Here is a 54,568-nt window from a genome sequence, read left to right as displayed (position 1 = left end):
CACGCTGCCGAGCGGCGTCGCCCGCACGCTCGAGCCCGCGCGGAATTCGTCGAGCGTGATGCCGAGCGCAATGCCACGGAACGCGAACGGCGCGTCTTGCGAACGACGCCGTGCATCGGCGGAAGAGTCTTTCGATGCGGCGCTCACCGCACTCGCATCGCGTGCCGGCGGCTGCGCTTTCGCGCTCGACGACAGCACGCCGCACAGCAGCGCCAGCGCCAAGGCAATCCGTTTCAGTGTCATGATTCAGTCGATGGCGGATGAACACATGTCGAACGGCGAGGCCGCGGCATGGCCCACGACCGGGATGATTTTCAGCGTGGCCGAAGTCAGCCGGCACGGCAGCGCGGCGACGGCGCAGCCACCCAGGGGCAGCAGCGCCGAGCCTAGCGTCAGCCACGCAACGACACGCATGAAGCGGTGAAGAATTCTCGGAGTCGACACGCGGGCCTCGGTACGTCAGGCGGTCGTATTGACGTGGTGCCCGACGAGCCCGGTGGGCAGCGACGGCGGCGTCTGAGCGCCAGACTCTCGCGTCGGCGTGGCGGCGCCGGGGTTGTTGGCCGCTGCTGGCCTTTCGGCTGGCGACGTCGGCGCCAAAGAAGAGAAGCGGGTTGAAGACAGATTGCTGGGAACGGTCATGATGAGCCTCGCGTGGCGCTAGGTTTCGATTTCACGCCGCCTGCCGTGGGCCCAAGGCGTTAGGCTGTTTTCAGCATGCGGCGCAACGTACTGCACGACGAATCATCTCGCCGGCCACGCGATGCCGATGCACGAAGGAAAGCGCGCTTTCCGGCGGTTCTTACGACCCGTTCCGACCTGTTTCGACCGGTTCCAGATGCGCGCAAATTCTTTCCTGCGAGGAATGTTCGCGCTGCGAAACGAATTCGGCGCCGCCGCGCACGTTGCCCAATACAAGGCGGCTGAAATATCGCGTGAGCCTTGCGTAGCAGGCCTGACAAGCGATCCGGCCAAACCGGCGCGGTCTGTCGTAAGCGTTGGTAAGAAAACAGTCGGCCGCGCGTCGCGCGCGTCAGCTTAAAATTTCAGCATGAATCCACAGGTCCTTATCGTCGACGACGATCCGGTCGTACGCGATCTGCTTTGCAAGTTTCTGCAGTCGAACGGCTTCGACGCGTCCGTGCTCCACGACGGCACACATCTCCAGCGCCGGCTCGAACGCGAACGGCCGTCCGTCGTCGTGCTCGACATCATGATGCCGAACACCGACGGCTTGCGCGCGCTCACCGCGTTGCGCGCCGCCGGTGACGACATTCCGGTGATCTTCGTGACGGCGCGCGGCACGGTGGCCGACCGCATTGTCGGGCTCTCGCTCGGCGCGGACGACTATCTGACCAAGCCGTTCGATCCGCGTGAATTGCTCGCCCGCATCCACACGGTTTTGCGCCGGCGCGGGCCGTCCACCACCAGCGCGCCGGAAGCCCGCAAGCCGTATCGCTTCGGCCCGTTCGAGCTCGACTTCGCCACCCGTTCGCTGTGCCGCGACAACTCGAAGCTGCCGCTGCGCGACAGTGAGTTCGCGCTCCTGAAGATCTTCGTCAACAATCCGTACAAGGTGCTGTCGCGCGTGCTGATTCACGATCTCGTACATCGCGACAATCTCGCTTTCCGCGACCGCAGCCTCGACGTGCCGATCTGGCGCCTGCGCCGCGTGATCGAAGACGACCCGTCGAATCCCTGCTACGTGCAGACGGTGCGCGGCAAAGGCTACGTCTTCGTGCCCGACGCCGACGGCACGCCCTTCGCCGACGAGGCCGCCTCAAGCGCATGAAAAACCCGCTGAACACGCTGTTCGGCAGAATGGCGTTACTCTCGGCGGCGGTCTTGTTCGCAATTCAGGCCGGCTGGTTCGTGCTGGTGGTGATGCAGCCGCCGCGCCATGAAATCGACGGCTTCGCGCGCGGCATTCTGCTGGTGCTGCAGGCCGTCAACGGCGAGCCGATGAAGGGCGCCGCGCTCGCGCCCGCCATGCGCGTGCACCTCGTGCCCACCTGGAACATGCCGGCGAGCGTGCATCTGCATAAGCCGACGCAGCGTCCGCTGGAAGAACTGAGCCGGCATCTGCGCGAAAATCTGCCGCCCGGCACGCAGATCGCCGTCGACGACCTCAGCCCGCCGCAGTTATGGGTGCTGTTTCCCGGCAAGCCGAACTGGGTCGTGGTGCCGGTTGACGTGCCGCCGCGCCCGCGCTTTCTGATCGAGTCGATTTCGATGCTACTCGCGGCGCTGATCCTCTCGCTCTTCGCGGTCTGGCAAATGCAGCGGCCGCTCTCGCGCGTCGCCGATGCCGCGCGTGCTTTCGGCTCGGGCGGCCGTCCGGAACCGGTGACGGTGCAAGGCCCGCGCGAGTTGCGCGATCTGATCGGTTCGTTCAACGACATGATGCGGCGCCTGAACGAAGCGGGCGACGATCAGGCCGTGATGCTGGCCGGCGTCGCGCACGATCTGAAGGCGCCGCTCACGCGGTTGAAGCTGCGCGCGAGCGTGCTGGTGGCGGAAAACGAGCGCGCCGGTCTGATCCGCGACGTCGACTCGCTCACCAACATCGTCCAGCAGTTTCTCGAATTCGCGGGCCAGTCCTCCGACGCCGGGCCGCCGGTCGAAGTCGACGACTTCCTGCAGGAACAGTTCTCCGCCAGTGACAGCACCGAAGCACCGCTCTTCACACTCGACCTGCGCGCCGGTTCGTCGTTCAAGCTGCCGCGCACCCTGCTCGACCGGCTGGTCACGAATCTCGTCGACAACGCGCTCGAACACGGCGCGCCGCCGGTGGATATCGCCACTGCCCGCACCGACGGCCACTGGATGATTAGCGTGCGCGACCGCGGTCCCGGCATTCCCGACGACCGCATCGCCGCCGCCATGAAGCCGTTCGTCCGGCTCGACGCGGCGCGTGGCGGCGAAGGCCATTGCGGCCTCGGCCTCGCGATCGTCGCGCGGCTCGCGCACGATCGCGGCGGACGCTGTCACGTGCGTAATCACGCGCACGGCGGTCTCGAAGTGCGGATCGAATTGCCGGTTGCACCGGCGCTGACGTGAGAGAGACGTGAGCGAAGTTGAGCGGCGCTTACGCGCCCTTACTGGATCGACCATCGCAGGCGCGGCGGCTTTATAGTCGCCCCCGGCAACCTCGATGCCGCCCTTCTCTGTCCGCCCCGTTATTTAGGGCGGACTTTTTTTGCCTGCGTTTTTCGTGTCAAACGCGTGGCTCGCGGCTTCGACGCCTCAGACCACGAGGCGGCTGTGCAAGGTGTCGATGGTCGTCTGCGAGACGCCGAGGCCTTGCGTCAGATAGCTCACCATCGTGCCGTAGATCGCCTGCACCTGGTCGAATCCGGCCTGCAGATAATTTTCTTGAACATTCATCAACGGCGCTTCGGCGGAAGCGATGGCGTCGCCGTCCTGTGCGCGCAGCGTCGCGGTTTGCGTCTCGATCGACGGCGCCAGATAGACGTTGCTCAGCAGATAGTCCTGCATGATGACGTCGAGCGGAACGTTCGCAATGCTGAGCAGGAGCGCCGCGACCCAGCCGGCGCGGTCCTTGCCCGCGTTGGAGTGAAAGAGTTGCGCGCCGGGCCCTTCGGCGAGACTCGTCAGCAGCGCACCGTATGCGGCGCGCTGGGCGGCGCCGGTGACGTAGCCGCGCGCCTGCGATTCCATGAACGCGACGGCGGCGCCCGCCGTCTCGAAGTTTGGCGCGACGAAGTCATTGATGCCGAGCACGTTGAGCGTCTGGGTGGTCGCGCCGCTCGGCAGGATATCGGCGGCACGGGCGATTTCACCGGGCGTGCGCAGATCGTAGACAGAGGCAATGCCGAGGCGGTCGATCGTCGCCTGGTCAGTGGTGTTGAGCGTCAACGCGTTTGCGCGGTAGAACGCGCCCCGGCGCATCTGCTTGCCGTCGACGGTCGGATATCCGGCAGCCGCGCCCGCCAGATCGCGGAAGTTATCGACCGATGCAAGGCGCGGCGTGGCCGGCTGATCGGTGTCGAGATTGCCGCCGCCGCACGCCGACAGCAGCGAGCTGCTCATGCCGGAAACCAGCAGCACGCTGGCCGAGCGCTTCAGAAAAGCGCGGCGCGAGGCCAGCGGCGCCTCGTTCGAGAGTTGGCTTGTCCGCGGAAAAGTGCTCGCGGAGCGACGGGATGGCGAGCAGGTTTTTGCGGTAGCGGGCATCGGCGTGGCTGGCGCGGGCGTGAGTGGATAAGTCGCAGCATCGGCGCTGCGAGCGCAGTTTAACCATGCTCAATATCGTTTGAGTTACACGGTAGTAGTTGGTAAGGAAACAGCGGCTCGTGCGCGCCGCCCGAACAGTGCGATCGCCAGCGTGGTCGCGGCATTGCCTTTTCCTCGCGCAGATTTCCCCGGCTTTTCATCTCTTATCGGTTTCTTACCGTTGCCTGCCATTTTTGACCACAACTGGCCGCACGACGCCCCATCCCCGTAGAATACAAACACCCCACATTCACGCCGACGGCAGGCCAACAAGCCCTGGAGACCACAACAAAACATGCCTTCTCTCCAATGGTTCACCGAACTGACCCAGCGCGAACGCCGCACGCTTTACGCAGGCTTCGGCGGTTACGCAGTCGACGCCTTCGACTTCATGATTTACTCCTTCCTCATTCCGACGCTGATCGCGACGTGGGGCATGACCAAAAGCGAAGCCGGCATGATCGCCACCAGTTCGCTGATCTCGTCGGCGGTGGGCGGCTGGCTCGCCGGCATTCTGGCCGACCGCTACGGCCGCATCCGCGTATTGCAGTGGACGATCGCCACCTTTGCGCTGTTCACTTTCCTGTCCGGCTTCACGCACTCGTTCTGGCAGTTGCTCACTACGCGCACGCTGCAGGGCATCGGCTTCGGCGGTGAGTGGTCGGTCGTGACGATCATGATGGCCGAGACCATTCGCTCGCCTCAGCATCGCGCGAAAGCGGTCGGCACCGTGCAAAGCAGCTGGTCGTTCGGCTGGGCGGCCGCGGCCATCATTTACTGGGCATTCTTCGCGCTGCTGCCGGAGCAATATGCATGGCGCGCCTGCTTCTGGATCGGCCTGCTGCCCGCGGCGTGGATCATCTACATTCGCCGCAACGTAAGCGATCCGGAGATCTTCCTCGAAACGCGCCGGGCTCGTGAGAGCGGTTTCGACACCTCGCACTTCCTGCAAATTTTCTCGGGCGCTCACCTCAAAACTACCCTACTCGGCAGCGTGCTGTGCACCGGCATGCTCGGCGGCTATTACGCGATCACCACGTGGCTGCCGACCTATCTGAAAACCGTGCGGCATCTGTCGGTGTTCAACACCAGCGGTTATCTGATCGTGCTGATCGTCGGTTCGTTTACGGGATATATCGTCGGCGCGATTCTGTGCGACAAGATCGGCCGGCGCGCGTCGTTCGTGCTGTTCGCGATCGGCTCCTTCGTGCTCGGCATGTTCTACACCATGCTGCCGATCACCGACGGCATGATGCTGGCGCTCGGCTTTCCGCTCGGCATCGTGGTGCAAGGGATTTTCGCGGGCGTGGGCGCTTACCTGTCCGAGCTTTATCCGAATGCGATACGCGGCTCGGGACAAGGATTCTGCTACAACCTCGGGCGCGGACTCGGTTCGTTCTTTCCGATTCTGGTCGGTACACTGTCGCAAACCATGACACTGGTGAAAGCGATGGGCATCGTGGCCGGCTCGGGCTATCTGCTCGTGATCGTCGCCGCGTTGTGTCTGCCCGAAACCAAGGGCAAGGTACTCGGCGCAACCCAGCCTACCGCCTGAATCCGCAGTACACACACATGAAAACGATTGTTCTGGGCGGCGGCGTGATCGGCGTCGCCACCGCTTTTTACCTGCGCCAGCAGGGCTGCGAAGTCACTGTGATCGAGCGCGAACCGGACGTCGCGCTCGCCACCAGTTTCGGCAACGCGGGCGTGATCGCGCCGGGCTACGTCACGCCTTGGGCCGCGCCCGGCATGCCGGCGAAGATTCTCAAATACCTGTTCAAGCCGGCCTCGCCGCTGATCTTCCGTCCCACTCTCCATCCGGCTCAATGGCGCTGGATCGCGCGCTGGCTGCATGAATGCGATCTCGAACGTTTTCGCGTCAACAAGCAGCGCATGCAGCGCATTGCTTACTACAGCCGCGACTGTCTGCACGAATTCCGCGCCCGCTATCCCTTCGACTACGGCCGCAGCCAAGGCTATCTGCAGTTGTTCCGCAGCGAGTACGACGTCGAACTCGCGCAGCCGGCGCTCGCCGTGTTGCGCGACGCGGGTATCGCGCATCGGGAAGTCAGCGCGGCGCAGTGTGTCGAGATCGAGCCGGGTTTGAGCTGGGCGCGTCAGGCGCCGCTCTCGGGCCTTTATCTGCCCGACGACGAAGCCGGCGATTGCGCCCGCTTCACGCGCGAATTGCGCGCTATCTGTGAACGCAACGACGTGCGCTTTCGCTTCGACACGCGGGTGACCTCGCTCGATGTGCATGGCGGTGCGGTGCGCGCGGTGCGTATCGAGAGCGAACGCGGCGCGGAGACGCTGTACGCGGATGCCGTGGTGGTGGCGCTGGGCGTCGACAGTGCGGCGCTGCTCGCGCGGCTCGGCGTGAAGGTGCCGCTTTATCCGGTGAAGGGCTATTCGGCGACGCTGCCCGTTACCGATGAAGAAAAGGCCCCGCGCGGCGCGCTGATGGACGAATCGCTGAAAACGGCGATCACGCGCTTCGGCAACAACTTGCGGGTGGCTGGCACCGCGGAACTTGGCAATCGCCAAACCACCTTGCGCGAGCAGGCTTTGCAAACGCTGATGAAGGTGCTCAACGACTGGTTCCCGCACGCGGCCAATCCCACGTCTGCGCATTTCTGGGTCGGACGCCGTCCGATGACACCCGACGGCGCGCCGCTGCTCGGACCGTCCGGCGTGGAGAAACTGTGGCTGAACCTCGGGCATGGTTCGACTGGCTGGGCAATGTCGATGGGTTCGGGGCGCGTGGTTGCGGATCTGATCACGCACCGCAAGCCGGAGATCGATCTCGATGGGTTGACGTTGGCGCGGTATCGCAAGTCACGCAGCTAACATCGCATCGAGAGGACATGTAAAAAGCCGGGTCACCCTCTCAGGTGCCCGGCTTTGTTTTTTCACCGCTTGATGCGCCGCTGACGCGGCACCTTGTCGTCTCCACCTCTTCCCGCAAGCAGTAGCCGGTTTCCGTGCATCTGCATGAAAACCGGACAGGAGACTTTTAGCGCGGCAGTTCCGAATGCCCCATCAGGAACGCATCGACTGAACGCGCGCACTGACGGCCTTCACGAATCGCCCACACCACCAGCGACTGACCGCGGCGCATGTCGCCCGCGGTAAACACCTTGTCCACCGAGGTGTAATACGCCTTCTCACCTTCGGTCGACGCGCGCACGTTGCCGCGATTGTCCTTGTCGACGCCGAACGCTTCGAGCACCGGCGAAACCGGTTGCGTGAAGCCCATGGCGAGCAGCACCAGATCGGCCTTCATTTCGAATTCGGAACCCGGCACTTCCTGCATCTTGCCGTCCTTCCATTCGACGCGCGCCGCGATCAGCTTCTCGACCTTGCCGTTTTTGCCTTCCAGGCGCTTGGTCGCGACCGCCCAATCACGCGAGCAGCCTTCGTCATGCGACGACGACGTGCGCAGCTTGATCGGCCAGTACGGCCACACGAGCGGCTTGTTTTCTTCTTCCGGCGGCTGCGGCAGCAGTTCGAATTGCGTGACGCTCTTCGCGCCATGACGATTCGACGTGCCCACGCAGTCCGAACCCGTATCGCCGCCGCCGATCACGACCACATGCTTGCCCTTCGCGAGCAACTGGTTCGCGACCTTGTCGCCAGCATTGACCTTGTTCTGCTGCGGCAGGAATTCCATCGCATAGTGGATCCCTTCCAGCTCGCGACCCGGCACCGGCAGATCGCGCGGCGTTTCCGAACCGCCCGCGATCACCACGGCGTCGAACTCTTCCTTAAGTTGCTCCGGCGAAACGGTTTCCTTCGCCGTGTTGCCGATATGCGCCGGCAGCGAATCCGGCTTGCCGATGAACACGCCCGCGCGGAACGTCACGCCTTCGGCTTCCATCTGACGCATGCGGCGATCGATCAGCCACTTCTCCAGCTTGAAGTCGGGAATGCCATAACGCAGCAAACCACCAATGCGGTCGTTCTTCTCGAACACGGTGACATCGTGCCCCGCGCGCGCCAGTTGCTGCGCGACGGCCAAACCAGCAGGGCCGGAACCGACCACGGCGACTTTCTTGCCGGTCTTGTGCTTCGGCGGCTGCGGCGCAACCCAGCCTTCGGCCCAGGCTTTGTCGATGATCGCGTGTTCGATCGACTTGATGCCAACCGGGTCGTCATTGATGCCGAGCGTGCACGCCGCTTCGCACGGCGCCGGGCAGATGCGGCCCGTGAACTCGGGGAAGTTGTTCGTGGAATGCAGCACTTCGATCGCGTTCTTCCAGTCCTGATGGAACACCAGGTCGTTGAAGTCCGGGATGATGTTGTTCACCGGGCAGCCGTTGTTGCAAAACGGAATGCCGCAGTCCATGCAACGTGCGCCTTGAATCTTGGCTTCGTCGTCGGTCAGTGCGGCGACGAATTCCTTGTAGTGCTTCACACGCGTGAGCGGAGCTTCGTACGCCTCGTGGCGGCGTTCGAACTCGAGAAAACCGGTTGCCTTGCCCATGTGGTTCTCTTCTCTATCTGTATCTAGGGGTGATCTGGACCCGCCGCGTCGCGCCTTTGAACGGTCGCGCGCGGCGGGTACGGCTTGTATGTGACGTCTTCGGCTTGAGGCCAGTTGCGAATCAGGCGGCGAGCACTTCCTTGTTCGCCTTCTTCGCGGCCATTTCGCCCAGCGCGCGCTTGTATTCGGTCGGGAACACCTTCACGAATTGACGGCGCGACGCATCCCAGTTTTCGAGCAGCGCCTTGGCGCGCGGCGAACCCGTGAACTGGAAGTGACGCTCGATGAGTCCCTTGAGCAACGCTTCGTCGGTCGCGCCGGAGTGCCACAGGCCCTTGTCGACCGTGCGTTCCTGTTCAGCCGTTTGCAAGACCGGATCGAGCGCGACCATCGACTTGTTGCACTTGCCCGCGAACGAGCTGTCCGGGTCGTACACGTAGGCGATACCGCCCGACATGCCGGCCGCGAAGTTACGGCCCGTTTCGCCGAGCACGACCACCGTGCCGCCCGTCATGTATTCGCAACCGTGGTCGCCCGTGCCTTCGACAACCGCCGTTGCGCCCGAGTTACGCACGCAGAAGCGCTCACCTGCCACGCCACGGAAGAACGCTTCACCTTCGATCGCGCCGTACATCACCGTGTTGCCGCAGATGATGTTCTCTTCCGACTTGCCGCGGAAATCGTTGGTCGGCCGGATGATGATGCGGCCGCCCGAGAGACCCTTGCCGACGTAGTCGTTGCCGTCGCCGACCAGATCCAGCGTGACGCCTTTCGCGAGGAACGCGCCGAAGCTTTGACCCGCGGTGCCCTTCAACTGGATATGGATCGCGTCGTCGGGCAGGCCGTCGTGGCCGTACTTCTTCGCGATCGTGCCGGACAGCATCGCGCCGACCGTACGATTCACGTTACGCACCGGCTGGATGAACGAGACGTGCTCGCCCTTCTCGATCGCGGCCTTCGCCTTTTCGATCAGCGTGTGGTCAAGTGCCTTGTCGAGACCGTGGTCCTGCACGTCCACGTGCTTGCGCGCCACTTCAGCCGACACTTGCGGCAGATAGAACACGCGCGAGAAGTCGAGACCCTTGGCCTTCCAGTGTTCGATGCCCTTCTTCATGTCGAGCAGTTCGGCGTGGCCGATCAGGTCGTCGAACTTGCGGATGCCCAGTTGCGCCATGATTTCGCGCGCTTCTTCCGCAACGAAGAAGAAGAAGTTCACGACGTGTTCCGGCTGGCCCTGGAACTTCGCACGCAGCACCGGATCTTGCGTCGCGACGCCGACCGGGCAGGTGTTCAGGTGGCACTTGCGCATCATGATGCAGCCTTCGACGACGAGCGGCGCCGTCGCGAAACCGAACTCGTCCGCGCCGAGCAGCGCGCCGATCACGACGTCGCGGCCGGTCTTCATCTGACCGTCGGCCTGCACGCGGATACGGCCGCGCAACTGGTTGAGCACCAGCGTTTGCTGCGTTTCAGCGAGGCCGAGTTCCCACGGCGTGCCGGCATGTTTCACCGACGACAGCGGCGACGCGCCCGTGCCGCCGTCATGGCCGGCGATCACGACGTGGTCGGCCTTGGCCTTGGCAACACCCGCGGCAACCGTACCGACGCCCGACTCCGACACCAGCTTCACCGAAATGCTGGCCGCCGAGTTGGCGTTCTTCAGGTCGTGGATCAGCTGCGCCAGATCTTCGATCGAGTAGATGTCGTGGTGCGGCGGCGGCGAAATCAGGCCGACGCCCGGCACCGAGTAGCGCAGCTTGCCGATGTAGTCCGACACCTTGTGGCCCGGCAGCTGACCGCCTTCGCCCGGCTTCGCGCCTTGCGCCATCTTGATCTGGATCTGATCGGCCGACGCGAGGTATTCCGCGGTCACGCCGAAACGGCCCGACGCCACCTGCTTGATCTTCGAGCGCAGCGAATCGCCTTCCTTCAACGGAATGTCGACGATCACTTCGTCGCCGATCACCGACTTCATGGTGTCGCCGTTCTTGATCGGGATGCCGCGCAGTTCGTTGCGGTAACGGTTCACGTCCTCGCCGCCTTCGCCGGTGTTCGACTTGCCGCCGATGCGGTTCATCGCGACCGCCAGCGTGGCGTGCGCTTCAGTCGAGATCGAGCCCAGCGACATCGCGCCGGTGGCGAAACGCTTGACGATTTCCTTTGCTGATTCGACTTCGTCGAGCGGGATGGCCTTGGTCGGATCGAACTTGAATTCGAACAGGCCGCGGAACGTCATGTGACGCTTGGTCTGATCGTTGATCAGATGCGCGTATTCCTTGTACGTCTGATACGAGTTGCTGCGCGCCGAGTGTTGCAGCTTGGCGATCGCATCGGGCGTCCACATGTGTTCTTCGCCGCGCACGCGATAAGCGTATTCGCCGCCCGCGTCGAGCATGTTCGCGAGGACCGGGCTGTCGCCGAACGCGTCGCGATGCAGACGGATCGCTTCTTCCGCGACGTCGAACAAACCGATGCCGCCTACCTTCGACGACGTGCCCTTAAAGTACTTCACCACCAGGTCTTCAGCCAGGCCGACCGCTTCGAAAATCTGCGCGCCGGTGTACGACATGTAGGTCGAAATGCCCATCTTCGACATGACCTTCATCAGGCCCTTGCCGACTGCCTTCGTGAAGTTGTAGACCGCCTTCTCCGCCGACAGGTCGCCCTTCAGGCCGGCCGCGAGCTGGCTCAGCGTTTCCATGGCGAGGTACGGGTGCACGGCTTCCGCGCCGTAGCCCGCGAGCAGCGCGAAGTGGTGCGTTTCACGCGCCGAACCGGTTTCCACGACGAGGCCCGCGCTGGTGCGCAGACCGTGTTGCACGAGATGCGTGTGGATCGCAGCGGTAGCCAGCAGCGCCGGAATCGCGACGTTGTCGCGGTCGGTCTTGCGATCCGACACGATCAGCATGTTGTAGCCGGACTTGACTGCATCGACGGCTTCCGCGCACAGCGAGGCGAGGCGCGCTTCGATGCCTTCCTTGCCCCACGCCACCGGATAGCAGATGTTCAGTTCATAAGAGCTGAACTTGCCGCCCGTGTACTGATCGATCGCGCGGATCTTCGCGATGTCCTTGAAGTCGAGCACCGGCTGCGACACTTCGAGACGCATCGGCGGGTTGATGTTGTTCGTGTCCAGCAGGTTCGGCTTGGGACCGACGAACGACACCAGCGACATCACCATGTTTTCGCGGATCGGGTCGATCGGCGGGTTGGTCACTTGCGCGAACAGCTGCTTGAAGTAGTGGTACAGCGTCTTGTTCTTGTTGGACATGACCGCCAGCGGCGAATCGTTGCCCATCGAGCCGACGGCTTCTTCGCCGGCTTGCGCCATCGGCGCCATCAGGAACTTGAGGTCTTCCTGCGTGTAGCCGAACGCCTGCTGGCGATCCAGCAAAGCAGCGGCCTCGCGGCGTTCCGTCGCGACGTCTTCGGCCTTCGGCTCGATTTCGTCCAGCTTGATGCGCACGGCGTCGATCCAGCTCTTGTACGGCTTGGCGTTGGCGAGGTTGTCCTTCAGTTCCTTGTCGTCGATGATGCGGCCGTGTTCCATGTCGATCAGGAACATCTTGCCCGGCTGCAGACGCCACTTCTTGACGATCTTCGACTCGGGAATGGGCAGCGTGCCGGCTTCCGACGCCATGATGACGAGGTCGTCGTCCGTGACGATGTAGCGCGCCGGACGCAGGCCGTTACGGTCGAGCGTGGCGCCGATCTGGCGGCCGTCGGTGAAGGCGATCGCGGCGGGGCCGTCCCACGGCTCCATCATCGCGGCGTGGTATTCGTAGAACGCGCGGCGGTTGTCGTCCATCAGCGTGTGCTGTTCCCAGGCTTCCGGGATCATCATCATCATTGCGTGGACGAGCGGGTAGCCGGCCATCACCAGCAGTTCGAGACAGTTGTCGAACGAGGCGGTGTCCGATTGGCCCGGATAGATCAGCGGCCACAGTTTCGGCAGGTCGTCGCCGAGCACGTGCGACGCGATCGCGCCGGTACGCGCGTTCAGCCAGTTGACGTTGCCCTTCACCGTGTTGATTTCGCCGTTGTGGGCGATCATGCGGTACGGGTGAGCCAGTTCCCACGCCGGGAAGGTGTTGGTCGAGAAGCGTTGATGCACCAGCGCCAACGCGGAGACCGTGCGGTCATCCTGCAGGTCGCGGTAGTACACGCCGACCTGGCCAGCCAGCAGCAGGCCCTTGTAGACAACCGTACGCGCCGAGCACGACGGCACGAAGTATTCCTTGCCGTGCTTGAGCTTGAGCGCCTGAATGCGGTGGCTCGCGGTCTTGCGGATGATGTACAGCTTCCGCTCGAGCGCGTCCGTCACCATGATGTCCTTGCCGCGGCCGATGAAGATCTGGCGGATCAGCGGCTCGCTCGCCTTCACAGTAGGCGAAATCGGCATGGTGTGGTCGACCGGCACATCGCGCCAGCCGAGCACGACTTGGCCTTCGGCCTTCACGGTGCGTTCCAGTTCCTGTTCACAGGCCAGACGCGAAGCGTGTTCCTTCGGCAGGAACACCATGCCGACGCCGTACTCGCCATGCGGCGGCAACACCACGCCCTGCTTGGCCATTTCCTCGCGATAGAAGCCGTCCGGAATCTGGATCAGGATGCCCGCGCCGTCGCCCATCAGCGGATCGGCGCCGACGGCGCCCCGGTGGTCGAGGTTCTCGAGAATCTTCAGGCCCTGCTGGATGATCTCGTGGCTTTTCTTACCCTTGATGTGAGCGACGAAGCCGACGCCGCAGGCGTCGTGCTCGTTTTGCGGGTCGTACAGACCTTGCGCGGCGGGAACCGGGTGAGTCGGTTGCTGGTGGTCGTTCATGGGGACACCGTCTGTGAGGGGCCGGACAGGCCGTTAAACCGTTTTTTCTATTGCCGCAGTGCGATTCACAACCGCGACGGCGCGCTCGGTGCTCGATGCTACGCGCGTCAAAAAGCGCCGGAATTCGGAATATACGCGACGAATCAATGGAATAGCAAATAAAACGTGATCATTGAGCCCCAATTATCAAGTTGGTGCATTGCGGTGCATTTTTATTGGTGTCATATCGAAATGGGGCAAAAGAAAACGGCATGCGATGATGCCGTTTCACTGCAGCCCATTGATCCGAAACGCTTTATTGCTGCTGCGGCGTCTCGCGCACCTTGCGCGGCCGCCCGCGTGGCAATGGCGACACACGCCGGTTGGCGGCCCGCGCCGCCCACTCGCGGTATGTCTCGCTGCCCAAAACCCAGCCCTTCAGCGTGGCCTGCTGAAGCTGGCTGGCTTCGCGTTCGTCGAGCGGCTGCTCGCACAGTTCGCGGTAAGCGCGCTGGCGTTCGAACGGCGTGTTGCCAAGCGACCAGTACAGCGGATGGTCGGTGATCAGGCTGTCGAGCGTCAGGCCGATGTGATGGCGGTAGCTCGACCAGCGGTAGTCTTCCGGCGCGCTCACGAGTCCCGCGCGGACCGGACACATCTCGACCACGCGACTCGCCAGCAGAAAGTAGCGCTCGCCTTCGATCACCGTGGCTCTGTAGCGCCCTTCCCACAATGTGCCACGGCGCGCGTAGCGCCTGTTAAAGTGCGCCACGTAACGGCGCCCAACCGCCTGCATCGCCTTCGGCAGACTCGACTCCTCGGTCGGCGTGACGAGCAGCTGCACCGCGCCCGGCATTAGCGCATACGCGTGGATGGACAAGTGGTGATCGCGCGAAGCCGCTTTCAAACAATCGATGAAGAGCTCGTAGTCCTGGTCGTCGACGAAAGCGGGCTGCTGATCGAGCCCGCGAAGGATGACGTGCTGCGGCTGGTCAGGGACATAGAGACGTGCAAGCCGTGCCATGCTGGAGTATCCGATAGTCGCGTTGGTACATACCCGAAGGTCCGAAGAACCGCATGCGCTCAAGCTTCGGCGCCATGCGGCAGAGCCAGAAACCACGCGGTGCTTAGGGAGAAAGCTCTAACCGCCGCGTATGGTTTGTTTCAAACGTTGTAGTCATAATGAGCGGGCCTTTTTTGGAGGAGCACATATGAAATTAAAACAGGCCGTAACGGGGATCGCGGCGCTAGCCTGCATGACAACGGCAGCACACGCGCAATCGGCCGGTAGCTTTTACGTCACCTCGGGCTGGTTCCATCTAGCGCCTCAATCGAGCAGCCAACCGTTGAAAGTGACGAGCATTGGCGGCAGCCCGACCAACATCACAGAAGCCAACACCGGTGCAAAACTGGATTCCGCCGACACCATCGGCTTCACCGCCGGTTACTTCGTCACCGATCACATCGCGACCGAATTCGTGATCGGCGTCCCGCCCACTTTCGACCTGGAAGGCTCCGGCAGCCTTGCCCAGTTCGGCAAACTGGGACAGGCAAAACAGTGGAGCCCGACTCTGCTGTTCAAGTACTACTTCAACGCCCCGACCGCTGCATTCCGGCCGTATCTCGGCATCGGCGTGAGCCGAGTTTCGTTCACCGACGAAAAGATCACCAACAGCGCGTTCGAGGCCAATGTTCTGCATGGTCCGACCACCGTTACTACGGATAGTTCGTGGGAGCCGGTGTTTAATGCCGGCTTCACTTACGCGTTCACCCAGCACTGGTTCGCGGGCGTATCAATTTCTTACCTGCCGCTCAGCACCACTGCCAAGCTCAACACCGCGGCCAACACGCCGGTGGGCACATTGAACGTGCAATCGGAAACCAAGATCAAACTGAACCCGATCGTCACGTACGTCAACATCGGTTACCGTTTCTAACGCTTCCGGAAATTAGGGGCCGTAGAGCTAGGGTAGTCGAATTTTCGTGGCTTGAACAACGCCGTCATGCATCCAATGGCGGCGTTTTTTATTTTGTGCGCGTTTCATGGAGGCCAGTTCGGCGCTCATGGAAGCGCGCGCGGATCATCTGTTGGCGTTTGTAAATTTGACCCGAAATTGCGCCCTGCTGTGCAATACCTGCTGACGAAACTGCGTTCGGGCCACGGTGGCTAGGGCCTGCGGGGTTTGGCACCGAAGTTGCATTCGCATGGTGTTTCCCGCGTCCCGACGTGTAACTGCGTCTTCGTGACAATGCGCGGGACCCTTTTCACCTCATCGACGGAGCGACCATGACTGCACTTCCGAATACGCGAGACGCCCTCGGCGAATCCTGGACCAGCACCAGCCGCCGTGCGCGGCGTATCGCTCGCCACAGCCGCCACGCAGCCGAAGATATTGCAGGCGAACTGCGCACGCTAATGTCGGAACTTGAATCCACGCTGGCGGACGGCACCCAAGCCGACGCGGTGGCGTTGCGCGGCAAACTTCGCAAACAACTCGACGTCGCGCGCGCCCGCCTGAACGATACGCGCGACGCCGTGCGCGAACGCGCCCAAGTGGCGGTGGCGGACGCCGACGATTACGTGCATGAGAATCCGTGGCAGACGATTGCGATCGTCGGCGGCGTCGCGCTAATTGCGGGCGCGCTGTTCGCGTCGCGGTTGCGTTAAGGCGTCTACTGCGGTCGTCTACCGCGCGAAGCTGCCGCCGATCGGCGGCGGCTTGCCGCAGGTGTTCTGCACGACGCGTTCCGCTCGCGTCGGCTCCCGGTCGTCGTGACTGGCGCTAGCACGTGCCGCGCTGCTCAGTTGTCGTCGATCACGAACAGCCGCTGGTATTCCTTGACGGCGTAGCGATCCGTCATCCCCGCGATGTAGTGGGCGATCAGACGCGGTTGCTGCGTCGCGTCGGTTGACTGATAACTCGGCGGCAGTAGCCGCGGATCGTCCGTGAACGCGTCGAACAACCCGGCAACGACGCGGCGCGCCTTGTTGGCCATACGCATGACGCGGTAATGGCGATACAGGTTCTTGAACAGAAAACGCTTGAGCGCCGCAGCCTGTGCGGCAATTTCTTCGCTATGCGCGACGAGCGCGGGCGATAGGCGCACGGCGCCCAGCGACCCCGGCGAGTGCCGGTCCAGATTCAACCTGGTCGTATCGATCAGATCGACGATCAGCGTATTGATGATGCGGCGCACAGTCTCGTGAATGAGCCGCCGCCCCTCGATTTGCGGAAAATCGCTGCGCGCCGTTTCGTAATGCACCTGCCACAACTGCACTTCGGCAAGTTGTTCGACGGTGAGCAGGCCGGAGCGCAGACCGTCGTCGACGTCGTGGTTGTTGTACGCGATCTCGTCGGCCACGTTCGCGATCTGCGCCTCGATGGACGGTTGCCTGCCTTCCAGAAAGCGCTCGCCCAATGCGCCGAGTCGCCGCGCGTTCTCGCGCGAACAGTGCTTGAGAATCCCCTCACGGGTTTCGAAGCACAGATTCAAGCCGTTGAACGCGCCGTAGTGCTCCTCCAGATCATCGACAACCGCCAGGCTCTGCAGATTGTGCTCGAAGCCACCGTGCTCACGCATGCATTCGTTGAGCGCGTCCTGCCCAGCATGGCCGAACGGCGTATGGCCCAGGTCATGGGCAAGGGAGATGGCTTCGACGAGATCTTCGTTCACCCGCAGATTGCGCGCGACCGACCGCGCGATCTGCGCGACTTCAAGGCTGTGAGTCAGACGCGTGCGAAACAGGTCGCCCTCGTGATTCACGAACACCTGAGTTTTGTACTCGAGCCGGCGGAATGCCGTGGAATGGACGATGCGGTCACGGTCGCGCTGGAATTCGGTACGCGCGCTGGGCGCGGCTTCCGGATAGCGGCGACCGCGCGATTGCGCAGAATGCGCCGCGTACGGCGCGAGATGCGCTTCGAGTGCTTCCTGCGAAGGCACGCTGATTGCCGCCGTGCCTGCCGCCGGTTCATGCTTTACATCGTCGCTGCGCCTGTCAGTCACCGGGTTCTCCGAAACATGGGCGGCGCCTCGTGACGCGAGTGCGTGCTGCGTTGCTGGATGCCCCGCGAGACTCAGACGGCGGCGGCCAGCGTGGCGTGCACCTCGGCGTCGGGCGCCTGGGTGATCAGCGTCTCACCGAAACGCTTCAGCAGAATGAATTTGATCGCGCCGGCTTCCGCCTTTTTGTCGACCCGCATGAGTTCGACATAACGCGAGTCGCCGAGCGCCGGCGCGCGGGTCGGCAAATGCGCGGCGACGATCACGTCGACCAGACGCTTGCGCGCGGCCTCGTCGAGATAGCCGAGACGCACGGACAGATCCGCCGCCATCACCATCCCGCAGCCCACTGCTTCACCATGCAGCCATTCGCCGTAGCCGAGGCCGGCTTCAATCGCATGGCCGAACGTGTGGCCAAAATTGAGGATGGCGCGCAGTCCGCCCTCGCGCTCGTCCTGCGCGACCACCGACGCCTTGATTTCGCACGACCGCTTGACCGCCTCGGCCAGCGCTTCGGGTTCGCAGCGATTCAATGCCTCGATATTGGCTTCGATCCAGCGAAAGAAACCCGCGTCGGCGATGGCGCCGGTCTTGATCACTTCGGCGATGCCCGCCGCCAGTTCACGCGGCGGCAGCGTGCGCAACGCGCCGATGTCGGCGATCACGGCCTGCGGCTGATAGAACGCGCCGATCATGTTCTTGCCGAGCGGGTGATTGATGCCCGTCTTGCCGCCCACCGACGAATCCACCTGCGACAGCAACGTGGTCGGCACCTGAACGAACGGCACGCCGCGCATGTAGCAGGCGGCCGCAAAACCCGTCATGTCGCCGATCACGCCACCGCCCAACGCGATCAACGTGGTCTTGCGATCGGCGCGGCCGCCGAGCAGCGCGTCGAAAATCAGGTTCAGGGTGTCGAGATTCTTGTACGCCTCGCCATCCGGCAACACGACCGTGGACACCTGCTTGCCGAGCGGCGCCAGCGCGGCGCGCAGCTTGTCGCCGTAGAGCGGATCGACCGTGGTATTGGTGACGATGGTGACCGAGCTACCGGCGATATGCGGCGCGAACAGCGCGGTCTGGCCGATCAGATCGGTTCCGATATGGATAGGGTAGGCGCGCTCGCCCAGTTCGACGTTGACGGTATTCATACGGTCCATTATGACGCAGGATGTTTGGCGACGCCGGCCATCTCGAGCTGCATCAGAACCATGTTGACGAGTCCGTTGACCGAAGGCCGGCCGGTTTCGATCACGAAATGCGCGCATTCCCGATATAACGGATCGCGCACTTCGTAGAGTGCTTCGAGACGCGCTTTGGGGTCTTCAGTCTGCAACAGCGGGCGATTCTTGTCGCGCCGGGTGCGCAGCCACAGGTCGTGCGGATTGGCGCGCAGATAGATCACCACGCCGCGATTTTGCAGCGCTTCGCGGTTTTCCGGCCTCAGTATCGCGCCGCCGCCGGTGGCGAGGACGATATTGTCACGTCCGGTCAGATCGGAAATCACGCTGGCTTCACGCTCGCGGAAGCCCGCTTCGCCCTCCAGCTCGAAGATCACCGGGATGCGCGCGCCCGTGCGCGCCTCGATTTCATGGTCGGAATCGAAGAACGGGCGATCGAGACGGCGCGCAATGGCCCGGCCCACGGTGGTTTTCCCTGCCCCCATGAGCCCTACGAAAAATACATTGGCGTGTGCGTCCCGCGCTTGCAACGGTGTCCTCTGGCTAATCTGGTTTGGTTCGTGCCGCAGCTTACTGGCAAAGCGGCTGCCTTGTCGAGCCTGCGCCCCGCTTGAGAGCGCCCTCAGCCCTGTCGCTCAGCGCCAAGGCCGTTAATAACGCGTCCGGCGGGGCGGAAAAGCTAAGGCGATCCGGCGCTCTCTTAAAAAGAGACGGCAGCGTGCCTCTAATTTGTCTGAACAACGCGCGGCGTAATGAAAACAGCCAGTTCGCTGCGCTGGTCGCGATGGGCCCGATGGCGGAAAAGCGCACCCAGAACCGGTATTTTGCCCAGGACCGGAACCCGCGTCACATCGTCCCGGTCGTCGGTCGCATAAATTCCGCCGATCGACACCGTACCACCATCCTCGACCTCGACGCGCGTTTGCACGTGCTTGGTGTTGATCGCGGGCCCGGCGTCGGTCTGTTCGCCGACGCTGTCCTTGGCGACGTCGAGGTCCAGCACTACCCGGCCGTCAGGCATGATTTGCGGCTCGACCTCCAGTTTGAGCGTGGCGCGGCGAAACTGCACGCCCGATACGCCCTGCCCCACTTTCGCCTGATACGGCAGCTCGGTGCCCTGCTCGACGACCGCTTTCATCCGGTCGGCCGTGACGACGCGCGGACTCGAGACGATTTCGCCGCGCCCCTGCGCTTCCAGCGCGCTTAGCTCGATGTTCAGTAGCCGCGTCGCGCCGGCGGCGAACAAGGTCAGGCCGGCAGTCGCGACGTCGAAACCGGAAATCGGGCGGGCCGACAGATCATAGCCGCCGTCGGTCAAGCCTTTCGCGGTTCCGTCGGCGTTCGTGGCCGCCATGGAGAGCTTCACGCCGAGATTGCGCGAAAACCCATGTTCGCCCTCGACGATACGCGCTTCGATCAACACCTGGCGTGTGGGCCGGTCGACGGAAGCTAGCAGCGCGGCTATCTGCGCGAGGCGTCCTTCGAGATCGGTCACGAACAGCAGATTGGTGCGCGGATCGGCAGTCGCGGCGCCTCGCTTGGACAGTACGCGCTGGGCGCCCGAGCCGGTCAGCAGACGCCTGACGTCTTCGGCGTGCGCGTAGTGCAGCTCGAAAGTGCGGCTCGCGAGCGGTTCGAGATCGGCGGCCCGCGCATGCGCTTCGAACCGCTGCCGCTCGCGCGCGGCCAGATCCGCGATCGGTGCGACCCAGATCACGTTGCCGTGGCGCTCCATCGCGAGGCCGTTGACATCCAGCAGGGTGTCGAACGCGGTGCGCCATGGCACCTTGTCGAGCCGTAACGAGGCGGCGCCGCGCACTCTCTCGCTCGCGACGATGTTGAGCCCGGTGAATCGGGCGAACGCATTGAGGACGGCGCCGAGTTCGGCGCGCTGGAAATTCAGCGAGATCGGTTTGTCGTCGGGGGCGAGGGCCGCGTCGGCGGCGCTGCGTGGCGCATTGCTCAGGCGCGCGAGCGGTGGCAGCGGCACCGGCGGACCTTCGAGCGTGGCGGGAGCATCGGCGCGAGCCGACGCAGCGAACTGTCTTCGCAGTGGCACAGAGCCGTCGGAATCGGCGTCGGCGTCGGCGTCGGCGTCGGCGGGAATTGGAGCAGTAGACTGCATTCGCGACTGCGACAGCAGTGAGCCCTCGGCATCATCAGCGGCGGCAGGCTCGTCTGTGCGAGTACTAGCCGCTGTCGCGCTGCGCATACGCGACGCGTCTCGATCGTCCGCGGAATCCTGACGAAACGGATTGGGCACCTCGGTGGAAACGTCGCGCGGCAGCGGCGGTGTGCCGTTGTACGAAGCATCGCGTGGCGATACCGCGTCGTCGAACGGCATGTAGGCGGGCAACGGCGGCAGCGGTGGAGTCGACGCCTGGGTGACGCCGGTGGCCAGCGCCGCGCCAAGACACAGGCCGAGACCCGCTATCAGGCGAGGCGACACGCGCGTATCGGCACTCGACACGGTAAAAGGAAATGGCTTCGCCAGTCTCATCAGAAAGCCTCCGTCAGCGCCAGCGTGCGTGTCGCGCCTTCCCTTGCGAGCGTAATGCCGGTCGCGTCCAGCTTCGTAACGCGCTCGGCGCCGATCCGCTCTCCAGGCTCGACGCTCGTCACGCCGTCCGGCGTATCGAGCACCGCCAATCCACGCGTGCGATCGCTCAGCAATCCGACCAGACGCAGCGACGTGCCATCGGGCGGATCGCCGGCGGCCTGCATCTGCGGCTGCGAAAACGGATCGAAGAAGACAACCTCTTCGTCGTCGTCCGAATCGAGGCTGTCGTCGTCGAGTGCCTCCACAGAGTTTGCCAACGCTGCCGGCCGCAGCGCATCGAACACGCGCAACGTGGCGCTCACCGACAACGCCGCGGCATCCCGCTTGACAGTCACATCGACGGGCACGATCAGCACCGGCAGATCGGAAAGGCCGCGCAGAAATGCCATCAGGTGAACGAAGTCCGTTCGCGCGGTCAGTTGCAGCGGACGCATACTCTCAACGCCCGCGCCGCTCACCGCGCCAGGTTCGACCGCCAGCAACGCGACGCTATTTTGCGCAGCCAGTTCGGAGACGACGCGGACGTCGTCGGCGGAACTCCACGGCCCTGATGGACGCGCAGTCGAAGCAGCAACCGGCATGGCGGCGGCTTCGCGGCGCAGCGCAGGCAATTGCGCAAGCGCGTGCCGCGCGTTCGCAAGACGCAAGCGACTGGCCTCCAACGCCGCCCGGCTCGCTTCGACGCCACCGAGATCGGCCACCACCCAGCCATGCGCGCCCAAACAGAACACCACAACGGCAATCAGCAAGGCGACCAGCCAGCGGCGGCGCCGGCTCCATGCATCGAGCGGCACGCGCACGCGCTTCATCCAATGGGAAAGAAAAAGCCGCGCGTTTGCCGCGCCGCCGAACTCGACAAAGATCGTACTCATTTCGCACCTCTTGATTGTTCAGACTTCACAGGACGCTGCGTGGCGGACCCCGCCGAGCGAGCCGCTTTTTGCGCCGGCTCGCTCCAACGCAGATGCGCGCCGAATTCGATCGGACCGGCAACGCTCGCCTGTGCAACCGCGCCGCTGTGCGGCACCGAACGATGCAGGTCGCTCACTTCCGCCCCCTTCACGCCGCGGATCGCACTCAAGCGCTTGAGCCACTCGGCCGAAGCGAGATGCCCACGCGAGGTCGCCAGCAATTCGGTGTCGTCCTCGCGCTGACGCAACTGCTGCAACACCACGCCCTCGCCGGGTTCGAAACTCAACGCTTCGAGCAGATCGCGTAGGTGTACGAGCGGTTCCGACAGGCTTTTTGCGCGGGCGCCGTTCTGCCGCTGTTCGTCTCGCGCGCGCAGCAACATGGCGTGCTCGGCGAGCGGCGCCGATAGCTGCGTGAACGTGTGTTCGACCGACACGCGCTGTGCCTCGAACCGCGCGCTCTCGATGGCCTGCCACGCGCCCAGCACGAAGACGGCGGCCAAACCGGCGCAGACCGCCGCAATCCATTCGAGCACGCGCCGCCGGCGCGCGAGCCGAGCATTGCGTTGGCGATAAGGCAGCAGATTGAACCCGCCAAGCCTGGATCGCGTGAAGCGCGCGCCGCGTTCCGGCGCTCGCGCGTTCGAGGCCTTGGCATGCAACAGACCGCCCGTCATTCGAGCACCCCGCGCAACGCAAGTCCGAAGGCGACCGCGTCTGCCGGTTCGAGCAACAACGAATCCTCCAGGGGTCGAGCGAGGCCGCCGAGCGACGCGCATTGGAACGGCAGCACCGAGCAACCCAATACGTCCGCGATATCCGCAGTCGAGAAACCCACGCCGCCGAGCAGATCGATCTCGCCGCTCACCAACGCGCAGTCGAGTTCCGGGCCTTGCGCCAGATCGCGCAACGCATCGGCGAGATCGGTGTGTTCCGGCGCCGGGTAGCGCATTTCGCGGGCGACGATGTCGTCCACGATGCGCCAGCCGTACACGCCGTCAGTGCCGATCCACAACGCGACATAGGGCTCGTGTGGATCGAGCTCGTAACTCGCGGCGTAGCGCATGGCGCGCAACGCGGCATGCGGCTCGCCGTCGATGGCCGTGAGCGAGATGCCGGCAATCGCCGCGCATTCGATTCGCGCTTCGAGATGTTGCCGCGCGGTGGCGGCGATGGTCACGGAGCGGACCGGCGCATACGCTTCGTCGAGATACCAGTCGACAGCGAGAGCATGCCGCTCGAGTCCCGCGATGCGCTCGACTTCGCTCATCACCGCCGGCTCCAGTTCAGCCAGTTGATGCCCGCCGTCTTCCGAACAACCGCTCTGCGCGGCAAGCCGCGTGAGCGGTACGGTGGTGGTCATGGTGGCCGATGCGGGCAGCGCCATCGCGCACCGCAAGGCCTGCGTCGCGCATGCATGCGGCAGATCGGCGAACGCGTCGCGCAACGCACGCGCCACCGCGTGACGGTCGGCGATCTCGCTGCCGGCCATCGCACCGGCGACAAGCGGGACCGTGCTCGCGTATTCGATATGCAGCGCGCCTCGCGAACGCGCGCGCTGACTCAGCACGACCAGACGCACGGTCTGCGAGCCAACATCGATCCCCGCAGCAAAACGCTGCGCACCCGGTTGCACTGCCTGAAGCCAAGATCTTCTCAACGCCATGACGCCCTCCCTCTGACTCACGCGACGAACCATTCGAACGCGAGTGATGAGGAAGAATTGTGCGCAGCCGCGCCGCCGAGCGACACTCAGCCAAACGGCTAACGTTGAGCAACGCACGACCTGTACGCCATCAAAGCGACTACAGTGAAGTCATTCCCGCGCGGCGCGCAGACTTGTCAAGAAGTGTCAGTAAGCATGCCGAAAGCTGAAAAGCGAGGCGGCTATAATCGCGGGACTGCTTTTTTGGTGCCTACATGCAATCCACGTCTTCTACGTCCCCGCCGCCCGCGCCTAAAAAGCGCAAACGCCCGTTGTGGCTGAAGCTCATCTTGGGCTTCGTGGGTCTGATCGTCGCAGGCATTCTGTGCGGGCTGCTGGTGCTCGGCTATGCGCTCGTCGTCGCCACGCCCAATCTGCCGTCGCTCGACGCGTTGACCGACTACCGGCCGAAGGTGCCGCTGCGCATCTATACGGCCGACCATGTGCTGATCGGCGAATTCGGCGAGGAACGGCGCGACATCGTCCATATTCAGGATGTGCCCGATAGTCTGAAGAAGGCGATCCTCGCCATCGAAGACGCGCGCTTCTACGATCACGGCGGCGTCGACCTCACTGGTATTGCGCGCGCCGGCTTCGTCGCGCTGACTAACGGCCACGCCACGCAGGGCGCGAGCACGATCACCATGCAGGTGGCGCGCAACTTCTTTCTCTCGAGCGAAAAGACCTACACGCGCAAGATTTACGAGATGCTGCTCGCGTACAAGATCGAGTCGAAGCTGTCCAAGGATCAGATTCTCGAGGTGTACATGAATCAGATCTATCTCGGCCAGCGCGCCTACGGCTTTGCGAGCGCGGCGCGCGTGTATTTCGGCAAGGACCTGAAGGATCTGACATTGGCGGAATCGGCCATGCTGGCGGGCTTGCCGAAGGCGCCGTCCGCGTATAACCCGGTCGTCAATCCGAAGCGTGCGAAGGTGCGTCAGGAGTACATCCTGCAGCGCATGTACGAGTTGCACTACATCACGCAGGAACAATACGACGAAGCGAGCAAGCAGCCGCTCGTGGTCAAGGGCGCGGGCAAGGAGTTCAGCGTGCACGCGGAGTACGTCGCGGAAATGGTGCGTCAGATGATGTACGCGCAGTATCGTGAGGAAGCCTATACGCGCGGCCTGAACGTGGTGACCACGATCGATTCGGCCGACCAGGACGTCGCGTACCGCGCGCTGCGCAAAGGTCTGATGGACTACGAACGGCGTCACGGCTATCGCGGCCCGGAGGCGTTCATCGATCTGCCGTCCGACGCCGACGACCGCGAACAGGCCATCGACGACGCGCTGCTCGAACACCCGGACAATGGCGAGATCATTGCCGCCGTAGTCACCGCGGCGAGTCCGAAGCAGGTGCAGGCTGCTTTCATCGACGGCAATGTCGCGACTATCCAGGGCGACGGCCTGCGCTTCGTGCAGTTCGCGCTCGGTCCGCGCGCGCAGCCGAATCAACGCGTGCGGCCCGGCGCGATCATCCGGCTCGTCAAGAACGACGATGGCAACTGGTCGATCACGCAATTGCCGCAAGTGGAAGGCGCGTTCGTTTCGGTGATCCCGCAAGATGGCGCGATCCGCGCGCTGGTCGGCGGTTTCGATTTCAACAAAAACAAGTTCAATCACGTCACGCAGGCGTGGCGTCAGCCGGGGTCGAGCTTCAAGCCGTTCATCTATTCGGCGTCGCTCGAAAAAGGACTCGGACCGGCAACCATCATCAACGACGCGCCGCTCTTTTTCAGTGCCGCTGAAACGGGCGGCCAGGCGTGGGAGCCGAAGAACTACGGCGGCGGCTTCGACGGACCGATGACCATGCGCACCGCGCTGCAGCGTTCGAAAAACCTGGTGTCGATTCGTATCTTGAACCAGATCGGCACGAAGTACGCGCAGCAGTACATCACGCGTTTCGGCTTCGACGCGGATCGTCACCCGGCTTATCTGCCGATGGCGCTGGGCGCCGGTCTCGTCACGCCGTTGCAGATGGCGGGTGCGTTCTCGGTGTTCGCCAACGGCGGCTATCGGATCAATCCGTATCTGATCGCCGAAGTCACGGATCAGCGCGGCATGGTGGTCGCGCATGCGCAACCGCTGGTGGCCGCGCAGAGCGCGCCGCATGCGATCGAGCCGCGCAATGCGTACGTGATGAACAGCCTGCTGCAAAGCGTCGCTCAGCGCGGTACGGGCGCCAAGACCAACGTGTTGAAACGCACCGATCTTGCCGGCAAGACTGGCACGACCAACGATTCGCGCGACGCGTGGTTCGCCGGTTATCAGCACACCCTCACCGCGATTGCGTGGATCGGATACGACAACCCGCGCAGTCTCGGCGACAAGGAAACCGGCGGCGGCCTGGCATTGCCCGTGTGGGTCGAATACATGGGTCGCGCGCTGAAGGGCGTGCCGGAGTACAAGATGCCGAAGCCCGACGACGTCACGGAAATCGGATCAGAGCTTTATTTCGACGACTTCACGCCGGGAAATGGTTTCGTTGCCACGGTCGGCGTCAGTCAGGCGACACTGGATGCGCAGTCGAGTGCCGCGTCGGCGGCAGCGCCTGAACAGGTCGGCGAGCAGGAGAAGCAGGACATCATGAACCTTTTCCGCGGACACTGACGCACGCGTTCACCTGGTTCAGCAGAAAAGCAAATGGCCGCGCTCAATGCGCGGCCATTTGCTTTGTGCGATCAGGGCGAATCGATTCGGCCGCTCTGGCGTGCTCGCCCGATCGGCGGATCTTACTTACGCTCTGAAGTGAACCGGCTCGCCGGCCTGCTGCGTCGCGTACTCCGACAAGGCGGCGAAAAACTCGGTGCCGCTGCGCGTATCACGCCATTCGCCATCGACGAAACGGAAGTGGAAACCGCCCGCTTTCGCGGCGATCCAGATCTCGCTCATGGGCGGCTGAAGGTTGACGATGATCTTCGTGCGGTTCTCGAATTCGAGGGTCAGGACGTTGCCGCTGCGCTCCAGTTCGATGTCGGCATCCGTGTCGTCGAGCGCGCGTTCGATGGCGGCTAGCGCGGCTTCCGCGCGGGTCAGGTATTCACTATCGGACATGCTAAACTCCATCGATTATTTATTCAGGGACAGTCATGCGAGTCGTATCTCGGATGCGCGCGGCGGCGCCCGGCCGCGCGATTGTAGCGGTTTTAGCCATTCTCGCAGGTTGTGCACTTGCCGGCTGCGGACAACGCGGTTCGCTCTATTTGCCCACCGTGCCGCCGCTACCGGCCAAGCCGACCGATCGCACGCAAACACCGGACGTCGCGCAACCCGCGCCGGCTACCTCCACCGACATGAGCACCGTCCCGGATACCTCCGGCACACCGCTTTCGTTGGCGCCGGAAAACGAACTCGCCGCGCCGCCAGCCTCCGCTGCATCCGCCACGGCGGCTCCGCTGCCTGCTTCCGCCGCCACACCTGTTCAATAAGACTTTCGCATGACTCGATCCGCATTTGACTACGTCGACGGCGTGCTGCACGCCGAAGGCGTGTCCGCCGTCTCCCTCGCCGAGCAGTTCGGCACGCCGCTGTACGTGTACTCGCGCGCCGCGCTCACCGAGGCGTGGAACGCTTACGCAGGTGCTTGCGCAGGCCGTCGCGCGAGCGTTCATGTCGCCGTGAAGGCCAATAGCAATCTCGCGGTGTTGAACGTGTTCGCGCGCCTCGGCGCCGGCTTCGACATCGTGTCGGGCGGTGAACTGGCGCGCGTGCTGGCCGCCGGCGGCAAAGCGGAAAACACCGTGTTTTCCGGCGTCGGCAAGAACGCGGACGAAATGCGCGACGCGCTCGCGGCCGGCGTGAAATGCTTCAACGTCGAATCGATTCCGGAGCTCGACCGTTTGAATGCGGTTGCCGCGGCAATGGGCAAGAAGGCGCCCGTCTCGCTGCGCGTGAATCCCGACGTCGACGCGAAGACGCATCCGTATATTTCCACGGGCCTGAAGTCGAACAAGTTCGGCGTCGCGTTCGAAGACGCGCGCGCCACGTATCAGGCGGCCGCGGCTATGGCGAATCTCGAGGTGGTCGGCATCGACTGCCATATCGGCTCGCAGATCACTGAAGTCGCGCCGTATCTCGACGCCGTCGACAAGGTTCTGGAACTGGTCGAGCAGATCGAGCAGGACGGCGTGAAGATTCGTCACATCGACGTGGGCGGCGGTCTCGGCATCACGTACGACGATGAAACGCCGCCGGAAATCGGCGAGTTCGTGCGCACCGTGCTCGATCGCATCGAAGCGCGCGGTCATGGCCATCGTGAAGTGTATTTCGAGCCGGGCCGGTCGCTGGTCGGCAATGCCGGCGTGCTGCTCACGCGCGTCGAGTTTCTGAAGCCGGGCGCGGAAAAGAATTTCGCTATCGTCGACGCAGCCATGACCGATCTCGCGCGCCCGGCCATGTACGAGGCGTATCACGCGATCGATCCGGTCGTGAAGCGCGACGTACCGGCGCACGTGTACGACGTGGTCGGCCCGGTTTGCGAGAGCGGCGACTGGCTTGGACGTGAGCGTCTGCTGTCCGTTGAACCGGGCGATCTGCTCGCGATTCGTTCGGCCGGCGCGTATGGCTTCGTGATGAGCTCGAATTACAACACACGTCCGCGCGCGGCTGAGGTGATGGTGGATGGTACACAGGTGCATGTGGTTCGCGCGCGCGAAGAGGTGAAGCAGCTGTTTGCAGGCGAAACCATTCTGCCGGCATAACCTTCAATAGATACGCCAACATAAAAAAAGGCGATGCCGCTGTGGCATCGCCTTTTTTCTGTTTCCGACGCGAGGCGCACCAGCGCTCGTCAACGCGTCTTTAACTTCCTGTCACGCAGCCATACGATCAACCGCCAACCAAGCAACGCCACCATGATCGCGCCGTAAATCTTCGGCAGGATCAGATCGTGTTTGCCGGCCTTCATCCACCAGAAGTGCAGGATCGCGAGCGCGCCGATCGCATAGATGGACCGATGCAGCATCTGCCAGCGGCGCCCAAGCTTGCGCACCATCGCGCGCGGCGAGGTCACGGCCAATGCGATCAGCAACACGAACGCCGCGAAGCCCACCGTGATGAACGGCCGCTTGCCGATGTCCTTGATAATCGCGGCGACGTCGAACCACTTGTCGAACCAGAGGTAAGTGGTGAAATGCAGCGTCGCGTAGAAGAACGCATAGAGCCCGAGCATGCGGCGAAACCGCACGAGCGCGGCAACGCCGGTGAGTCTGCGCAACGGCGTCACAGCAAGCGTGATGCAGAGAAAGACGAGCGTCCATAGACCGGTCGAGCGCGTGATGAACTCGATCGGATTTGCGCCCAGCCGGTCAGTCACGCCGAACAGCACGATACGCGCGAGCGGATACCAAGCGGCGATGAATACCGCGATCTTGGCCGGTACGATCCAGCGCGCGCCGGTTGCGGACCGCTTTGCCGCCGTCGTCGTCGCGGACGCCTGCGCGCGCGGCGCTTTGCGCTCGGTCTGCGTAGCGGATTGCGTCTCAGAGGAAGCCATGTTCACGCCGCTCAGAAATTCTTCTTCAGGTCCATGCCCTGATAAAGCGACGCGACCTGATCGCCGTAGCCGTTGAACATCAACGTCTTGCGCTTGGGCGTGAAGAAACCATCTTCGCCGATACGACGCTCCGTCGCCTGACTCCAGCGCGGATGATCGACGTTCGGATTGACGTTCGAGTAAAACCCATATTCGTTCGATGCATACGTGTTCCAGCTGGTCGGCGGCTGCTTGTCGAGGAAGCGGATCTTCACCAGCGACTTCGCGCTCTTGAAGCCGTATTTCCACGGCACCACGACGCGCACCGGCGCGCCGTTCTGATTGGGCAACACCTGGCCGTAGAGACCCATCGTCAGCAACGTCAGCGGATTCATCGCTTCGTCCATGCGCAGCCCTTCGGAGTATGGCCAATCGAGCACGGGCGTCGACAGTCCGGGCATTTGCGACGGATCGGCCAGCGTGATGAACTGTACGTACTTGGCGTTGCCCGTCGGTTGCACGCGCTTGATCAATTCCGCGAGCGGCACGCCGATCCACGGAATCACCATCGACCAGCCTTCGACGCAGCGCATTCTGTACACGCGCTCTTCGAGCGGCGCGAGCTTGAGCAATTCGTCGATGTCGTAGACCTTGGGATTCTTGATCTCACCCTCGACGCTCACCTTCCACGGATGCGGCCGCAGCGTCCCGGCGTTATGCGCGGGATCGGCCTTGTCGGTGCCGAACTCGTAGAAGTTGTTGTACGTGGTGATGTCCTTGTACGGCGTGATCTTGTCGAGCGCGACGAATTTGGCATTGGTCTTCGCCGCCAGCTTCTGCGCCTTCGGATCCGGCGACGTGTAAGCCGCCAGCGCCTCGCCGTTCACCCCGATCAGACTGCCGAGCGCCACCGCGCCGGCCGCCTGCAACACGCGCCGCCGGTTCTGAAAAACAGATTGCGGCGTGATTTCGCTGCGCGCAATGTCGTCGCCGCTGAGTTGAATTCTGTCGCTACGCTTGATCCACATCGTGCTGCTCCTTGCCGGCCCATAGGTCAATGAATCTCAAGGGGCCATGTTGATGATCGCTCGTCCGCCCAGCCATCTGTAGGTACTGTTAGGGCAAACACTTTGGATGCAGTGGATATTCCATCGGTCATAAAAAAACCGCCGGTGCGGAGCACACGGCGGCTTTGAGTCGGTTCAGCGCGGCAGATCTTACAGCTTGCCGTAGCTATGCAGGCCCGACAGGAACATGTTGACGCCGAGGAAGGCGAAGGTCGTCACCAGCAGGCCGGTCAGCGCCCACCATGCCGCGACCGCGCCGCGCAGGCCCTTCATCAGACGCATGTGCAGCCAGGCGGCATAGTTCAGCCAGACGATCAGCGCCCACGTTTCCTTCGGATCCCAGCTCCAGTAGCCGCCCCAGGCTTCAGCGGCCCACAGCGCGCCGAGAATCGTGGCGATCGTGAAAAACGCGAAACCGACGGCGATCGACTTGTACATCACGTCGTCGAGCACTTCGAGCGCCGGCAGGCGATCGGCCAGCACGCCGCGCTCTTTCGCCAGATACGCGACACCCACCATGGCGGACAGCGCGAAGCTGCCGTACCCGATGAAGTTCGCCGGCACGTGAATCTTCATCCACCAACTTTGCAGCGCGGGAACCAGCGGCTGGATCTGCTGCGCGTCGCGCGCAACCGAGTACCACATCAGGAAGCCGACCGCGGCGCTGATCACCAGCAGCACGAACGCGCCGAGCGCGCGGGTGTTGTAGTGCTGCTCGTAGTACAGGTAGAACAGCGCGGTGATCAGGCTGAACAGCACGAACACTTCGTACAGGTTCGAAATAGGAATATGGCCGACGTCCGCGCCGATCAGGTACGACTCGTACCAGCGCACCATCAGGCCGACAAAGCCCATCACCACGGCCGCCCACGTCATTTTCGAGCCGATCGCGGCGCCGGTCGGCGAGCGCGACAGCAGGCCGATCCAGTAGAACACCGTGGCGAACACGAAGAGCGCGCTCATCCACAGAATCGCGGACTGGCTCGACAGGAAGTATTTGAGGAAGAAGGCGTTATCCGCGCGGCTGAGATCTCCGTGATAGATCTGGATGGCCAGCAGCGACAGCGCGGCGATGCCCACCATCAGCGGACGCACCGGTTTCCAGCGCCAGCCGAGCACCACGAAAACCGGCACGGCGCAGCAGAGCACCAGCTTGTCGTAGTAATTCATGAAGGGGTGATAGCGCGACAGCGCGAACCCCGCGCCCGCGACCATTGCGAGGGCAAACAGCCAGTCGACGATGCCGAGCCGTTTCAGGAACGGCCGTTCGTCGTACTCGCCGATGTTGAGTAACTCGCCTGCCAGCGCCTTTTGGGGGCGCGAAGAGGGAGATTGCGAAACCTGAGTCAAGTCCATGATCTTACCGGGTCGAATCTTGTGAGCTTGCGGACGGCGCGCCGGCGTTGCCGGATTGAGCGGCGGCGTCGGGTGCTTCAACGAGTTTGGCGCCCAGTGCGGCGCCTACCGCGTCGCGCGTCTGAACGAACTCTTTCTCGAAGTCGAGCGTCTTGCGCGCGCTCGACATTGCCATCACGACATTCGTGCCGTGTTCGGTGTCTTTGAGCCAGAACCAGAGGCGCCGTTCGCGGACGTAGAACATCGAAAAGATGCCCAACACGAGGAGCAGGCTGCCAAGATACACGACTTTTTTGCCCGGCGCGCGCGTCAACTGAAATACCGAAGCTTGCACCTGCTTGAATGAGTCAAGTTGCAAGTAGACCGGCGATCCATACAAAAAGCTGTCGGATATCGCGTTGATCGAACTCTGGATGAAGCGGCTGGCGTCCGCATTGGCCGTTGCCTGGGGCTCGCCGAGTTGCTGGCGGGACAGCTGATACAGGTCCCACGTCGAGCCTTCCAGCATGCGCAGCAGCAGACCGGCGGCCTTTTCCTGCTCGCCCTTCGGCACCGAATGGTCGATAAAACCGGCGATCGCCTGGAAGCCGCCGACCGTCTGGCCGTTCGGCATCTTGATGCTGTTATCCGCGCCCGCAAAAAGGGTCAGCACGCGCAGCGCGCTTTCTTCGAGATGCTGCTGCAGCTCCGCATTCGAGCCGGGCACCGAGCGCAGCGCGAAACTGTGCGCCGCCGAAGCGCGCATGGCCGGATCTTCCAGCGCCGCGCGCAGGTTCATCCATTCCTTGACGGTGCCGCCGCTGTCGGCGGGAATGCGCAGGTAGCGGAACGGATCGTCCGGGTTCACGCGCATGCCGGCGAGGAACATCTTTTCGCCGGATACATCCACCGGCAGCATGTAGTTGTTGTATTCGCGCGCCTGGCCGTCCTTGTCGCGCACCTTGTATTGCACCGACGGGCCGACGTTGTGCAGATCGAGCGGCTTCGAAGTCTTCGCGCCGGAGCCGAGGCGCTCGTCGAACGCTTCTTTCAGCGTACGGTGCGCCGCGACGCCGCGGGCGTCGGTCTGGCCGCTGCCGTTCTGGATGTTTTCGACGTTGATCGCGCGGAAATCCGTGAATTCGACCGTCTGGCCGTCGGCGAGCGGCGTGGCCGTGTTCAGCGGCGCGTTGCCGCCGATTGTCCCGCCGAAGGGCGCGGTTTTCGCACTTGCGCCGCTCATCGGGTAGGCGGTCATCTGCATCTGCGAACCGCCGTCCTGGAAGCTCGACTGATAGATCGACACGCCGTCGTAGGTGAACGGCTTGTTCACTTCGACACGTGCGGGCACGCGCGCGCCCGTCTTGTGGTCGACCACGACGATGTCGCTCGCGAACAGCTTCGGCATGCCCGTCGAGTAGTAATCGACGATGAACTTGTTCAGTTCGATCGAAAACGGCAGATCCTGGATCAGCGAGCCGTCGGGCTGGTTAAGGATCGCCGTGGACACGTGCTGGCCTTCCGGCACCCATGCATAGCCGCGGAACGTCGGATTCGTCTGCGACAGACGGTGGTCAGGCGTGATGTCGTTGATCACCGTGTTGGCGCGAATCGGCGACTTGTCGAACAGCCACATTTGCAGCTTGATCGGCAGATTGCTGTCCAGCAGACCGCCGAGGCAGATCACCACGATCGCGAGGTGAGCAGAGATGTAGCCGAACTTGGTCAACGCGCCGCGCTTGGCGGCGATCAAGGTCGCGCCGTCGGACTCACGGGTGACGAACTTGTAGCCGAGCTTCGCGGAGAGCCTCGCGAGCAACGCCGCGGTCTGCGCGCGCGAGCCATGCACCGCGAATTCGCCCTTGTGATGGAACGCGCGCAGGCTGCCTTCGCGGACCTTGTCCTTCCAGCTCTTTACGTCGGCGATCATTTTGGGCGCATTGCGAATCACGCACAGCGACACCGACACCATCAGGAAGCCGAGAATCAGCATGAACCACCACGAGCTGTACACCGTGTACAGGCTCAGCGAGCGGAAGATGTCCGCCCAGAACGGGCCGAACTGATTGACGTAATTGGGATACGGATCGTCCTGCGTGAGGACGGTGCCGATGATGCTGGCGATCGACAGAATCACGAGCAACGAAATGGCAAAACGCATCGAACTCAAGACTTCGACGACGCTGCGCATGACCCGATTGCCCGACTTCGACTGCAAACCCGACGTGGTGACGCTCATTCATACTCCGACTGAACAGCAAAAAAGGGTGAAGGGCTGTCGTAGGCACGACACCCTCACCCTTTTCTTGTTTTGTACCGACCTCGCCGGGCCGGTTGCACTTGCGTGCCGACTTGTGAGAAAACGCCGGGCCACCCTAGGTTTTCTCACGCCCCCGCAGGGGAACTTGGCGCAAAGCGCCAAGTTTGGGGGCACTCTATCCTAGTGCAAGCCCGCGATGTAATCGGCCACTGCCTTGATCTCACTATCCGACAGACGCGTTGCGATCGCATGCATCGGCTCATTGTTGTTACGCGCGCCCGGACCTTGCGTGAACGCCAGCAACTGCGCCACCGTGTATTCCGACCACTGCCCCGAAAGCCGCGGATACTGCGACGGAATCCCTTGACCGGTCGGCCCGTGACAGCTCGCGCACGCCGGCACGCCCTTGTCGGCGATCCCGCCCCGATAAATCTTCTGACCGAGCGGAACGGTGTCTTTGTTGTGCGCGTAGCCTGGCTTCGGGGTCTGCGCCGCGAAATAGGCAGCGACGTTGACCATATCCTGATCGGACAACGCTGCCGCCATGCCCGCCATGATCGCATTGTTGCGCGCTGGCTGCTTGGCGCCCGGCTGGGTCTTGAAGTCCTTGAGCTGCTTGACGAGATACTCAGGGTGCTGGCCCGCCAGCTTCGGGTATGCGCCGCCGGCACTATTGCCGTCTGCCCCGTGACATGACGCGCATACCTGCACCGCGATTGCCTGCCCCCGATTGACGTCCGGCTTTGCCGGTTCTGCTGCTCGTGCCTGAATTGCCAAACCTGAAAGACCTGCCGCTACATGAAGCACCATCAGAGTCTTGCTCAGTCGATTCATTCGCACACCCTGTCTCGTCTTGTGGGATTTTTAGAGAGCCCCTGGACCTGCCGCTGCGCGCCAGGTCCGGCGTTTTCTTGAAGGTTTTGCAAAACACGACGGCGACCGAGTGACCGCCAGGAGCCGCCAAGGCACGTGGGCTGGCCCCCTCAGGTTTTCAGTAAACCATCGTATTGTACAATAACTCGCTAATCGCTAAGACGCCAGTCGGGCTTGACCCGTCCCCACTCCGGGTTCCCCGGCGTCTCGAATCTTGGCCTGATCATGTCCTTCCTGCTCCACCAATCCCGCTTTTTTACGACGGTCAATCACTTGCGTGATCTGCCGGCCACTTCGCAACCCGAGATCTGCTTTGCGGGGCGCTCGAATGCAGGCAAGTCGACGGCCATCAATATTCTGTGCAATCAGAAGCGGTTGGCCTTCGCCAGTAAGACGCCGGGACGCACGCAGCATATCAATTACTTTTCGGTGGGCAAGGCGGATGAACCGACCGCGCATCTGGTCGATCTGCCGGGCTACGGCTACGCGGAAGTGCCGGGCGCCGCCAAGGCGCACTGGGAAGCGCTGCTGTCCACTTATCTGCAAACGCGCTCGCAGCTGCGGGGCATGATCCTGATGATGGACTCGCGCCGCCCGTTGACGGATCTGGATCGCCGGATGATCGAGTGGTTCGCGCCGACCGGCAAGCCGATCCACACGCTCCTGACCAAGTGCGACAAATTGACTCGCCAGGAAAGCATCAACGCATTGCGTGCGACGCAGAAAGGGCTGGCTGAATACCGCACCGCCGGTTATCAGGGCGAGCTGACCGCCCAGCTGTTCTCCGCGCTCAAACGTATTGGCATCGACGAAGCGCACGAGCTGATTGAAAGCTGGCTGATCCCCGGTGACAAGGGTGAAACGGACGCCGCCCAGTAAACGAGGCGAGCGTCGCCGGCGAGGGCAAAAAACGCTATTCCGGCCGCCCATAAAAAAACCCGCCGCTTTAACGGCGGGTCAAACAGCCTAATCGAAAAACGACAGGCACCCGCTCAGGGAGGAGAAGCGGGGAGGTCAGCGCAAGGCGCCTTGCTCGATCGGTATGATATACCATTGTCTCGAAAAGTTTCCGGGAGCGCAGGCAGGCGTTATTTGTCCACTCCACACATCCACGTTTCCTCGATTCGCTATGAGCTTCTATCCGCACCATCGTCCGCGCCGCATGCGCCGCGACGACTTCTCGCGCCGTCTGATGCGGGAAAACATCCTCACCACGAACGATCTGATTTATCCGGTCTTTATCGTCGAAGGCACCAACGTGCGGCAAGCCGTTCCGTCGATGCCGGGCGTCGAACGCGTGTCGGTCGATCTGCTGATGGGCGTGGCTGAACAGTGCGTCGAACTGGGCGTGCCCGTGCTGTCGCTGTTTCCGGCGATCGAACCGTCGCTGAAAACGCCCGATGGTCGCGAAGCGACCAATCCCGCCGGCTTGATTCCGCGCGCGGTTCGCGAGCTCAAGAAGAATTTCCCCGAGCTGGGCGTGCTCACCGATGTGGCGCTCGACCCGTACACAAGCCACGGCCAGGACGGCGTGCTCGACGAAACCGGCTACGTGATCAACGACGAGACCGTCGAGATTCTGGTCGAACAGGCGCGTGCGCAGGCTGAAGCGGGCGTCGATATCGTCGCGCCTTCGGACATGATGGACGGCCGCATCGGCGCGATCCGCGAAATGTTCGAGAGTGAAGGGCATGTCCACACACGCATCATGGCGTATGCGGCCAAGTTCGCATCGGCGTTTTACGGCCCGTTCCGCGACGCCGTCGGTTCCGCGACGAACCTCGGCAAAAGCAACAAGATGACCTATCAGATGGATCCGGCCAATTCGAATGAAGCGCTGCGCGAAGTGCAAGCGGACATCAACGAAGGCGCGGACATGGTGATGGTCAAGCCCGGCATGCCGTATCTGGACATCGTGCGTCGCGTGAAGGACGAGTTCCAGTTTCCGACGTACGTGTATCAGGTGAGCGGCGAGTACGCGATGCTGAAAGCGGCCGCGCAGAACGGCTGGCTCGATCACGACAAGGCGATGATGGAATCGCTGCTGGCGTTCAAGCGGGCGGGTGCCGACGGGGTGCTGACCTATTTCGCATTGGATGCCGCGCGGATTTTGCGTTCGCAGAAGTGACTCGACGAGACGCCTTGCGGGGCGTTTCGGGCGTTGTGATGAACGGAGGACGACTTGTGTGTTGTGCCTCCGTTTTTTGTTCAAGCGTTCGCGGTTGGTCTGCTTCGATCATGATCGGCTTGCGCTCGGCATGCAGCTGCGAACGCTGCGCTTCGCGCGCGATTCCCAGCTGCGCTGAGGTTGCCGCCTGACCGCGCATCAGTTCCCTGAGCTTGCTGAGCGATAGCGCGGCGGTTGACTGGCCGTCAATCGTCGCGGGCGGCACGCCGGGCGCCGCAGACGCCGCGATAGACCGGCCGCTACCCCTTACGCGCCGGGCGCACTCGCCCGATCCAAACTGCGCAAGAACTTATCCGCCGACTCGTACCCCACGACGCGCAGCACTTCCTTGCCACGCTGATCGAAAAAGATGATCCCCGGCGGCCCAAACAGGCTAAAGCGCTTGAGCAGCGCTTGATCGTCGATGTTGTTCGCGGTCACATCGGCGCGCAACAGGTTCATCTGCGTTAATTTCGCGTGAACACGCGGGTCGCTGAAGGTGAATTTCTCCATTTCCTTGCAGCTCACGCACCAGTCCGCGTAAAAATCGAGCATGGCGGGCTGTGCAGCCGATTTGACGGCCTGGTCGAGTTCATTCGATGAGCGAACCGGAGCGAACGTCAGATCGCCCTGTGGCGCGCTGTCCGGCTTATTCGACGCGCTCGCGACTCCTGTTTCCCCGCCACGCGCCGCCAGCACTGCAAGCGGACGCAGCGGATCGGAGGAACCCGCCGCCAGCCCGACCAGCAGGACTGCAGCCCAGATAGCGAGCGCAGCGCCAATGCCTCGGCCGAGGCTGCGCCACACGGAAGCCTCCACGGTCGGTGCCGAAAACAAGCCGAGAGAGGCCGAAGCGACCAACAACCAGAGCGCGCTCAAAAGCATCGTCGCCGTCGCGCCAAGCACCGGCCAAACGATCCATAACGCGGCCGCAAGCAGCACGACGCCGAAGAAGACTTTGACGCCGTCCATCCATGCGCCGGCACGCGGTAACAGCGTGCCCGCGCCAAAACCGAGAATCAGCAGCGGCACGCCCAGACCCAGGCCCATTGAGAACAGCGCCGCGCCGCCGAGCACCGCATCGCCCGTATGCGCGATGAACGCGAGCACCGCAAAGAGCGGCGCGGTCATGCATGCACCGACCACCAGCGCGGACAGCGCGCCCATGACGGCAACCGCCGCAAACTTGCCACCGGAGCGCCCGGACGACGCGCGCGAAACGCCGTCCTGCCAACGTTGCGGCAGCGCGATGTCGAATCCCGCAATCAGGGTCAGCGCGAAAATGGTCAAAAGTATGCCGAATGCTCCGAGCACCCACGGATTTTGTAGCCACGCGCCGAGACTCTGCCCGACCAGCGCAGCGGCGATACCAAGCGCCGTGTACACGAGCGCCATGCCGACAACATAAGCCAGCGACAGTGCGAATCCGCGGGCACGCGTCACGCGCGCACCTTCGCCGATGATGATCGCTGAGAGAATCGGAATCATCGGATACGAACAGGGGAGCAGACTGAGCACGGCGCCGGCGACGAAATAGAGCCCAACGATCGCGAAGAAGCCGCCGCCTTGCAGCAGCGACTGCGCGTAGTCGGCGCTGGTGGCGCGGTCGTACCACGAGGTGCCCGCTGCGGCGGTAGAAGGCTGCGCGACGTCGACTGCCGGGGCTGCCACGCTGCCGGCCGGCTGAAGTGCTGCGCCGCTCACGTGATACACGCGCTCCATCGGCGGATAGCAGATGCCGGCATCGGCACAGCCTTGCGACGTCACGGCCAGGTCGAACGGCCCGGCTGCCTGTTTAACGGGAATCCGGATCGTCAGTTCATTGCGATAGGTCTCGACGTTCTTGTTAAAAGTCTGATCGAATTTGATGTGGCCAGCCGGCAATTGCGGCTCGCCGATCGTGGTCGTGCCGTTGCGCGTCGCGAACGCGAAGCGCTCGCGGTACATGTAGTAGCCGTCCGCGATTTTGTAGGTCACGTCGACTTCGCCGGGCTTCTCCGACGCGCTGAATTTAAACGCGACCGCTGGATCCAGGAAATCGTCCGCCGCGCGGGCGAGCGTGCCGAACTGCGCGAAGATCAGGCAGCCGAACAGGATGAATACGGTGCGCAGCGCATTGCGCGCGCGCCGGTCGAGGCCTTTAAACATGGAGAGGACGTTGAGTTTCAGCAGTGATCCACTGGCCGTACGCGGCGGACGCCGTCGCTTGCCATGAGAGAATTTCCGGCGTGTCGTAGGGATGTCGAGCCTGAATGTACTGCTCGAGTTCAAGCGCCCGTGCCGCGCTGGTCTTGAACAGCAGCTGGATTTCCTGCGCGGTTTCAACCGCTCCCTGCCAGTGATAGCTCGACTGCACGGAGCCTGATTGCGTGACACAGGCGCATAGCCGCGCGGCCAGAGCATCCGCCGCAAGTTTCTGAGCCACGGCCGCATCCGGCACCGTCGTGAGAATCAAGGTCACATTCACGCTCACAGGAGGCTCCGGCACGGCACGATTCAGGTGCCGATATCGTATCACCTAGCCTTGTCTGCTCGCAGACCGCTCCGCGGCAATCATGCGGCGGATGGCTGCCGCCAACGCCCGGCGCTACAAACAAAAAAGCCAGGCTTGGCGCCTGGCTTTTTAGATGCTCGGAAACTTACTCAGCTTCTTGCACTTCAACTTCTTCAACTTCCGGACGGTCGAGCAATTCGACCAGTGCCATCGGAGCGTTGTCGCCAACGCGGAAGCCGAACTTCAGCACGCGCAGGTAGCCGCCCGGACGGGTAGCGTAACGCGGGCCCAGCACTTCGAACAGCTTCGTGACCGAGTCACGATCGCGCAGGCGGTTGAACGCCAGACGACGATTTGCCAGCGACGGCTTCTTGCCGAGCGTGATCAGCGGCTCAACGACTTTACGGAGTTCTTTTGCTTTCGGCAGCGTGGTCTTGATGACTTCGTGCTCGATCAGCGAGTTGGACATATTACGGAGCATTGCCAGACGGTGGCTGCTCGTGCGGTTCAGTTTCCGCAAACCATGACGGTGACGCATGTTAATTCCTTCGATTCAAAGTTTTGGTCCAGCTCTTCTATCGCACTCAGTTCACCCGAAGGTGTGAGTGCACGGGCCGGTAGTGAAAAAAGACAAGACGCGGATTTTAAAGGAAAATCCGCGTCTTTGCCAGTGCAGCGGCGGGTTCTGTCCCGGGACTACTTGTCGACTTACTTGTCCAACCCTGCCGGCGGCCAGTTTTCGAGTTTCATGCCGAGCGTCAAACCACGCGACGCCAGTACTTCCTTGATTTCGTTCAACGACTTGCGACCCAGATTCGGCGTCTTGAGCAACTCGTTTTCGGTGCGCTGGATCAGGTCGCCGATGTAGTAAATGTTCTCGGCCTTCAGGCAGTTCGCGGAACGAACCGTCAGTTCGAGATCATCGACCGGACGCAGCAGGATCGGATCGATCTGCGGCGCACGCGACGGCGCTTCAGCCGTTGCTTCGGTGCCTTCCAGTGCTGCGAAGACCGACAGTTGATCGACCAGAATGCGCGCCGACTGGCGGATCGCTTCTTCCGGCGAAATCACACCGTTGGTTTCGATGTTCATCACGAGCTTGTCGAGATCGGTACGCTGTTCGACGCGAGCGCTTTCAACGGCGTAGCTCACGCGGCGAACCGGCGAGAACGACGCGTCGAGCACGATACGGCCGATGATCTTGGCCGACTCTTCGCCATAACGACGCACATTGCCCGGCACATAACCGCGGCCCTTTTCGACCTTGATCTGAACGTCGAGCTTGCCGCCCTTCGACAGATGCGCAATCACGTGATCCGGGTTGATCACTTCGCAATCGTGCGCGAGTTCGATGTCGCCAGCGGTGACAACGCCTTCGCCTTCCTTGCGCAGCGTAACCGTCACTTCGTCACGGTTGTGCAGCTTGAACACCACGCCCTTCAGGTTCAACAACAGGTTGACCACATCCTCTTGCACACCGTCGAGCGTCGAATACTCATGCACGACGCCTGCGATCGTCACTTCGGTCGGCGCATAGCCGATCATCGACGACAGCAGCACGCGCCGGAGCGCGTTACCCAAGGTGTGGCCGTAACCGCGTTCAAACGGTTCCATGACCACTTTCGCATGGCTCTCACCAAGCGATTCAACAGCGATGATCTTGGGCTTCAACAAACTGGTTTGCATAGGTTTTCCTTTTCAATACCCTCGGCTCGTTACACCGATAAGGCTGACCGGTAACAACCTGAAAATAAACAGCCGAGACGCCTCCTTGCTTAGCGCAATCGAGGTGCCCCGGCCGTTAATCCGATTACCGCGAATACAATTCGACGATCAGGCTTTCGTTGATATCGCCAGCGATGTCGCTGCGTTCCGGCTTCTGCTTGAACGTACCTTCGAACTTCTTCGAATCGACAGCGACCCAGCTCGGCATACCGCCTTGCTCAGCCAGCGACAGCGCTTCGAGAATACGCGCCTGCTTCTTCTTCGTTTCGCGCACCGCGACGACGTCGCCCGCCTTCACTTGCATCGACGGGATGTTCGACACGACGCCGTTCACGACGATCGCCTTGTGGCTCACGAGCTGACGTGCTTCAGCGCGCGTGGAGCCGAAGCCCATGCGGTACACGACGTTGTCCAGACGCGATTCGAGCAATTGCAGCAGATTTTCACCCGTGTTGCCCTTCAGGCGGTCGGCTTCAGCGAAGTAACGACGGAATTGGCGCTCGAGGACACCGTAGATGCGCTTCACTTTTTGCTTTTCGCGCAGCTGCGTGCCGTAGTCGGACGTACGGGCGCCCGAGGTGCGGCCGTGTTGGCCGGGCTTGCTGTCAAGCTTGCACTTGTCAGCGAGCGAACGACGGGCGCTCTTCAGGAAGAGGTCAGTGCCTTCACGGCGGGACAGCTTGGCCTTAGGGCCGATATAACGTGCCACGTTGATTCCTTTGTTGATTGATTACGCGGATGCATGCACCCGCGCTAGTCCGAACCCTTTGGGCCGAACGGTGGGCTTAGTCAATTCAATAACGCAAGCAGCCTGCCGCCGCCCAAGGCGGCAACAGGCGCTAGCAAAATCGGCGTCTTAGATGCGACGACGCTTCGGCGGACGGCAGCCGTTATGCGGGACCGGGGTCACATCGGAGATCGCGGTGATCTTGATGCCAAGACCATGCAACGCGCGCACCGCCGACTCACGGCCAGGACCGGGGCCCTTGATCCGCACTTCGAGGTTCTTCACGCCGTATTCCATCGCCACGCGGCCAGCCGATTCGGCTGCCACCTGGGCTGCAAACGGGGTCGATTTACGCGAACCCTTGAAGCCCTGACCACCCGACGTTGCCCAAGCAAGTGCATTGCCTTGACGATCGGTGATCGTGATGATGGTGTTGTTGAACGACGCGTGAACGTGAACCACGCCCTCGGCGACGTTCTTCTTGACCTTCTTGCGAACGCGTTGCGCCGCGGAGTTGTTCGAAGCCTTAGCCATTACGTTTTCCTGTAACTGTCAGTTCCGCTTACTTCTTCAGCGATTGCGCTGCACGACGCGGACCCTTGCGCGTACGGGCATTCGTACGCGTACGTTGGCCGCGCAGGGGCAAGCCCTTACGATGCCGAACGCCACGGTAGCAGCCGAGATCCATCAGGCGCTTGATGTTCATCGTCGTTTCACGGCGCAGATCGCCTTCAACGATGAACTTGCCGACTTCTTCACGCAGCTTTTCGAGGTCTGCGTCGTTCAGGTCTTTGACCTTCTTCGAAAATGCCACACCAGCAGCGACGCAGATGTCGCGCGAGCGCGTGCGGCCGACACCGTAAATAGCCGTCAGGCCGATTTCGGTATGCTGGTGATTCGGGATGTTAACCCCTGCGATACGAGCCATTGTTTTTCCTCAAACAAAAAGCGCAGCAAAAAGCGCGGCGTTCAGCCTTGACGCTGTTTGTGGCGCGGATCAGAGCTGCAAATCACGCGCACAACGCCTTTGCGCTTGATGATCTTGCAATTGCGGCAAATGCGCTTAACCGATGCCATCACTTTCATGATATTACCCTTTTTTCAAATCACTTCGCCCGGAACACGATCCGCGCACGCGACAGATCGTAAGGCGTCAATTCAACCGTCACCTTGTCGCCCGGCAAGATTCGGATGTAGTGCATCCGCATCTTGCCGGATATGTGTCCCAATACGACATGGCCGTTTTCCAGCTTCACCCTGAAGGTAGCGTTAGGCAGGTTTTCGATGACTTCACCCTGCATCTGGATAACATCGTCTTTGGCCATAAGTCCTTTCAACGCATCGGGACGCCGCCGCCTTTGAAATTAGCTTTCTTCAGCAGCGATTCATACTGTTGCGACATAACGTACGACTGCACCTGCGCCATGAAATCCATTGTGACGACGACAATGATCAGCAGCGACGTTCCACCAAAATAAAACGGCACGTTCCAGCGCAGCACCAGAAACTCGGGCAGCAGACAAACAAACACGATGTAGATCGCACCGGCCAGCGTCAGACGCGTCAAGATGCGGTCAATGTATCGCGCCGTTTGATCGCCCGGGCGGATGCCTGGGACGAAAGCGCCACTCTTTTTCAGGTTGTCGGCCGTCTCCCTGCTGTTGAACACCAGTGCGGTGTAAAAGAAACAGAAGAAGACGATCGCCAACGCGTACAGCAACACGTACACGGGTTGACCGGGCTTGAGGGCTTCGGCCACATTGTGCAGCGTGTCTGCGAACCAACCGGTACGCGACCCAGAACTAAACCAGTTCAGGATGGTTGCCGGGAAGAGAATGATCGACGATGCAAAGATCGGCGGAATCACGCCCGACATGTTCAACTTCAGCGGCAGATGCGAAGACTGACCGCCGTAAATCTTGTTGCCGACTTGCCGCTTCGCGTAGTTCACAAGAATCTTGCGCTGGCCGCGTTCAATAAACACCACCAGATACGTAACAGCAGCAATCAGCGCGACGACGATAATCGCGGATACCGGGCTCATCGAACCGGTTTGCACCAGCGAAACAAGACCGCCGATCGCATTCGGGAAACCCGCTGCGATCCCGCCAAAAATAATGATCGAGATACCGTTGCCAAGCCCGCGCTCCGTGATCTGCTCACCCAGCCACATCAGGAACATCGTGCCGGTCACCAGCGTCACGACCGTCGTCAACCGAAAAACCATCCCCGGATCGATCACCAGGCCCGGCTGATTTTCCAACGCGACGGCAATGCCGAACGCCTGGAACGTCGCCAACAGGACCGTAAAGATACGCGTGTACTGCGTAATCTTCCGCTGACCCGCCTGCCCTTCCTTTTTCAGCGCTTCGAGTTGCGGCGAGACAATTGCCAGCAACTGCATGATGATCGACGCCGAAATGTACGGCATGATCCCCAGCGCAAAAATCGTGAACCGCGATAGCGCGCCACCCGAGAACATGTTGAACATGCCAAGGATGCCGCCCGACTGACTTTGGAACAGCTTTGCCAGTTGGTCCGGGTCAATACCCGGCACCGGAATATGCGCGCCGATTCGGTAGACGATCAGCGCCAGCAGCAGGAACACTGCCCGCCGACGCAGATCGCCGAACTTCGCCGCGCTGCGACCGGGTTTTGCGAGACTCGGGCTGTTAGCCAAGTACCTTCTCCGATGCAAATGCTAGTGACGGCAAATAACTTGCGCGTTACTCGGCGAACGAGCCGCCAGCTGCTTCGATAGCAGCGCGCGCACCTTTCGTCGCACCCAGACCCTTCACAACCACCTTACGCTTCAACTCGCCGGTCTTGATGATCTTGGCGCTCGTGATCATCTCGCCAATCAGGCCAGCTTGTTTCAGAGCCAACAGATCGATCTCGTCGACCGGCAGTTTTTCCAGATCCGAGAGACGCACTTCACCGACGAATTCCTTCGTCAGCGAGGTGAAACCACGCTTCGGCAGGCGACGTTGCAGCGGCATTTGACCGCCTTCGAAGCCAACCTTGTGAAAGCCGCCTGAACGCGATTTCTGACCCTTGTGACCGCGGCCAGCCGTCTTGCCCAGACCGGAGCCGATGCCACGGCCGACGCGACGCTTAGCGTGCTTCGAGCCTTCAGCCGGCTTCAGGTTATTCAATTCCATTATCAACTCCTTGAGTCCTGGTCAGCCGCTTAGCTGATGACCTTAACGAGGTACGAAACCTTGTTGATCATGCCGCGCACAGCCGGCGTGTCCTGCAACTCGCTAACCGAGTTGAGTCGGCGCAGGCCCAAGCCACGCACCGTTGCGCGGTGCGTTTCACGGGTGCCGATCAGGCTCTTGACGAGCTGGACCTTGACAGTTTTATCAGACATGGTGTCCACCTTAGCCCAGAATATCTTCGACGGACTTGCCGCGCTTCGCCGCGATGTCGCCCGGCGTGGACTGCTTGCGCAGACCGTCGAGCGTTGCACGAACGAGGTTATACGGGTTCGTCGAACCGTGGCTCTTGGCCACAACGTTCTGCACGCCCATCACGTCGAACACTGCGCGCATCGGGCCGCCAGCGATCACGCCGGTACCGTCCTTGGCCGGAGCCAGGAGGACCATCGATGCGCCGTGCTTACCGTGCACTTCGTGTTGCAGGGTACCGTTCTTGAGCGGCACCTTGAACATGTTGCGGCGAGCCTGTTCCATCGCCTTCTGAACAGCGACCGGCACTTCCTTCGCCTTGCCCTTGCCCATACCGACGCGGCCATCGCCGTCGCCAACCACGGTCAGCGCGGCGAAACCGAGAATCCGGCCACCCTTCACGACCTTGGTCACGCGATTGACCGAAATCATTTTTTCACGAAGGCCGTCGTCGCGTTCGTCAGCCTGAACTTTCGCTTGCATCTTTGCCATGACGAATTCTTCCCTTAGAACTTGAGTCCGGCTTCGCGCGCCGCATCAGCCAGCGCTTTCACGCGGCCGTGGTAACGGAAACCCGAACGGTCGAAGGCGACGGATTCGATGCCGGCAGCCTTAGCCTTTTCTGCGATGCGCTTACCGATCAGGGTCGCAGCATTGACGTTGCCGCCCTTGCCAGTCTGATCAGCCAGTTGCGCACGCACTTCGGCCTCGAGCGTCGACGCGCTGGCGAGCACCTTGGTGCCGCACGGCGAGAACACTTGCGCGTAGATGTGCGTGTTCGTGCGATGCACGGCGAGACGCGCGACCTGCAGCTCAGCGATCTTGATACGCGTCTGACGAGCGCGGCGCAGGCGAGATTGAGTCTTATCCATGATTGCGCACCCTTACTTCTTCTTCGTTTCTTTGAGGATCACAACCTCATTGGCGTAACGCACACCCTTGCCCTTGTAGGGCTCCGGCGGGCGATAGCCGCGCACTTCTGCAGCGACCTGGCCAACTTGTTGCTTATTGATCCCCTTGATCACGATTTCGGTTTGCGTCGGGGTTTCAGCCTTGACGCCTTCCGGCATCTGGTGCACCACGGGGTGCGAGAAACCCAGCGACAGGTTCAGCTTGTCGCCTTGCGCCTGTGCGCGGTAACCAACGCCAACTAGCGTCAGCTTGCGCTCGAAACCCTTCGTCACGCCGTTCACCATGTTCGCAACCAGTGCGCGCATCGTGCCCGACATCGCATTCGCTTCGCGGCTTTCGTCAACCGGCTCGAAATTCAGCGTGCCGTTGTCGTTCACCACTTTCACGAGGCGGTTAGCCGCCTGCGTAATCGTACCCAGCGGGCCCTTGACGGTGATGCGATCGTCGCTCAGGGCCACTTCTGCGCCTTGCAGCGCGACCGGGCTTTTACCTACTCGAGACATGTTTCTCTCCTTTCGGCCTTAAGCGACGTAGCAGATGACTTCGCCGCCAACGCCCGTTGCGCGCGCCTTGCGGTCCGTCATCACGCCCTTCGGCGTCGACACGATTGCCACGCCGAGGCCATTCATGACCACGGGGATGTCGTTACGGCCGCGGTACACACGCAGACCAGGCTTCGAAACGCGTTCAATGCGCTCAATAACCGGACGGCCAGCGTAGTACTTCAACACGATGTTCAATTCAGACTTCGCACCTTCGGACTTCACTGCGAAATCATCGATATAGCCTTCGTCCTTCAGGACCTGCGCAATCGCAACCTTGACTTTCGACGAGGGCATAGTCACCGAGACTTTCTCAACCATCTGCGCATTGCGGATGCGAGTCAGCATATCGGCGATAGGATCACTCATGCTCATTTACGTTTCTCCTATTACCAGCTCGCCTTGGTCAGGCCAGGGATCTCGCCGCGGAACGCGATTTCGCGAATCTTGTTACGCGCCAGCCCGAATTTACGGAACGTGCCACGCGGGCGACCGGTAATTGCGCAACGGTTGCGCTTACGGGTCGGGTTAGAGTTGCGCGGCAGTTGTTGCAGTTCCAGACGTGCTGCGTAATGCTCTTCGTCCGACTTGCTCATATCGCCGATAATCGCTTTCAGCTCAGCACGCTTGGGAGCGTACTTAGCGGCCAGGCGAGCACGCTTCTTTTCACGTTCGATCAGTGCCAGTTTAGCCACGGTAACCTCAGTTTCTGAACGGGAACTTGAAGCTGGCGAGCAGAGCCTTTGCTTCGTCGTCAGTCTTCGCAGTCGTCGTGATGCTGATGTTCAGCCCACGCAGTGCGTCGATCTTGTCGTAGTCGATTTCGGGGAAAATGATCTGCTCTTTCACACCGATGTTGTAGTTGCCGCGACCATCGAATGCACGACCCGACACGCCACGGAAGTCACGCACCCGGGGGAGCGCAACCGTCACGAAACGGTCCAGAAATTCGTACATTGCCTGACCACGCAACGTGACCATTGCACCGATCGGATAGCCTTGACGGATCTTGAAGCCAGCGATTGCCTTGCGTGCCTTCGTGATCACCGGCTTCTGGCCGGCGATCTTCGTCAGGTCGCCAACGGCGTTTTCGATGATCTTCTTGTCAGCAACCGCTTCGCCAAGACCCATGTTCAGGGTGATCTTGGTGATGCGCGGCACTTCCATCACGGACTTGTAACCGAACTTCTCGATGAGGCCGGGTACAACCTTCTCTTTGTAAAACTCTTGCAAACGAGCCATTTTTTTACTCCGCAGCGTCAGGCGCTCAGCTCGGCACCGGTCGTTTTAAGGAAACGGACTTTCTTGTCTCCTTCGACCTTGATGCCTACACGCGACGCCTTGCCATTCGCGTCGACCAATGCGACGTTCGAAATTTGCAGCGGCATCGTCTTGGCTTCCACACCGCCCGTCGTACCCTTCATCGGGTTCGGCTTGACGTGTTTCTTGACGAGGTTGATGCCCTCGACAATCACTTTGCCCTCGCCAACGGACAGCACGACGCCGCGCTTGCCTTTATCTTTGCCGGTGATGACGATAACTTCGTCACCTTTGCGAATCTTGTTCATCGCGACTCCTTACAGCACTTCAGGTGCCAACGAAACGATCTTCATGAATCGTTCGCTGCGCAACTCGCGCGTGACAGGCCCGAAAATACGGGTGCCAATAGGTTCGAGCTTGGCATTCAACAACACAGCGGCGTTGCCATCGAACTTGATCAGCGAGCCGTCCTGACGGCGCACGCCCTTGGCGGTGCGAACCACCACGGCGTTGTAAATTTCGCCTTTCTTCACGCGCCCGCGCGGCGTTGCTTCTTTGACGGTCACCTTGATGATGTCGCCAATGCTGGCATAACGACGCTTCGAGCCGCCGAGCACCTTGATGCACATGACTTCACGTGCACCCGTGTTGTCGGCCACTTCAAGCCGAGTTTCGGTCTGGATCATGGTTTATCTTTCCCAACTTAATCCGGCCACACCACCATGGCGTACCCGGTCAGTCTTGGTCCCGTCAGCCAATCGGCTGCTTGGGTATGAACAGCAGCGACGGCAAACGAAACCCGCCATCGCAATCCGGTGAATCCTACGGAACAGACTGGCGCCCGAACCGCTTCCCCCACCAACTTCGCCCGCGACGGGGCTCCCATAAAAGAGGGAAGACCGAGATTATAACAAATAATCTCGGTCTTGCAAGCGAAACTTACTGCGATTTCAATTACTTCTACAACTTTGCGGCGTCAGATGACGCGAGCAGCCTCGACCAGGCGAGCCACAACCCAAGCTTTCGTCTTCGAAATCGGACGCGTTTCCTGGATTTCAACGAGGTCGCCCTCGTTATACGTGTTCGCATCATCGTGCGCGTGGTATTTCTTCGAACGCACAACGTACTTGCCGTAGATCGGATGCTTCACGCGGTGCTCGACCAGCACAGTGACCGTCTTGTCCATCTTGTTGCTGACGACCTTGCCGACCAGCGTCCGCTTGAGCGAGGTTTTTACGCTATCGTTCATTTCTGGTTCGCCTTCTCAGTCAGGACGGTCCGCACACGTGCGATGTCGCGACGGACCTTCTTCAGCTGGCTCGTGTTCGTGAGCTGCTGGGTCGCGAGTTGCATGCGCAGGCCGAATTGCGCCTTCAACAGGTCCGACAGCTCCTTGTTGAGCGCGGCCTGATCTTTCTGGTGAAGTTCGGAAGCCTTCATCATTTGCTCCTTAGGCGCCGAGCTGACGCACGATAAACGTCGTCTTGAGCGGCAGCTTAGCTGCAGCCAGACGGAACGCTTCGCGTGCCAGCTCTTCGGTTACGCCGTCCATTTCGTACAGCATCTTGCCCGGTTGAATTTCTGCGACGTAGTACTCAGGGTTACCTTTACCGTTACCCATCCGTACTTCGGCCGGCTTGTGCGAGATCGGCTTGTCCGGGAAGATGCGGATCCAGATGCGGCCACCACGCTTGATGTGACGCGTCATTGCACGACGTGCCGCTTCAATCTGGCGCGCGGTCAAGCGACCACGACCGATAGCCTTCAGGCCGAACTCACCGAACGACACCGCGTTGCCGCGAGTTGCGATCCCGGTGTTACGACCCTTCTGCTCTTTGCGATACTTTCTGCGTTTCGGTTGCAGCATCGTTATTCTCCAGTCTTCCCGTCGCCGCCGGCACCGCCAGCACGACGAGGAGCGCCACGGCGTGCACCTGCCGGGCCACCACCTTCACCATCGCGACGCGGACGGCGATCGCCACCCGGACGTGCGTTACGGCGCGGACGCTTTTCTTCGGCAACTTCTTCGACCACCGGTGCGTCGTTGCGGCCGAGCGTATCGCCCTTGTACACCCACACCTTCACGCCGATGATGCCGTACGTCGTCTTCGCTTCCGAAGTCGCGTAGTCGATATCGGCACGCAGCGTATGAAGCGGCACGCGACCTTCGCGATACCATTCCGTACGAGCGATTTCGATACCGTTCAGGCGGCCAGCGCTCATGATCTTGATGCCTTGAGCACCCAGACGCATTGCGTTTTGCATTGCACGCTTCATCGCGCGGCGGAACATAATCCGGCGCTCGAGCTGTTGCGTGATCGAATCCGCGATCAGTTGCGCATCGGTTTCCGGCTTACGGATTTCTTCGATGTTGACGTGAACCGGGACGCCCATGCGCTTTTGCAGCTCGGACTTCAGCAGTTCAATGTCTTCACCCTTCTTACCGATCACGACACCCGGACGCGAGCTGAAAATCGTGATGCGTGCGTTCTTTGCAGGACGCTCGATCACAACGCGGCCGACGGACGCGTTCTTCAGCTTCTTCTTCAGGTATTCACGAACACCGATGTCTTCCTGCAACATCGCCGCGAAATTGTTGTTGTTCGCGTACCAACGCGACGCCCAATTGCGGCTGACGGCCAAACGGAAGCCAGTCGGATGAATTTTCTGTCCCATCGTATGACCCCTTAATTCCCGACCGTCACAGTGATGTGACAGGATTGCTTCTCGATGCGGTTACCGCGGCCTTTAGCGCGCGCGGTAAAACGCTTGAGCGACGCAGCCTTGTCGATGTAGATGCTCGTGATCTTGAGCTCATCGATATCGGCGCCTTCGTTATGCTCCGCATTCGCGATCGCCGACAGCACGACCTTTTTCACGATTCCCGCAGCCTTCTTCGGCGAAAACGTCAGAACGTTCAGCGCCTTGTCGACCGGCAAACCGCGGATCTGGTCAGCCACAAGGCGCGTTTTCTGCGCCGAGATGCGGGCACCGCGATGAATTGCTTTCACTTCCATCATGAGCCCCTTATTTCTTAGCCTTCTTGTCGGCTGCATGACCCTTGAACGTACGGGTCAGTGCGAACTCGCCAAGCTTGTGGCCGACCATGTTTTCCGAGATGTACACCGGAACGTGTTGACGGCCGTTATGAACGGCGATCGTCAGACCGATGAAATCCGGGAGGATCGTCGAACGGCGCGACCAGGTTTTGATCGGCTTCTTATCCCGCGAAGCTGCTGCCGCCTCAACTTTCTTCAGCAAATGGGCGTCGCAGAACGGACCTTTTTTTACAGAACGTGCCATTGCCTACTCCTTAACGCTTGTGACGGCGCTGGACGATCATGCTCGTCGTGCGCTTGTTGCTGCGGGTGCGATAACCCTTAGCAGGCGTGCCCCAAGGGCTCACCGGATCGCGACCTGCAGCCGTCTTGCCTTCACCACCACCGTGCGGGTGATCGACCGGGTTCATTGCAACGCCACGCACCGTCGGGCGGATACCGCGCCAGCGGTTCGCGCCAGCCTTACCGATTTGACGGAGGCTGTGCTCTTCGTTGCCAACTTCACCAATCGTCGCGCGGCATTCAACGTGAACGCGGCGGATTTCACCCGAGCGCAGGCGGACCTGTGCGTAGATGCCTTCACGAGCCAGCAACATCGCCGACGTACCAGCCGAACGCGCCATTTGCGCGCCCTTGCCCGGCAGCATTTCGATGCAGTGAATCGTCGTACCGACCGGAATGTTGCGGATCGGCAGCGTGTTGCCTGCGCGGATCGGAGCTTCCGAACCCGACATCAGCTGCTGGCCAACCGTCACACCCTTCGGAGCGATGATGTACTTGCGCTCGCCGTCTGCGTACAGAACCAGCGCGATGTTCGCGCTACGGTTCGGATCGTACTCAAGACGTTCGACCTTCGCTGCGATACCGTCCTTGTTACGGCGGAAATCGACGACGCGATAGTGATGCTTGTGACCACCGCCCTTATGACGGGTGGTGATGTGACCGTTGTTATTACGGCCGGCGGTCGAGGATTGCGAGTCGAGCAGCGGTGCGTACGGCTTGCCCTTGTGCAGTTCCTTGTTGACCACCTTGACCATCGCACGGCGACCCGGCGAAGTCGGCTTAACTTTAACGATTGCCATGATTACTTGGCCTCCGCTTCAAAGTTGATTTCCTGGCCGGGCTTCAGGCAGACGTACGCCTTCTTCACGTCCTTGCGCTTGCCCATGAAGCGGCCAAAGCGCTTGGCTTTGCCCTTCGAGACCAGCACGTTGACGGAATTGACTTCCACCTTGAACAGCAGCTCGACTGCAGCTTTCACTTCCTGCTTCGTGGCATCGGGCGCGACTTCGAACACGACTTGCTCGTTCTTGTCGGCCACCAGCGTCGCCTTTTCGGAGATCACCGGCGCGAGCAGGACCTGCATCAAACGATGATCGTTCTTGCGAATCTCGCTCATGACAGCAACTCCTCGATCTGGGCGACCGCAGCCTTCGTGATCAGGATCTTCTTGAAGTAGATCAGCGACAGCGGGTCGGCGTAACGCGGCTCGACAACTGCCACATGGGCCAGGTTGCGCGACGCGAGGTACAGGTTTTCGTCAACCGTGTCGGTAATCACCAGCACGGAGTCGAGACCCATCGCCTTGAATTTTTCGGCCAGCAGCTTCGTCTTCGGCGCTTCGAGCGTCAGCTCGTCGACCACCGAGATGCGGCCTTCGCGGGCCAGCTGCGAGAAGATCGAGCAGAGACCTGCGCGATGCATCTTCTTGTTGACCTTGTGCGAAAAGTTTTCTTCCGGCGAATTCGGGAAGATCCGGCCACCGCCACGCCACAGCGGGCTCGACGACATACCGGCACGGGCGCGGCCCGTACCTTTCTGGCGCCACGGCTTCTTGGTCGTGTGCTTGACTTGCTCACGGTCCTTCTGCGCGCGGTTGCCGCTACGGGCATTCGCTTGATACGCGACCACCACCTGGTGAATCAGGGCTTCGTTGTAATCGCGGCCGAACACGACGTCCGACGCGCTAACGCCTGCACCTTCCTGACCATTGGCATTCAGGAGCTTAAGTTCCATTATTTCGCTCCTTTCACGGCACGCGTCTTCACGGCCGGCGTAACGAATACCTTGCCACCCTTCGCACCCGGAACCGCGCCCTTGACCAGCAACAGCTTGCGGTCAGCGTCGATACGAGCGATTTCGAGGTTTTGCACGGTTACCGTATCGTCACCCATGTGACCGGTCATGCGCTTACCCGGGAAAACACGACCCGGATCCTGCGCCATACCGATCGAGCCCGGCACATTGTGCGAGCGCGAGTTACCGTGCGATGCACGGCCGGATGCGAAGTTGTAACGCTTGATGGTACCGGCGTAGCCCTTACCGATCGACACGCCTTGCACGTCGACCTTCTGGCCTACTTCGAACAGGTCGGGACCGACCACGGTGCCGTTCGACAACTCGGCAGCCTTGGCAGCATCGATCTGGAATTCTTTGAGGATTTCACCGGCTTGAACACCGGCTTTGGCGAGATGACCGGCCAACGGCTTCGTCACGCGCGATGCACGGCGCGTACCGAATGCAACCTGCACGGCCGCGTAGCCGTCGGTTTCAACAGTCTTGATCTGCGTCACGCGGTTGTCGGACACGTCCAGCACGGTAACGGGAATCGAATCCCCTTCTGCCGTGAAGATACGGGTCATGCCAACCTTGCGACCTACGAGTCCAAGGCTCATCGTTTTCTCCATTCCCGACTGCGATTGGTCGGGGCTAATTTACAAAATGCCGGTGCCGTTTCGGGCATGAATTCATGCCGCAGCACACCGACTTTTTTGCGCAAATGCGCGAAAAGCCCACTATTATAGCGAGGCTTTTCGTTTTCCGCAAGCAATCAATGACTTAGCGCTGCCCGGCACGCCAGGCAACACTTTGAAGCTTTATTGCAGCTTGATTTCGACGTCCACGCCAGCCGGCAGGTCCAGCTTCATCAGTGCGTCAACGGTCTTGTCCGTCGGATCAACGATGTCCATCAGGCGTTGGTGGGTACGAATTTCGAGCTGATCGCGCGACGTCTTGTTGACGTGCGGCGAACGCAGGATGTCGAAGCGTTGAATGCGGGTCGGCAGGGGCACCGGACCACGAACGATTGCGCCAGTCCGCTTTGCCGTGTCGACGATTTCAGCTGCCGATTGATCGATCAGGCGATAGTCGAAAGCCTTCAGGCGAATGCGGATTTTCTGGTTCTGCATGACAATTCCTTGGAAAAGAGCGAGGCGGTATTGCACCGCCAGACAATAAAAGAACGTAGAGCCGGGTGCCCGCTGAGGGCCGGCGCCCGGCTCCGGGCACCACTTACAGCAAAAACGTCAATCCGCGATTTTACTCGAGAATCTTGGCAACCACACCTGCACCGACCGTACGGCCGCCTTCGCGGA

General features: G+C 61.7%; 62 protein-coding genes (1 of these 62 cut by a window edge). 12 read left to right on the top strand and 50 right to left on the bottom strand.

Going from position 1 to position 54,568, the window contains the following annotated elements; all coding sequences use genetic code 11:
* On the bottom strand, positions 1-243 hold the 5' portion of the coding sequence (locus ACFSNN_RS39940) for a hypothetical protein (protein WP_134457671.1). Its footprint begins 471 nt before the window's first position; 243 of the gene's 714 nt are visible here — the first part of the coding sequence; the start codon lies at positions 241-243; its stop codon lies off the left edge, out of view.
* 3 nt (positions 244-246) lie between these two features.
* Positions 247-414 carry a DUF6726 family protein gene (locus ACFSNN_RS39935; RefSeq protein WP_341868435.1) on the bottom strand — a complete coding sequence of 56 codons (168 nt, stop codon included), beginning with the start codon at positions 412-414 and terminating at the stop codon, positions 247-249.
* Positions 415-1,051: 637 nt separating this feature from the next.
* Here ACFSNN_RS39935 and ACFSNN_RS39930 point away from each other — a divergent pair.
* On the top strand, positions 1,052-1,792 hold the full coding sequence (locus ACFSNN_RS39930) for a response regulator (RefSeq protein ID WP_012434533.1): 741 nt from the start codon (positions 1,052-1,054) through the stop codon (positions 1,790-1,792).
* Positions 1,789-3,060, top strand: coding sequence for an ATP-binding protein (locus tag ACFSNN_RS39925; protein WP_134457668.1), 1,272 nt, complete (start codon positions 1,789-1,791; stop codon positions 3,058-3,060). Before ACFSNN_RS39930 ends, ACFSNN_RS39925 begins: the two co-directional genes overlap by 4 nt.
* Positions 3,061-3,246: 186 nt before the next feature.
* On the opposite strand, the gene ACFSNN_RS39920 is transcribed toward ACFSNN_RS39925, so the two are convergent.
* Positions 3,247-4,053, bottom strand: coding sequence for a tyrosine-protein phosphatase (locus tag ACFSNN_RS39920; RefSeq protein ID WP_377688772.1), 807 nt, complete (start codon positions 4,051-4,053; stop codon positions 3,247-3,249).
* Here ACFSNN_RS39920 and ACFSNN_RS39915 point away from each other — a divergent pair.
* From ACFSNN_RS39915 to ACFSNN_RS39905, 3 genes are all read left to right on the top strand, one after another.
* Complete coding sequence (locus ACFSNN_RS39915) at positions 4,052-4,228, top strand: hypothetical protein (protein WP_244322809.1); 177 nt, start codon at positions 4,052-4,054, stop codon at positions 4,226-4,228. The two genes, ACFSNN_RS39920 and ACFSNN_RS39915, sit on opposite strands and share 2 nt — an antisense overlap.
* Before the next feature lie 303 nt (positions 4,229-4,531).
* Positions 4,532-5,791, top strand: a complete 1,260-nt coding sequence (locus ACFSNN_RS39910; RefSeq protein WP_134457666.1) for an MFS transporter — start codon at positions 4,532-4,534, stop codon at positions 5,789-5,791.
* A gap of 17 nt (positions 5,792-5,808) precedes the next feature.
* On the top strand, positions 5,809-7,083 hold the full coding sequence (locus ACFSNN_RS39905; RefSeq protein ID WP_134457665.1) for a D-amino acid dehydrogenase: 1,275 nt from the start codon (positions 5,809-5,811) through the stop codon (positions 7,081-7,083).
* 166 nt (positions 7,084-7,249) lie between these two features.
* Here ACFSNN_RS39905 and ACFSNN_RS39900 read toward each other — a convergent pair whose 3' ends face one another.
* From ACFSNN_RS39900 to ACFSNN_RS39890, 3 genes are all read right to left on the bottom strand, one after another.
* The gene (locus ACFSNN_RS39900) at positions 7,250-8,719 is read right to left on the bottom strand and encodes a glutamate synthase subunit beta (RefSeq protein ID WP_134457664.1); all 1,470 of its coding nucleotides are present in this window, start codon (positions 8,717-8,719) and stop codon (positions 7,250-7,252) included.
* A 121-nt stretch (positions 8,720-8,840) separates the two neighbouring features.
* Entirely contained in the window at positions 8,841-13,544 is a 4,704-nt protein-coding gene (locus ACFSNN_RS39895) for a glutamate synthase-related protein (protein ID WP_134457663.1), read from the bottom strand.
* A gap of 295 nt (positions 13,545-13,839) precedes the next feature.
* A complete protein-coding gene (locus ACFSNN_RS39890; RefSeq protein WP_012434540.1) occupies positions 13,840-14,547 on the bottom strand; it encodes a transposase in 708 nt (235 codons plus the stop codon).
* Positions 14,548-14,734: 187 nt separating this feature from the next.
* Here ACFSNN_RS39890 and ACFSNN_RS39885 point away from each other — a divergent pair, with 187 nt between their 5' ends.
* Positions 14,735-15,460, top strand: a complete 726-nt coding sequence (locus tag ACFSNN_RS39885; RefSeq protein WP_134457662.1) for an OmpW/AlkL family protein — start codon at positions 14,735-14,737, stop codon at positions 15,458-15,460.
* 350 nt (positions 15,461-15,810) lie between these two features.
* Positions 15,811-16,191 (top strand): ElaB/YgaM/YqjD family protein, encoded by a 381-nt coding sequence (locus tag ACFSNN_RS39880; RefSeq protein ID WP_012434543.1) that lies wholly within the window; start codon positions 15,811-15,813, stop codon positions 16,189-16,191.
* A gap of 134 nt (positions 16,192-16,325) precedes the next feature.
* Here the strand turns inward: ACFSNN_RS39880 and ACFSNN_RS39875 are convergent, their stop codons facing one another.
* The 7 genes from ACFSNN_RS39875 to pilM all read right to left on the bottom strand — a co-directional run bounded on the left by ACFSNN_RS39875 (position 16,326) and on the right by pilM (position 23,846).
* Complete coding sequence (locus ACFSNN_RS39875; protein ID WP_134457661.1) at positions 16,326-17,531, bottom strand: deoxyguanosinetriphosphate triphosphohydrolase; 1,206 nt, start codon at positions 17,529-17,531, stop codon at positions 16,326-16,328.
* 71 nt (positions 17,532-17,602) lie between these two features.
* Positions 17,603-18,688, bottom strand: a complete 1,086-nt coding sequence (gene aroB / locus ACFSNN_RS39870) for a 3-dehydroquinate synthase (RefSeq protein WP_208949497.1) — start codon at positions 18,686-18,688, stop codon at positions 17,603-17,605.
* Positions 18,688-19,239, bottom strand: a complete 552-nt coding sequence (locus ACFSNN_RS39865; protein WP_106284162.1) for a shikimate kinase — start codon at positions 19,237-19,239, stop codon at positions 18,688-18,690. Before ACFSNN_RS39865 ends, aroB begins: the two co-directional genes overlap by 1 nt.
* A gap of 194 nt (positions 19,240-19,433) precedes the next feature.
* Positions 19,434-21,209, bottom strand: coding sequence for a type IV pilus secretin PilQ (locus ACFSNN_RS39860; protein WP_134457659.1), 1,776 nt, complete (start codon positions 21,207-21,209; stop codon positions 19,434-19,436).
* Positions 21,209-22,141, bottom strand: a complete 933-nt coding sequence (locus ACFSNN_RS39855) for a hypothetical protein (protein WP_134457658.1) — start codon at positions 22,139-22,141, stop codon at positions 21,209-21,211. The genes ACFSNN_RS39860 and ACFSNN_RS39855 overlap by 1 nt, the downstream gene beginning before the upstream one ends.
* Positions 22,138-22,857: a fimbrial assembly protein gene (locus tag ACFSNN_RS39850; RefSeq protein WP_134457657.1), complete on the bottom strand. Its 720-nt coding sequence runs from the start codon at positions 22,855-22,857 to the stop codon at positions 22,138-22,140. Before ACFSNN_RS39850 ends, ACFSNN_RS39855 begins: the two co-directional genes overlap by 4 nt.
* Positions 22,854-23,846: a type IV pilus biogenesis protein PilM gene (pilM, locus tag ACFSNN_RS39845; protein WP_134457656.1), complete on the bottom strand. Its 993-nt coding sequence runs from the start codon at positions 23,844-23,846 to the stop codon at positions 22,854-22,856. The genes ACFSNN_RS39850 and pilM overlap by 4 nt, the downstream gene beginning before the upstream one ends.
* Positions 23,847-24,100: 254 nt before the next feature.
* Here pilM and ACFSNN_RS39840 point away from each other — a divergent pair, with 254 nt between their 5' ends.
* Positions 24,101-26,500: a penicillin-binding protein 1A gene (locus ACFSNN_RS39840; protein WP_134457655.1), complete on the top strand. Its 2,400-nt coding sequence runs from the start codon at positions 24,101-24,103 to the stop codon at positions 26,498-26,500.
* A 126-nt stretch (positions 26,501-26,626) separates the two neighbouring features.
* Here ACFSNN_RS39840 and cyaY read toward each other — a convergent pair whose 3' ends face one another.
* Positions 26,627-26,944, bottom strand: a complete 318-nt coding sequence (cyaY, locus tag ACFSNN_RS39835) for an iron donor protein CyaY (protein ID WP_134457654.1) — start codon at positions 26,942-26,944, stop codon at positions 26,627-26,629.
* Positions 26,945-26,979: 35 nt separating this feature from the next.
* Here cyaY and lptM point away from each other — a divergent pair, with 35 nt between their 5' ends.
* Positions 26,980-27,318: an LPS translocon maturation chaperone LptM gene (gene lptM, locus ACFSNN_RS39830; RefSeq protein ID WP_106314061.1), complete on the top strand. Its 339-nt coding sequence runs from the start codon at positions 26,980-26,982 to the stop codon at positions 27,316-27,318.
* 9 nt (positions 27,319-27,327) lie between these two features.
* A complete protein-coding gene (gene lysA, locus ACFSNN_RS39825; protein ID WP_134457653.1) occupies positions 27,328-28,590 on the top strand; it encodes a diaminopimelate decarboxylase in 1,263 nt (420 codons plus the stop codon).
* 89 nt (positions 28,591-28,679) lie between these two features.
* Here lysA and msrQ read toward each other — a convergent pair whose 3' ends face one another.
* The 5 genes from msrQ to ACFSNN_RS39800 all read right to left on the bottom strand — a co-directional run bounded on the left by msrQ (position 28,680) and on the right by ACFSNN_RS39800 (position 34,859).
* Entirely contained in the window at positions 28,680-29,384 is a 705-nt protein-coding gene (gene msrQ, locus ACFSNN_RS39820) for a protein-methionine-sulfoxide reductase heme-binding subunit MsrQ (RefSeq protein ID WP_208949496.1), read from the bottom strand.
* An 11-nt stretch (positions 29,385-29,395) separates the two neighbouring features.
* Positions 29,396-30,391 carry a protein-methionine-sulfoxide reductase catalytic subunit MsrP gene (msrP, locus tag ACFSNN_RS39815; protein ID WP_134457651.1) on the bottom strand — a complete coding sequence of 332 codons (996 nt, stop codon included), beginning with the start codon at positions 30,389-30,391 and terminating at the stop codon, positions 29,396-29,398.
* Between the two features lie 189 nt (positions 30,392-30,580).
* Positions 30,581-31,786: a c-type cytochrome biogenesis protein CcsB gene (gene ccsB, locus ACFSNN_RS39810; protein ID WP_134457650.1), complete on the bottom strand. Its 1,206-nt coding sequence runs from the start codon at positions 31,784-31,786 to the stop codon at positions 30,581-30,583.
* A 4-nt stretch (positions 31,787-31,790) separates the two neighbouring features.
* Positions 31,791-34,004 carry a cytochrome c biogenesis protein ResB gene (locus ACFSNN_RS39805; RefSeq protein ID WP_134457649.1) on the bottom strand — a complete coding sequence of 738 codons (2,214 nt, stop codon included), beginning with the start codon at positions 34,002-34,004 and terminating at the stop codon, positions 31,791-31,793.
* 201 nt (positions 34,005-34,205) lie between these two features.
* Positions 34,206-34,859 carry a c-type cytochrome gene (locus ACFSNN_RS39800; RefSeq protein WP_012434559.1) on the bottom strand — a complete coding sequence of 218 codons (654 nt, stop codon included), beginning with the start codon at positions 34,857-34,859 and terminating at the stop codon, positions 34,206-34,208.
* Between the two features lie 264 nt (positions 34,860-35,123).
* Here ACFSNN_RS39800 and yihA point away from each other — a divergent pair, with 264 nt between their 5' ends.
* Complete coding sequence (gene yihA, locus ACFSNN_RS39795) at positions 35,124-35,777, top strand: ribosome biogenesis GTP-binding protein YihA/YsxC (RefSeq protein ID WP_134457648.1); 654 nt, start codon at positions 35,124-35,126, stop codon at positions 35,775-35,777.
* A gap of 250 nt (positions 35,778-36,027) precedes the next feature.
* Positions 36,028-37,026 carry a porphobilinogen synthase gene (gene hemB, locus ACFSNN_RS39790; RefSeq protein WP_134457647.1) on the top strand — a complete coding sequence of 333 codons (999 nt, stop codon included), beginning with the start codon at positions 36,028-36,030 and terminating at the stop codon, positions 37,024-37,026.
* A 306-nt stretch (positions 37,027-37,332) separates the two neighbouring features.
* Here hemB and dsbD read toward each other — a convergent pair whose 3' ends face one another.
* The 31 genes from dsbD to rpsJ form a co-directional block, all read right to left on the bottom strand.
* Entirely contained in the window at positions 37,333-39,213 is a 1,881-nt protein-coding gene (dsbD, locus tag ACFSNN_RS39785) for a protein-disulfide reductase DsbD (protein WP_134457646.1), read from the bottom strand.
* On the bottom strand, positions 39,206-39,538 hold the full coding sequence (gene cutA / locus ACFSNN_RS39780) for a divalent-cation tolerance protein CutA (RefSeq protein WP_134457645.1): 333 nt from the start codon (positions 39,536-39,538) through the stop codon (positions 39,206-39,208). The genes dsbD and cutA overlap by 8 nt, the downstream gene beginning before the upstream one ends.
* 166 nt (positions 39,539-39,704) lie before the next feature.
* Positions 39,705-40,097, bottom strand: coding sequence for a 50S ribosomal protein L17 (gene rplQ, locus ACFSNN_RS39775; RefSeq protein WP_006052227.1), 393 nt, complete (start codon positions 40,095-40,097; stop codon positions 39,705-39,707).
* A gap of 170 nt (positions 40,098-40,267) precedes the next feature.
* Entirely contained in the window at positions 40,268-41,245 is a 978-nt protein-coding gene (locus ACFSNN_RS39770) for a DNA-directed RNA polymerase subunit alpha (protein WP_006052226.1), read from the bottom strand.
* A gap of 124 nt (positions 41,246-41,369) precedes the next feature.
* Positions 41,370-41,993, bottom strand: a complete 624-nt coding sequence (gene rpsD / locus ACFSNN_RS39765; protein ID WP_012434565.1) for a 30S ribosomal protein S4 — start codon at positions 41,991-41,993, stop codon at positions 41,370-41,372.
* A 147-nt stretch (positions 41,994-42,140) separates the two neighbouring features.
* Positions 42,141-42,545, bottom strand: coding sequence for a 30S ribosomal protein S11 (gene rpsK / locus ACFSNN_RS39760; protein WP_006052224.1), 405 nt, complete (start codon positions 42,543-42,545; stop codon positions 42,141-42,143).
* A gap of 28 nt (positions 42,546-42,573) precedes the next feature.
* Positions 42,574-42,939, bottom strand: coding sequence for a 30S ribosomal protein S13 (gene rpsM, locus ACFSNN_RS39755; RefSeq protein ID WP_012434566.1), 366 nt, complete (start codon positions 42,937-42,939; stop codon positions 42,574-42,576).
* A gap of 41 nt (positions 42,940-42,980) precedes the next feature.
* Positions 42,981-43,097 carry a 50S ribosomal protein L36 gene (gene rpmJ, locus ACFSNN_RS39750; protein ID WP_004199844.1) on the bottom strand — a complete coding sequence of 39 codons (117 nt, stop codon included), beginning with the start codon at positions 43,095-43,097 and terminating at the stop codon, positions 42,981-42,983.
* Positions 43,098-43,117: 20 nt separating this feature from the next.
* Positions 43,118-43,336, bottom strand: coding sequence for a translation initiation factor IF-1 (gene infA / locus ACFSNN_RS39745; protein WP_004521905.1), 219 nt, complete (start codon positions 43,334-43,336; stop codon positions 43,118-43,120).
* 8 nt (positions 43,337-43,344) lie between these two features.
* Positions 43,345-44,691, bottom strand: a complete 1,347-nt coding sequence (gene secY, locus ACFSNN_RS39740; protein WP_134457644.1) for a preprotein translocase subunit SecY — start codon at positions 44,689-44,691, stop codon at positions 43,345-43,347.
* Between the two features lie 46 nt (positions 44,692-44,737).
* A complete protein-coding gene (rplO, locus tag ACFSNN_RS39735; RefSeq protein WP_012434567.1) occupies positions 44,738-45,172 on the bottom strand; it encodes a 50S ribosomal protein L15 in 435 nt (144 codons plus the stop codon).
* 29 nt (positions 45,173-45,201) lie between these two features.
* Positions 45,202-45,384: a 50S ribosomal protein L30 gene (gene rpmD, locus ACFSNN_RS39730; protein ID WP_007180126.1), complete on the bottom strand. Its 183-nt coding sequence runs from the start codon at positions 45,382-45,384 to the stop codon at positions 45,202-45,204.
* Positions 45,385-45,394: 10 nt separating this feature from the next.
* Complete coding sequence (gene rpsE / locus ACFSNN_RS39725) at positions 45,395-45,913, bottom strand: 30S ribosomal protein S5 (RefSeq protein ID WP_006052219.1); 519 nt, start codon at positions 45,911-45,913, stop codon at positions 45,395-45,397.
* A gap of 14 nt (positions 45,914-45,927) precedes the next feature.
* Positions 45,928-46,293, bottom strand: a complete 366-nt coding sequence (gene rplR / locus ACFSNN_RS39720; protein WP_012434568.1) for a 50S ribosomal protein L18 — start codon at positions 46,291-46,293, stop codon at positions 45,928-45,930.
* Between the two features lie 12 nt (positions 46,294-46,305).
* Entirely contained in the window at positions 46,306-46,836 is a 531-nt protein-coding gene (gene rplF, locus ACFSNN_RS39715; protein WP_012434569.1) for a 50S ribosomal protein L6, read from the bottom strand.
* An 18-nt stretch (positions 46,837-46,854) separates the two neighbouring features.
* On the bottom strand, positions 46,855-47,250 hold the full coding sequence (gene rpsH, locus ACFSNN_RS39710) for a 30S ribosomal protein S8 (RefSeq protein WP_006052216.1): 396 nt from the start codon (positions 47,248-47,250) through the stop codon (positions 46,855-46,857).
* A gap of 14 nt (positions 47,251-47,264) precedes the next feature.
* A complete protein-coding gene (gene rpsN / locus ACFSNN_RS39705) occupies positions 47,265-47,570 on the bottom strand; it encodes a 30S ribosomal protein S14 (RefSeq protein WP_006052215.1) in 306 nt (101 codons plus the stop codon).
* Between the two features lie 7 nt (positions 47,571-47,577).
* Positions 47,578-48,117: a 50S ribosomal protein L5 gene (gene rplE, locus ACFSNN_RS39700; RefSeq protein ID WP_006052214.1), complete on the bottom strand. Its 540-nt coding sequence runs from the start codon at positions 48,115-48,117 to the stop codon at positions 47,578-47,580.
* Positions 48,118-48,134: 17 nt separating this feature from the next.
* Positions 48,135-48,443 carry a 50S ribosomal protein L24 gene (rplX, locus tag ACFSNN_RS39695; protein ID WP_006052213.1) on the bottom strand — a complete coding sequence of 103 codons (309 nt, stop codon included), beginning with the start codon at positions 48,441-48,443 and terminating at the stop codon, positions 48,135-48,137.
* A gap of 9 nt (positions 48,444-48,452) precedes the next feature.
* Complete coding sequence (gene rplN / locus ACFSNN_RS39690) at positions 48,453-48,821, bottom strand: 50S ribosomal protein L14 (RefSeq protein WP_006052212.1); 369 nt, start codon at positions 48,819-48,821, stop codon at positions 48,453-48,455.
* A gap of 290 nt (positions 48,822-49,111) precedes the next feature.
* Positions 49,112-49,384 carry a 30S ribosomal protein S17 gene (rpsQ, locus tag ACFSNN_RS39685; RefSeq protein WP_007180129.1) on the bottom strand — a complete coding sequence of 91 codons (273 nt, stop codon included), beginning with the start codon at positions 49,382-49,384 and terminating at the stop codon, positions 49,112-49,114.
* Positions 49,381-49,575, bottom strand: coding sequence for a 50S ribosomal protein L29 (gene rpmC, locus ACFSNN_RS39680; protein ID WP_007180130.1), 195 nt, complete (start codon positions 49,573-49,575; stop codon positions 49,381-49,383). The genes rpsQ and rpmC overlap by 4 nt, the downstream gene beginning before the upstream one ends.
* Before the next feature lie 10 nt (positions 49,576-49,585).
* On the bottom strand, positions 49,586-50,002 hold the full coding sequence (rplP, locus tag ACFSNN_RS39675; protein WP_007180131.1) for a 50S ribosomal protein L16: 417 nt from the start codon (positions 50,000-50,002) through the stop codon (positions 49,586-49,588).
* A gap of 2 nt (positions 50,003-50,004) precedes the next feature.
* Entirely contained in the window at positions 50,005-50,811 is an 807-nt protein-coding gene (gene rpsC, locus ACFSNN_RS39670) for a 30S ribosomal protein S3 (RefSeq protein WP_012434570.1), read from the bottom strand.
* Between the two features lie 11 nt (positions 50,812-50,822).
* Positions 50,823-51,155, bottom strand: coding sequence for a 50S ribosomal protein L22 (gene rplV / locus ACFSNN_RS39665; protein ID WP_007180133.1), 333 nt, complete (start codon positions 51,153-51,155; stop codon positions 50,823-50,825).
* 7 nt (positions 51,156-51,162) lie between these two features.
* Positions 51,163-51,438 carry a 30S ribosomal protein S19 gene (gene rpsS / locus ACFSNN_RS39660; protein ID WP_004199273.1) on the bottom strand — a complete coding sequence of 92 codons (276 nt, stop codon included), beginning with the start codon at positions 51,436-51,438 and terminating at the stop codon, positions 51,163-51,165.
* A gap of 10 nt (positions 51,439-51,448) precedes the next feature.
* Complete coding sequence (gene rplB / locus ACFSNN_RS39655; RefSeq protein ID WP_106314050.1) at positions 51,449-52,276, bottom strand: 50S ribosomal protein L2; 828 nt, start codon at positions 52,274-52,276, stop codon at positions 51,449-51,451.
* A gap of 2 nt (positions 52,277-52,278) precedes the next feature.
* Positions 52,279-52,593, bottom strand: a complete 315-nt coding sequence (gene rplW, locus ACFSNN_RS39650) for a 50S ribosomal protein L23 (protein WP_007180135.1) — start codon at positions 52,591-52,593, stop codon at positions 52,279-52,281.
* Complete coding sequence (gene rplD / locus ACFSNN_RS39645) at positions 52,590-53,210, bottom strand: 50S ribosomal protein L4 (protein WP_007180136.1); 621 nt, start codon at positions 53,208-53,210, stop codon at positions 52,590-52,592. Before rplD ends, rplW begins: the two co-directional genes overlap by 4 nt.
* Complete coding sequence (rplC, locus tag ACFSNN_RS39640) at positions 53,210-53,869, bottom strand: 50S ribosomal protein L3 (protein ID WP_134457643.1); 660 nt, start codon at positions 53,867-53,869, stop codon at positions 53,210-53,212. Before rplC ends, rplD begins: the two co-directional genes overlap by 1 nt.
* Positions 53,870-54,070: 201 nt before the next feature.
* The gene (rpsJ, locus tag ACFSNN_RS39635; RefSeq protein ID WP_006998489.1) at positions 54,071-54,382 is read right to left on the bottom strand and encodes a 30S ribosomal protein S10; all 312 of its coding nucleotides are present in this window, start codon (positions 54,380-54,382) and stop codon (positions 54,071-54,073) included.
* Between the last annotated feature and the right edge of the window lie 186 nt (positions 54,383-54,568).

Source organism: Paraburkholderia dipogonis (genome assembly GCF_042680985.1).
GTDB lineage: Bacteria > Pseudomonadota > Gammaproteobacteria > Burkholderiales > Burkholderiaceae > Paraburkholderia > Paraburkholderia phytofirmans.
Note: the sequence above shows the minus strand (reverse complement) of the source record. Positions and strands in the feature narration are given on the sequence as shown.

Coding starts and splice junctions, on each gene's coding strand:
- msrP (WP_134457651.1), bottom strand. CDS start 30,391: ATGTGGATCAAGCGTAGCGACAGAATTCAACTCAGCGGCGACGACATT.
- rplV (WP_007180133.1), bottom strand. CDS start 51,155: ATGATGGAAGTGAAAGCAATTCATCGCGGTGCCCGCATCTCGGCGCAG.
- rplR (WP_012434568.1), bottom strand. CDS start 46,293: ATGGATAAGACTCAATCTCGCCTGCGCCGCGCTCGTCAGACGCGTATC.
- ACFSNN_RS39915 (WP_244322809.1), top strand. CDS start 4,052: ATGCCGGAAACCAGCAGCACGCTGGCCGAGCGCTTCAGAAAAGCGCGG.
- yihA (WP_134457648.1), top strand. CDS start 35,124: ATGTCCTTCCTGCTCCACCAATCCCGCTTTTTTACGACGGTCAATCAC.
- ACFSNN_RS39800 (WP_012434559.1), bottom strand. CDS start 34,859: ATGAATCGACTGAGCAAGACTCTGATGGTGCTTCATGTAGCGGCAGGT.
- rplF (WP_012434569.1), bottom strand. CDS start 46,836: ATGTCTCGAGTAGGTAAAAGCCCGGTCGCGCTGCAAGGCGCAGAAGTG.
- ccsB (WP_134457650.1), bottom strand. CDS start 31,786: ATGGACTTGACTCAGGTTTCGCAATCTCCCTCTTCGCGCCCCCAAAAG.
- rplQ (WP_006052227.1), bottom strand. CDS start 40,097: ATGCGTCACCGTCATGGTTTGCGGAAACTGAACCGCACGAGCAGCCAC.
- ACFSNN_RS39920 (WP_377688772.1), bottom strand. CDS start 4,053: ATGAGCAGCTCGCTGCTGTCGGCGTGCGGCGGCGGCAATCTCGACACC.
- rpsC (WP_012434570.1), bottom strand. CDS start 50,811: ATGGGACAGAAAATTCATCCGACTGGCTTCCGTTTGGCCGTCAGCCGC.
- rplN (WP_006052212.1), bottom strand. CDS start 48,821: ATGATCCAGACCGAAACTCGGCTTGAAGTGGCCGACAACACGGGTGCA.
- aroB (WP_208949497.1), bottom strand. CDS start 18,688: ATGGACCGTATGAATACCGTCAACGTCGAACTGGGCGAGCGCGCCTAC.
- rplB (WP_106314050.1), bottom strand. CDS start 52,276: ATGGCAATCGTTAAAGTTAAGCCGACTTCGCCGGGTCGCCGTGCGATG.
- rplO (WP_012434567.1), bottom strand. CDS start 45,172: ATGGAATTGAATAACCTGAAGCCGGCTGAAGGCTCGAAGCACGCTAAG.
- lptM (WP_106314061.1), top strand. CDS start 26,980: ATGCGAGTCGTATCTCGGATGCGCGCGGCGGCGCCCGGCCGCGCGATT.
- ACFSNN_RS39855 (WP_134457658.1), bottom strand. CDS start 22,141: ATGAGTACGATCTTTGTCGAGTTCGGCGGCGCGGCAAACGCGCGGCTT.
- pilM (WP_134457656.1), bottom strand. CDS start 23,846: ATGGCGTTGAGAAGATCTTGGCTTCAGGCAGTGCAACCGGGTGCGCAG.
- lysA (WP_134457653.1), top strand. CDS start 27,328: ATGACTCGATCCGCATTTGACTACGTCGACGGCGTGCTGCACGCCGAA.
- ACFSNN_RS39930 (WP_012434533.1), top strand. CDS start 1,052: ATGAATCCACAGGTCCTTATCGTCGACGACGATCCGGTCGTACGCGAT.
- ACFSNN_RS39860 (WP_134457659.1), bottom strand. CDS start 21,209: ATGAGACTGGCGAAGCCATTTCCTTTTACCGTGTCGAGTGCCGATACG.
- rplC (WP_134457643.1), bottom strand. CDS start 53,869: ATGAGCCTTGGACTCGTAGGTCGCAAGGTTGGCATGACCCGTATCTTC.
- ACFSNN_RS39890 (WP_012434540.1), bottom strand. CDS start 14,547: ATGGCACGGCTTGCACGTCTCTATGTCCCTGACCAGCCGCAGCACGTC.
- ACFSNN_RS39905 (WP_134457665.1), top strand. CDS start 5,809: ATGAAAACGATTGTTCTGGGCGGCGGCGTGATCGGCGTCGCCACCGCT.
- rpmC (WP_007180130.1), bottom strand. CDS start 49,575: ATGAAGGCTTCCGAACTTCACCAGAAAGATCAGGCCGCGCTCAACAAG.
- rplD (WP_007180136.1), bottom strand. CDS start 53,210: ATGGAACTTAAGCTCCTGAATGCCAATGGTCAGGAAGGTGCAGGCGTT.
- cyaY (WP_134457654.1), bottom strand. CDS start 26,944: ATGTCCGATAGTGAATACCTGACCCGCGCGGAAGCCGCGCTAGCCGCC.
- rpsE (WP_006052219.1), bottom strand. CDS start 45,913: ATGGCAAAGATGCAAGCGAAAGTTCAGGCTGACGAACGCGACGACGGC.
- ACFSNN_RS39805 (WP_134457649.1), bottom strand. CDS start 34,004: ATGAGCGTCACCACGTCGGGTTTGCAGTCGAAGTCGGGCAATCGGGTC.
- ACFSNN_RS39840 (WP_134457655.1), top strand. CDS start 24,101: ATGCAATCCACGTCTTCTACGTCCCCGCCGCCCGCGCCTAAAAAGCGC.
- rpmD (WP_007180126.1), bottom strand. CDS start 45,384: ATGTCTGATAAAACTGTCAAGGTCCAGCTCGTCAAGAGCCTGATCGGC.
- rpsK (WP_006052224.1), bottom strand. CDS start 42,545: ATGGCTAAGGCTTCGAACAACTCCGCGGCGCAACGCGTTCGCAAGAAG.
- rpsH (WP_006052216.1), bottom strand. CDS start 47,250: ATGAGCATGAGTGATCCTATCGCCGATATGCTGACTCGCATCCGCAAT.
- ACFSNN_RS39900 (WP_134457664.1), bottom strand. CDS start 8,719: ATGGGCAAGGCAACCGGTTTTCTCGAGTTCGAACGCCGCCACGAGGCG.
- rpsJ (WP_006998489.1), bottom strand. CDS start 54,382: ATGCAGAACCAGAAAATCCGCATTCGCCTGAAGGCTTTCGACTATCGC.
- ACFSNN_RS39925 (WP_134457668.1), top strand. CDS start 1,789: ATGAAAAACCCGCTGAACACGCTGTTCGGCAGAATGGCGTTACTCTCG.
- ACFSNN_RS39895 (WP_134457663.1), bottom strand. CDS start 13,544: ATGAACGACCACCAGCAACCGACTCACCCGGTTCCCGCCGCGCAAGGT.
- dsbD (WP_134457646.1), bottom strand. CDS start 39,213: ATGTTTAAAGGCCTCGACCGGCGCGCGCGCAATGCGCTGCGCACCGTA.
- ACFSNN_RS39880 (WP_012434543.1), top strand. CDS start 15,811: ATGACTGCACTTCCGAATACGCGAGACGCCCTCGGCGAATCCTGGACC.
- rpsS (WP_004199273.1), bottom strand. CDS start 51,438: ATGGCACGTTCTGTAAAAAAAGGTCCGTTCTGCGACGCCCATTTGCTG.
- ACFSNN_RS39885 (WP_134457662.1), top strand. CDS start 14,735: ATGAAATTAAAACAGGCCGTAACGGGGATCGCGGCGCTAGCCTGCATG.
- infA (WP_004521905.1), bottom strand. CDS start 43,336: ATGGCCAAAGACGATGTTATCCAGATGCAGGGTGAAGTCATCGAAAAC.
- ACFSNN_RS39910 (WP_134457666.1), top strand. CDS start 4,532: ATGCCTTCTCTCCAATGGTTCACCGAACTGACCCAGCGCGAACGCCGC.
- rpmJ (WP_004199844.1), bottom strand. CDS start 43,097: ATGAAAGTGATGGCATCGGTTAAGCGCATTTGCCGCAATTGCAAGATC.
- ACFSNN_RS39770 (WP_006052226.1), bottom strand. CDS start 41,245: ATGCAAACCAGTTTGTTGAAGCCCAAGATCATCGCTGTTGAATCGCTT.
- rpsQ (WP_007180129.1), bottom strand. CDS start 49,384: ATGAACGATAGCGTAAAAACCTCGCTCAAGCGGACGCTGGTCGGCAAG.
- rpsM (WP_012434566.1), bottom strand. CDS start 42,939: ATGGCTCGTATCGCAGGGGTTAACATCCCGAATCACCAGCATACCGAA.
- rplE (WP_006052214.1), bottom strand. CDS start 48,117: ATGGCTCGTTTGCAAGAGTTTTACAAAGAGAAGGTTGTACCCGGCCTC.
- msrQ (WP_208949496.1), bottom strand. CDS start 29,384: ATGGCTTCCTCTGAGACGCAATCCGCTACGCAGACCGAGCGCAAAGCG.
- rplW (WP_007180135.1), bottom strand. CDS start 52,593: ATGAGCGAGATTCGCAAGAACGATCATCGTTTGATGCAGGTCCTGCTC.
- rplP (WP_007180131.1), bottom strand. CDS start 50,002: ATGCTGCAACCGAAACGCAGAAAGTATCGCAAAGAGCAGAAGGGTCGT.
- ACFSNN_RS39935 (WP_341868435.1), bottom strand. CDS start 414: ATGCGTGTCGTTGCGTGGCTGACGCTAGGCTCGGCGCTGCTGCCCCTG.
- rplX (WP_006052213.1), bottom strand. CDS start 48,443: ATGAACAAGATTCGCAAAGGTGACGAAGTTATCGTCATCACCGGCAAA.
- ACFSNN_RS39850 (WP_134457657.1), bottom strand. CDS start 22,857: ATGACGGGCGGTCTGTTGCATGCCAAGGCCTCGAACGCGCGAGCGCCG.
- hemB (WP_134457647.1), top strand. CDS start 36,028: ATGAGCTTCTATCCGCACCATCGTCCGCGCCGCATGCGCCGCGACGAC.